This is a genomic window from Micromonospora sp. CPCC 205739 (assembly GCF_036906795.1).
Taxonomy (GTDB): Bacteria; Actinomycetota; Actinomycetes; order Mycobacteriales; family Micromonosporaceae; genus Micromonospora.
Genome location: NZ_JBAKHS010000016.1, coordinates 1 through 55,959 on the forward strand (window position 1 = coordinate 1; position 55,959 = coordinate 55,959).

Below are 55,959 nucleotides of genomic sequence, written 5' to 3' on the forward strand. Positions count from 1 at the left end.
GGAACGACCAGCTACCGCCCGTCGGAGCTGCCCTGACGTGACCGGGCTGCGGCGGCCTGCGGGCCGCCGCAGCCCGGTCCTTCCTCCTCGACTGCAAGCGGCCGGGCAAGGCGCTCGACCGGTGACTCGTGATTCGTTTACGTCATCAGGTTTGTAGGCAGCTAGTACTTCGCTGCTGCGCCGGCCGGCGGCCGTCGTGAACGCGGCTGCTGTCAGCGTTGCTGTCAACCGGTCCGCGCGCGGCAGTGCCTGTCGGAACCTGCCTGGTGGAGTTGGAGCCCCCGGCCGGGATCGAACCGGCGACATCTCGCTTACAAGGCGAGTGCTCTGGCCAGCTGAGCTACAGGGGCGCGTGTGTCGACGTCAGCATAGCGACTGGTGTCCGAAAATCCCGCTCGGTAGGTGTCCCGAGCACGGAAAACGTCAATTTCCCGACCGCTGCGGCCGACGCGTCGGCCCTACCGGGCGGCGACGTCGTGGCGATTGATGCCCGGGAGTGCCCGACTGACCGGAATGCGTATGCATTCGATCCCACCCGTCGTACCCCGTCTTGGCAGGGTGTCGAAAGCCGTTTACGGTGCAGTGACACGGACGACACCCCCGGCCGGCTCCGGCCACCCCCAGGGATGTCGCCCATGGACCGGCACCGAGGGTGCCGGTCGCTCCTTCACTCGGATCGTCCGGCACGTTCCTGCCGGTGAAAGGAAGCGCACCACCATGGCTACGGTCACGTACGCGAAGGCGTCCCGGATCTACCCGGGCACCGAACGCCCCGCGGTCAACCAGCTCGACCTCCAGATCGGCGACGGGGAGTTCCTCGTCCTGGTCGGCCCGTCGGGTTGCGGTAAGTCCACCAGCCTGCGGATGCTCGCCGGCCTCGAGGACGTCGACGACGGCGCGATCTACATCGACGACCGGGACGTCACCCACCTGCCGCCGAAGGCCCGCGACATCGCGATGGTCTTCCAGAACTACGCCCTCTACCCGCACATGTCGGTGTACGAGAACATGGCGTTCGCGCTCAAGCTGCGCAAGACCTCCAAGGACGAGATCGACCGGAGGGTCAAGGAGGCGGCGGGGCTGCTCCAGCTGGAGGAGTACCTCAACCGCAAGCCGAAGGCGCTCTCCGGTGGTCAGCGCCAGCGGGTCGCCATGGGGCGCGCGATCGTCCGCGAGCCGCAGGTCTTCCTCATGGACGAGCCGCTGTCGAACCTCGACGCCAAGCTCCGGGTGCAGACCCGTACCCAGATCGCCTCGCTGCAGGCCAAGCTCGGCATCACCACGGTCTACGTCACCCACGACCAGGTCGAGGCGATGACCATGGGTCACCGGGTGGCGGTCATGCTCGACGGCGTGCTCCAGCAGGTGGACACCCCCCGCGCGCTCTACGACACCCCGGCCAACGTCTTCGTCGCCGGCTTCATGGGCTCCCCCGCCATGAACATCAAGACCGTGCCGCTGAACGAGCAGGGCGCCGCCTTCGCCGAGATGCACATCCCGCTGACCCGGGAGCAGGTCGCCGCGGCCCGCGCCGAGGGCGGCGACGGCAAGGTGACCGTCGGCTTCCGTCCGGAGGACTGCGACCTGGTCAGCCCGACCGAGGGCGGCATGCCGGTCGTGGTCGAGCTGGTCGAGGACCTCGGCTCGGACGCCAACGTCTACGGGCACGCCGCGCTCCAGGGCCTCGACGAGCGCTTCGTGGTCCGCACCGACCGGCGCACCATGCCGAACATGGGTGACACCGTGTTCGTCAAGCCGCGCGCCGGCCGTAGCCACGTCTTCCACGCCGTCACCGGCAAGCGGATCTGACGTACGCGAAGAAGGGGCGGCCCGCTGTCGGCGGGCCGCCCCTTTCTCGTCGGTGCGTGCGCGGGTCGGTCAGCCCTCGGCGGCGCGGCGGCGGGACACCTCGGCGAGGGTGACCGCGGCGGCGACGCTGGCGTTGAGCGACTCCACGTCGGAGATCATCGGGATGCTGACGGTCAGGTCGCAGGTCTCCCCGACCAGCCGGGACAGCCCGCGCCCCTCCGAGCCGACCACCACGACCAGCGGGCCGACGGCGGCCTCCAGGTCGTACAGGTCGGTTTCGCCGTCGGCGTCCAGGCCGACCACCATGAAGCCGGCGTCCTGGCAGGCCTTCAGCGCCCGGGTCAGGTTGGTGACCTGGGCGACCGGCACCCGCGCGGCCGCGCCGGCGCTGGTCCGCCAGGCGGTCGCGGTGATCCCGGCGGCCCGCCGCTCGGGTACGAAGACACCCTGCGCGCCGAACGCGGCGGCGGAGCGGATCACCGCGCCCAGGTTGCGCGGGTCGGTGACCCCGTCCAGCGCCACCAGCAGCGGGGCGGTGTGCTCCACCGACGCGGCGAGCAGGTCCTCGAAGGGCTCGTACGCGAACGGCGGCACCTGGAGGCCGACGCCCTGGTGCAGCACCCCGCCGGTCATCCGGTCCAGCTCGGCCCGGCTGACCTCCAGGATGGCGATGCCCCGGTCCGCGGCGGTCCGGATGATCTCGTTGACCCGGTCGTCGGCGTCGATGCCCTGCGCCGTGTAGAGCGCGGTCGCCGGCACCTGGGTGCGCAGCGACTCCAGCACCGGGTTGCGCCCGACCAGCAGCTCCGGGGTGTCCTTCGACGGGGTGGACTTGCGGCCCGGCGCGACCCGGGGACCGGACCGGCCGGTGGGCTTGCCGCCCCGGCCGCCCGTGCCACGGCCCGCCGGAGCACCCCGGCCGCCGCCGCGGCCCCAGGTGGTGTCCTTGGTGCCCGGCTGACCGATCTTGGGGGCGCGCCCCTCCTCGGCCGCCGCGCGGCGCTCCTTCTCCTGCTTCCAGGCGGTGCGCTGCGGCAGCTTCTCGGTGCCCGAGTACGCCTTGTGCCAGGGCCGCTCGTCGGCGGGCAGGGTCTTGCCCCGGCCCGCCAGGGCGTCCTTGTTCTTGCCGCCGGAGCCCTTGCGGGCACCCGCCTTCGGCGTCAGTCGCCGGCCACGGCGCTGCGAGTTGCCGGCCATCAGTCCTGCTCTCCAATAGTCCAACGGGGGCCCTGGGGGGTGTCCTCGACCACCACACCGGCCTGCTTCAGCTGGTCGCGTACGGCGTCCGCGGCGGTCCAGTCCTTGCGGACGCGGGCCTGGGCACGCTGCTCCAGGGCCAGCGCGACCAGGGAGTCCACCACGCCGCGCAGGTCGTCGGCGCGGTCGCCGCCAGTCCACGCCGGGTCCAGGGGGTCGACGCCGAGGATATCCAGCATGGCACGCGTGGAGGCCAGGGTCGTGCGGACGGTCACATCGTCGCCGGCGGTCAGCGCGGTGTTGCCGTCCCGGACCACCTCGTGCAGCACCGCCAGGGCGGCCGAGGTGTTCAGGTCGTCGTCCATCGCCGCCACGAAGCCGGTCGGCAGCTCGCCGAGCTGGCCGCCACCGACCCGCTCGGCGGCCCGCTGGACGAAGCCCTCGATCCGCCGGTACGCCACCGCGGCCTCACGCAGCGCGTCCTCTGAGTAGTCGATCCGGGAGCGGTAGTGCGCGGCGGCGTAGTAGTAGCGCAGCTCCACCGGGCGGACCCCGAGCGAGTCGACGTACGTCAGGTCGAGGGCGTTGCCGAGCGACTTGCCCATCTTGGCGCCGCCGATGCTGAGCAGGCCGTGGTGCACCCAGAACCGGGCGAAGGGCAGCCCGGCGGCCTGCGACTGGGCGATCTCGTTCTCGTGGTGCGGGAACGTCAGGTCCAGCCCGCCGCCGTGGATGTCGAACTCGGCGCCCAGGTAGCGCCAGCACATCGCCGAGCACTCGATGTGCCAGCCGGGGCGGCCCCGGCCCCACGGCGACGGCCAGTAGGCGTCGGCCGGCTCGTCCGGCTTGGCGCCCTTCCAGAGCGCGAAGTCGCGCGGGTCGCGCTTGCCGCGCTCGGGGGCGTCCCCGGCGGACTGCATGTCGTCGGGCGACTGCCCGGACAGCGACCCGTACGCCGGCCAGGAGGCCACGTCGAAGTAGACGTCGCCGGAGCCGTCGGTGGCCGGGTAGGCGTGCCCGGTCTCGATCAGCCGGGCGATCAGCTGGTGCATCTCCGGGATGTGCCCGGTGGCGCGCGGCTCGTACGTCGGCGGCAGCACGTTCAACGCCCGGTAGGACTCGGCCAGGATCAGCTCGTTGGCGTACGCGATGGACCAGAACGGGCGGTCCCGCTCCATCGCCCTGACCAGGATCTTGTCGTCGATGTCGGTCACGTTGCGGATGAAGGTGACCTCGTAGCCGGCGGCGAGCAGCCAACGGCGCAGCACGTCGTAGTTCACGCCGGAGCGAAGGTGGCCGATGTGCGGCGGGGCCTGGAGGGTGAGACCACACAGGTAGACCCCCACCTTGCCGGCTTCCCGCGGGACGAAGTCCCGCACCGATCGGGTGGCGGTGTCATACAGGCGTAGCGTCACCGTACAAGGGTAGCCGCCCATGCTTCCCCGGGTCGCCCGGAGCCGGGTCGTACGCTGCGTGCTGTGGAGACGACGGCGAGGCCCGGCGAGCCCGGCGACGCGGCGATCAGGCCCGGTGCCGGTGCGACGCAAGGGATCGGCGTCGGGGCGACGCGACGGGACCCGACGGCGGCCGGCGACGGGGCGGCCCGCCCCGGGGAGACGGCGCAGACCCTGGACCGGGGCCTGCGCCTGCTGCACCTGGTGGCCGACGCTCCCGCCGGGCTGACCGTCACCGAGGCGGCGAACCGGCTGGGCATCGGCCGGGCGGCCGTCTACCGGCTGGTCGGGGCGCTGACCGGGCACGGGATGCTGCGCCGGGACGGCGACGGCCGGCTGCGGCTGGGTGCCGGTGTGCTGCACCTGGCCCGGCGGGCCCAGCCGCTGCTCGCCGAGGGGGCGCTGCCGGCGCTACGCCGGCTGGCCGAGCAGGCCGGCGCGACCGCGCACCTGACGGTGGTCGAGGGCGGCGAGGGGGTGGCGCTGGCGGTGGTCGAGCCGAGCTGGACGTCGTTCCACGTGGCGTACCGGACGGGCGCGCGGCACCCGCTGGAGCGGGGGGCGGCCGGCCGGGCGATCCTCGCCGGCCGCTCGGGCGTGGCCGACCCGGTGAGCACCGTCGGCGAGCTGCAACCCGGGGCGTACGGGGTGGCCGCGCCGGTGCTCGGGGTACCGGGCCTGGAGGCGAGCGTCGGGGTGGTGGCACTGGCCCCGCTGGACGCCGACACCGTCGGCGCGCAGGTGCTCGCCGCCGCCAGGTCGATCGCCGCCGCCCTCTCCTGACCCTGCTTATCCGCCCCGTTTGCGGCGACCCGCCCCGGACGGCGAAGGGCCCGGACAACACCGATGCGGGTTCCGCCAGGCAGGCGTCCGGATTGGACGCTTATCGCGCTTTGAGCTGGAGCTGAGCGAGCGCGGCGGGCAGCGCTACCAGCGTGGCGACCTCGGCGTCGGGGCGTACCTCGGGCGGGCACGGGAGACCGAGCCGGTTGAGCCAGATGCCGCGCAGGCCGGCGCGCTGCGGGCCGACCACGTCGTGGGCGAGCGAGTCTCCGACGTACGCGATCTGCTCCGCCGGCACGCCCGCGGCCTCGACGACGGCCGCGTAGAACGCGGGGTCGGGCTTCTTCGGCAGGCCGCCGTCGTGCGCGTACCGCTCGAAGGCGAACTCGCCGGCCAGCCCGCAGCGTTCGGCGCGGCTGTTGCCGTTGGTGGCGTAGCCGAGGCGGAAGTCGTGCCGCAGCGTGGCGAGGGCGGGTAGCACGTCGGCGTAGGGCCGGGTCAGCGCGAACCGCCGGGCGAAGAAGAGCGCCGCCACCTCGTCGAGGTGCTCCGCCAGGTCGGCCCGCGCCAGGGAGCGGACCAGCGCGGCCCGCCGGATCTCCTGCACCGGGGCCGCGCTCAGCGCACCGAAGACCGCACCCCAGTCGGACTCCAGGTCCGCCAGCGACACCTCGGCCGCCGCCGGGGTCAGCCTCCGCATTTCTTCGAGTACGGCCACCAGCCCGCCGGTGACCGCCGGACGCAGGTCGAGCAGGGTCTCGTCGGCGTCGAACACCAGCACGGTCAGCACGGCAGCGACCATCTCACGTCAGGGCGGGCTCCTCGGCCGGGGTCTCCGACCGTTCGGCGCGGACGCCGCGCAGCTCGTCGAGGCGGACCAGCGCCACTCCGGCGACGATCAGCGTGCCGCCGAGCAGTTGCACCACGGTGGGCAGTTCGCCCAGCACCAGCCAGGCGATGAGCACCGCGAACATGACCTCGGTCAGCCCGACGAAGGACGAGAGCCGGGCGCCGAGGATCCGCGTCGCCGCGATGCCGGCCTGGTACGCGATCACCGCGGCCACCAGCGACAGCCCGACGATCGGCACCAGCCAGCTGGTGCGCTGCCCGGCGAAGTCCACCTCGCCGAAGGTGGCCCGCAGCGGCAGCACCCCGACCAGCCCGAGCAGCGCGAGGACCGCCGCGCCGATCGCCATGCCACCGCTGGCCATGGCGACCGACGGCAACTCGGCGTCGACCCGGGCGGCGAGCACGAAGTAGCCGGCCAGCCCCACCGCGGCCCCGAGCCCCCAGAGCACGCCCACCGGGTCGAGGCGGCCCGCGCCGGTCAGGTCGAGCACGAAGGCCAGGCCGGCCAGCGCGGCCACCGAGCCGACCACGGTGAGCCGGCGGGGGCGCTGGCCGTGCACCAGCCACATCCAGCCCACCACCAGGATGATCCCGAGGTACTCCAGCAGCAGGGCCACGCCGACCGGCAGGTAGCGCACGGCGTTGAAGAAGCACGCCTGGGCGGTGGCGACGCCGAGCAGCCCGAAGACGGTCACCGGGCCGAGGGTGCGGCGCAGCACGGCACCCTTGCCGCGCAGCGAGAGCACGGCCGGCACGGCGAGCACCAGGGCGGCGATCCCGACCCGGGCGACGACGACGGCCTCGGCCGACCAGTCGGCCTCGATCAGGGAGCGGGCGAAGGTGCCCGAGGTGGCGAAGGTGACGGCCGAGAGCAGGGCCAGACCCAGGCCGGCGCCGGCGGTTCGTTGGTGCATAGGGCTCTCCTCGCCGGCACAGGTGTCATGACCTAACTACGCTTATGCTGGTGACGCTAGCGTCCGCCTCTGACAGGAGTCAAGTTGCTCTTTGCTCATGACACCGAATGCGGGCTGATCGCCACGGCCGCCCTGGTCAACACCGACGACCCGGACGGCGAGGGGCTGCCCGACGTCGCCGCGCTGGACGGGTTCTTCGTCGCGCACGGCTGGACCGGCCGGCACGAGCACACCGAGGCCGAGCTGCACGCGGTACGCGACCTGCGCCCCCGGCTGCGCCGGATCTGGCACGCCGACGTCGACGAGATCGTCGCCATCGTCAACGAACTGCTCCGCGAGTCCCACGCGCTGCCTCAGCTGATCCGGCACGACGACCAGCCGTACCACCTGCACGCGGTGCCCCGGGACGCGCCGCTGGCCACCCGGATGGCGGTCGAGGCGGCGATGGCGCTGGCCGACCTCGTCCGCGCCGGCGAGCTGGGCCGGCTGCGGACCTGCGCCCACCCGGACTGCGAGAACGTGCTGGTCGACCTGTCGAAGAACCGGTCCCGCCGGTTCTGCGAGGCGGGCTGCGGCAACCGGGCCGCGGTCAGCGCGTACCGGGCGAGGAAGGCGGCCACTCGCTCCTGAGCAGCTCGTACTCCACCTCGCCGTGCTCCGTCCCCGGAGCCGGGTCGTCGAAGTGCAGGTGGAAGGTGCGCACGAACCGCAGGCCGACCTTCTCCATCACCGCCCGGGACCGGCTGTTGACCGTCATGGTCTGGGCCCAGACCCGCCGTACTCCCACCGCGTCGAAGGCGTGCCGCACCAGCGCCAGCGAGCCCTCGGTGGCCAGCCCCCGCCCCCAGGCGCTCCGGCGCAGCCGGTAGCCCAGCTCGGCCTGCGTCCCGTCGTCGGACGGGTCGAGCGCGAACCAGCCCAGGAAGCCGCCGCTCCCCCGATCCTCCGCCGCCCACCGCCCCAGACCGGGGTGCGCGTCGTACTGGCGCAGCAACCGGGGCAACTGCTCGTCGCGCACGGTGGCGCGCGGGGTGGGCCGGCCGCCGGTCAGGAAGCGCATGACCTCCGGGTCGCTGTCCAGCTCGACCAGATTGTCCACGTCGTCCGGCGTGAACCGGCGCAGCCACAGCCGCTCGGTCTCCAGCAGTAGCTCACCGGTCATGCCGCGATGATCCCGCCCCCCACGCGCGCCGGTCGACCGATATTCCCGCTCCGGGTTTCATGATCGGGTAGCGGTTACCGAGACGACACGCCGAGCCGGTTGTCGGAGAGTGCTACCCGATCATAGGCATCGGCGCGGGCTCACGTCAGCGCGGCGGCGCGGCCATGAAGGCCCGCCAGGCGTACGGGTCGAAGGTGAGCACCGGACCAGCCGCATCCTTGCTGTCCCGCACCCCGACCACGCCCGGCAGGTTGAGCGCCACCTCGACACACTGCGTCGCCTGATCGCTCCTGGTGCTCTTTCGCCATCGGGCACCGGTCAGTTCCATGACTCGGCTATCTCCCTCAACAGCTCGATCGACTCCTGCTGCGGCAGGGCCGCTCCCAGGCTCACCCGTGTCCAGGGCCTCGTCGACCAGTTCCAGGTACTTGGCCGTGGGTTGCTGCTGGCCCAGCTCGACCGCGCTCACCATCGACGCCGAGTAGTTGACCGCCTTGGCCAACTCGTCCTGGCTCCACCCCCGACGCGTCCGCGCCCGGCGCAGCTCGGCGACGAGGAAGGCCGCCGCCGTCATCCGCCCGTCCGCCATCCCTGCCGCCCTCCAGCGCCCCGGTGATCGACTCCAGCGCCGCGCCGACCGGCCGGGCCCGAAGCACACGGCATCTCCGGAGAACGGCCGCGAACCCTTCCGAACGTAGTGGGTTCATCACCAGACTGTGCGGAGCGACACCGCGCGGCCACCCTCCGGCAGCGCCCGTGTCGCCGTGGGACCGCCCGCTCCCCCGGCCGGGCGGTCCCACCGGCCGGGGGAGACGACGCAACCGTTTCAGCCTCGTAGGGAGTCCACATGCCCCGGTCCGCCCGGCGACCCTGGTCCTCGCGCACGCCCCTGCCGGCGGCGGGGCCGCCACCAGAACCGGCCGGTCAGCTCACCTCCGCGCCGTCCGGGCGGCCCGGCGGCGGCCGGTGGTGAGCGGCGCAGGGCACTCGCATCTGCCACTGCGTCCGCTCTGGCTCTGCCGGACGTGCGCCGCGCCCTGGCCCTGCGCGACGGCCCGCCTCGCCCTCATCGCCGAGTACGCCCACGACCGGGTGGGGCTCAGCGTCTACCTCTGCGCGGTGCTGCACGACGCGGCCGCCGACCTGTACCGACTCCACCCGCACGACGGACCGGACCCGGCGACCCTCTTCGGGCGGTTCCTCGCCTGGGTCCCCCGCGGCCATCCGATGCCGGAAGACCGCTGACCCACCTACCGTTTGCGGCGTGTCGGGGTGTCCGGACGGCGGGACACCAACACGCCGCAAACGGGGGTCCGGCCGGGGGGTCAGGGGTGGGTCATGCGGAGCAGGTCGAGGGCCTCGTCGAGCTGGGTCTCGGAGAGCTTGCCGGAGTCGACGTGTCCCCGGGCGATCACCACCTCACGGATGGAGATCTGCTTGGCCAACGCCTCCTTGGCGATCGAGGCGGCCTCGTCGTACCCGAGGTGGCGGTTGAGCGGGGTGACGATCGACGGCGACCCCTCCGCGTACGCCAGGCAGACCTCGGCGTCGGCGACCAGGCCGACCACCAGCCGGTCGGCGAAGAGCCGGCTCGACGCGGCCAGCAGCCGGATCGACTCCAGCAGGTTGCGGCCCATCACCGGCAGCATCACGTTCAGCTCGAAGTCGCCCTGCGAGCCGGCGAAGGCGACGGTCGCGTCGTTGCCGATCACCTGCGCGCAGACCTGCCGCATCGCCTCGGCCACCACCGGGTTCACCTTGCCCGGCATGATCGACGAGCCGGGCTGCAGGTCGGGGATGTGCAGCTCGCGCAGGCCGGCGCGGGGGCCGGAGCCCATCCAGCGGATGTCGTTGGCCATCTTGTAGAGCCCGACGGCGACGGTACGCAGCTGCCCGGAGGTCTCGACCAGCGCGTCCCGCGCGCCCTGCGCCTCGAAGTGGTTGCGCGCCTCGGTCAGCGGCAGCCCGGTCGAGGCGCGCAGCTTCTCGATCACCCGCGCGGCGAAGCCGATCGGGGTGTTGATGCCGGTGCCCACGGCGGTGCCGCCGAGCGGCAGCTCGGCCAGCCGGGGCAGCGCCCCCTCCAGCCGCTCGACGCCGTAGCGGACCTGCGCGGCGTACCCGCCGAACTCCTGCCCGAGGGTGACCGGGGTGGCGTCCATCAGGTGGGTACGCCCGGCCTTGACCACCGTCTCGAACTCCGCCGCCTTCTCCTCCAGCGCACCGGCGAGGTGCTTCAGCGCGGGCAGCAGGTCCTCGACCACGGCCTGGGTGGCGGCCAGGTGGATGGAGGACGGGAAGACGTCGTTGCTGGACTGCGAGGCGTTGACGTCGTCGTTCGGGTGCACGTCCCGGCCCAGCTCGCGGCCGGCCAGGGTGGCGATCACCTCGTTGGTGTTCATGTTGGACGACGTGCCCGAGCCGGTCTGGAACACGTCGACCGGGAACTGGTCGTCGTATCCGCCGTCGGCCACGTGCGCGGCGGCGGCGGCGATCGCGGCGGCCACGTCCGCCCCGATCACGCCCAACTCCCCGTTCACCTGCGCGGCGGCGCCCTTGATCTGGGCCAGGGCCTTGATCTGGGCCGGTTCGATGCCGCGCCCGGAGATCGGGAAGTTCTGCACCGCGCGCTGGGTCTGCGCCCGCCACAGCGCCTCGGCGGGCACCTCCACCTCGCCCATCGAGTCGCGTTCGATCCGGTAACCCACTGCCTCTGGAGTCGTCACGCGTACCATCCTGCCGCGCCCACCGCCGACTCGCAGATGATCGCTCAGTCCAGCTCCGCCAGCAGCCGGGCGACCTCGTGCCGGTCCGGCGACTCGACCTGGCGGAACAGCGCCAGGGCCCGCATCCAGTGCGAGCGGGCGCCGGCCGGGTCGGTGGCCCGCAGGCAGCGGGCGATCCCGTCGAGCGCCCGCGCCTGCTCGTAGCGGGCACCCAGCCGGGTGGCGTCGGCGAGCACCCGTCGGTGCAGGTCCAGCGCGCTGGAGAGGTCGCCCTGGTCGAGGATCGCCCGGGCCAGCAGGTTGCGCGACGCGCACTGGCCGATCCGGTCACCCACCTCCGTCATCGCCACCAGGGCCTCCCGGTGCAGGGCCGCCGCCCGCTCCGGCCGCCCGGCCTCGCGCTCCAGCACGCCGACCTCGTTGCGCACCTCCCCCTCGCCGTACCGGTTGCCCGCCTGGCGCGTGAGGTACAGCGCGACCCGCAGGAGACGGCGGGCGGGCCCCACGTCGCCCATCCGGTGCCGGATCATGCCGAGGTGCCCGACGGCGTGCGTGGTCTGCTGGATGTCCTGCGTCTGGCGGGCCAGCACGAGGTGCAGCCGGGCGGTGCGCAGCGCCTCCTCGTACCGGCCCCAGCCGAGCAGCGTTACGCAGAGGTTGTTCTGCAGGTTCGTCAGCTCGGGCACGTCGTCCAGACCGGTGATCAGCGCGAGTGCCTCATCGAACTTCGCCTTGCCCTGCCGGTAGTCACCGTTGCCCGCGTACGAGGCCCCGAGGTTCCTCAGCGTGCTGAGCACCTCGCTCCGCAGCCCGAGCCGGCGGCGCAGGTCCAGCGCCACCTCCATCAGCCGGATCGCCTCCGGGAAGCGGGCCAGGCGGTAGTACGCCGAGGAGAGGTAGTTCAACATCATGGCGATGGCGACCTCGTCGCCGAGGTTCTCGGCGACCCGGAGGCCGATCGCGTGGGTCTCGATCAGCTCGTCGAGGTGACCGCCGTCGAAGTTGGGCCGCCAGCAGGCCCGGGCCAGCTGCCAGCACCGCGTCGGGAGGCCCTCCTCCTCGGCCAGCCGCACCAGGGCGGTGAGCACGGCCAGGTTCTCCTCGAACCAGGCCCGCCCCGACGGCACGCAGGCCGCCACCAGATCGGGCCGGGTCGGCGTGACGGCCGGAAGGGTGCCACGGCTGCCCACCGGCTCCAACGTCCGCGCGATGGCCACCGCCACGTGCAGGTGGTGATCGAGCAGGCGGGTCAGTGCGTCCCGGCGTTCGGCCGCCCGGTCCGCCTCGGCGAGCAGCAGCCGGGCGTACTCGCGGATCAGGTCGTGCAGCCGGTACCGGCCCGGCTCCACCTCCTCGGCCAGGTGCGAGTCGACCAGCTCGTCGAGCAGGTCCTGCGTCTCGGCCAGCGGCAGCTCGGCGAGGGCGGCGGCGACCCGGTTGTCGAACCGTACGCCCGGGTGCAGGCCGAGCAGCCGGAACACCCGCTGCGCCGCGGGCGACACCTGGGCGTACGACAGGGCGAACGCCCGCCCCACCGAACGCTGCCCGGCGGCCAGCTCGACCAGCGGCCCGCCCCCGGTGACCAGCCGCTCGGCCAGGTCGGCGACCCGCCAGCGGGGCCGGTGCGCCAGCCGCGCGCCGGCCAGCCGGATCGCCAGCGGCAGGTACCCGCAGCGACGCACCACCTCGGCCGCCGCCTGCGGTTCGGCGGCGACCCGCTCCTCGCCGGCCACCCGGCCGAGCAGTTCGATCCCCTCTTCCGGGTCGAGCACCGGCAGCGACGAGGGCCGCCCCTCGTCCAGGCCGACCAGCCGACGGCGGCTGGTGATCAGCACCAGGCAGTCCGGGCCGGTGGGCAGCAGCGGGGCCACCTGGTCGGCACTGGCGGCGTTGTCCAGCACCACCAGGGCGCGCCGGGTGGCCAGTTCGCTGCGCCACAGCGCGAGCCGGTCGTCCAGGTCCAGCGGGATCCGTTCCACGGGCACGCGGAGCCGGCGCAGCAGCGTGGCCACCGCCGCGGCGGGCGCCACCGGGGTCCGTTCGCTGTACCCGTGCAGGTCGACGAAGAGGTGCGCGTCCGGGTAGCGGTCCGCCAGGGCCGCCGCGACGTGCACCGCCAGGGTGGTCTTGCCGCTGCCGGCCATCCCGTCGATCAGGTGGATGCGGGCCCCGTCCTCCTCGATCTCCTTCGCCAGCCGGGCCATCGTCTGCTGCCGGCCGGTGAAGTCGCTGATCGCCCTGGGCAACGACCGGACGGGCACGGCCGGGCGGCTCTCCGGCCCACCCACGGCCAGGTCGCCGGCGAGCACCCGCTGGTGCAGCTCCTGCAACGCCGCGCCGGGCTCGATGCCCAGCTCCTCGGCGTAGATCCGCCGGCCCTCGCGGTAGACGGCGAGGGCGTCGGCCTGCCGTCCCATCGCGGCGAGGGCGAGCATCAGCTGCCCGCGCAGTCGCTCCCGCAGCGGGTGCCGGTCCACCGCCTCGGCCAGCTCGTCGATCAGCTCGGCGGCCCGCCGCAGCCGCAGCTCGACGTCGACGCACTCCTCCAGGGCGGCGAGCCGCTGCTCGTCGAGGGTCTGCGCCCGCCGCCGCACGGGCCGGCTCGCGATGCCGCTCAGCGCCGGCCCGCGCCACAACCCGAGCGCCTCCCGGTAGCGCCGGTGTGCCTCGGCCGGCTGGCCGGCGGCGTCCGCGGCTCGGGCGCCCTCGACCTTCCGGGCGAAGACCTCGAAGTCCAGTTCGGCCGGGTCGACGCGGACGCCGTAGCCGACCGGGTCGGTGGCGATGACGTCGGGCGGCAGGCCGAGCCCGGCGAGCCGCTGCCGCAGCCGCGAGACGCAACTGTGCAGTTGCGCCTTGGCGGTGGCCGGCGGACGGTCCTCCCAGACCGCGTCGACCAGATCCTCCACCGGTACGACCCGACCGGCGCGTAGCAGCAGCATGGCGAGCACGATCCGGTCCCGACCTGCGGTCACGGTGGCCTCGCCGCCACCGACCCGCAGGGGTCCCAGGATCCCGAACCGCATCCGCTCCCCCGCACGCCGTGGTGCAACTTCCAGCAGCGTAGCCCGCCGGTGACAGAACGCCTCGTCGAGGCGATAGCGATCCGATAGCGGAACGACAGTAGCGGGACCGACACTGGTCTGGGTTGTCGGTGACGGCATCCGACGGGGGCGGTGCGCCCGTCCGGGCGGAAATCCGGGCGGGCGCACCGATGTCGAGGTACGACAGACGAGCAGGGGCGCCGGGCGACAGCCCGACGCCCCTTTCGCTTACGCGACGCTCAGCGGCGGCCGACGGTCAGCACCGGCTTGGTGACCTCGGCGAAGAAGTCGTTGCCCTTGTCGTCGACCACGATGAACGCCGGGAAGTCCTCGACCTGGATCTTCCAGACCGCCTCCATGCCCAGCTCCGGGTACTCCAGGACCTCGACGTGCTTGATGCAGTCCTGGGCGAGCCGGGCGGCGGGGCCGCCGATCGAGCCGAGGTAGAAGCCGCCGTGCTGCGCGCAGGAGCGGGTGACCTGGGACGAGCGGTTGCCCTTGGCGAGCATCACCTGGGAGCCGCCGGCGGCCTGGAACTTCTCCACGTAGGCGTCCATCCGGCCGGCCGTGGTCGGGCCGAAGGAGCCGGAGGCGTAGCCCTCCGGGGTCTTGGCCGGGCCGGCGTAGTAGACGGCGTGGTCGCGCAGGTACTGCGGCATCGGCTCACCGGCGTCCAGCCGCTCGGCGATCTTGGCGTGCGCGATGTCCCGGGCGACGACCAGCGGGCCGGTCAGCGACAGCCGGGTCTTCACCGGGTACTTCGACAGCTCGGCGCGGATCTCGTCCATCGGCCGGTTGAGGTCGACCTTGACGACCATCTCGGCGTCCAGCGTCTCGTCGGTGACGTCGGGCAGGAACCGGGCCGGGTCGGTCTCCAGCCGCTCCAGCCAGACGCCCGACGGGGTGATCTTGGCGACCGCCTGCCGGTCGGCCGAGCAGGAGACGGCGATGGCCACCGGGCAGGAGGCGCCGTGCCGGGGCAGCCGGACCACCCGTACGTCGTGGCAGAAGTACCGGCCGCCGAACTGCGCGCCGATGCCGAAGTTGCGGGTCAGCTCCAGCACCTCCGCCTCCAGCTCCAGGTCCCGGAAGCCGTGCGCGGTCATCGAGCCCGAGGTGGGCAGCGCGTCGAGGTACTTGGCGGAGGCGTACTTGGCGGTCTTCAGGGCGTACTCGGCGGAGGTGCCGCCGATGACGATGGCCAGGTGGTACGGCGGGCAGGCCGCGGTGCCGATGAGGCGCAGCTTCTCCTCCAGGAACTGCATCATCCGCGTCGGGTTCAGCAGCGCCTTGGTCTCCTGGTAGAGGTAGGACTTGTTGGCCGAGCCACCACCCTTGGCCATGAAGAGGAACTTGTACGCGTCGGGGTGCCCGTCCGGGTCCTCCGCGTAGAGCTCCACCTGGGCCGGCAGGTTGCTGCCGGTGTTGCGCTCGTCCCACATGGTCAGCGGGGCGAGCTGCGAGTAGCGCAGGTTGAGCCGGGTGTACGCCTGGTACACGCCGCGCGAGATCGCCTCGGGGTCGCTGCCGTCGGTGAGCACGTGCCGGCCGCGCTTGCCCATCACGATCGCGGTGCCGGTGTCCTGGCACATCGGCAGCACGCCACCGGCGGCGATGTTGGCGTTGCGCAGCAGGTCGAGCGCGACGAACCGGTCGTTCGGCGAGGCCGCCGGGTCGTCGATGATCGACCGGAGCTGGGCCAGGTGGGCGGGGCGCAGGAAGTGGGCGATGTCGTGCATCGCCTCGGCGGTCAGCGCGGTCAGCGCGGCGGGCTCCACGGTGAGGAACCGGCGGCCACCCGGGCCGTTGACGACATCGACGCCCTCGTCGGTGACCAGGCGGTACTCCGTCTGGTCCGGACCGGTCGGCAGCAAGGGGGCGTACGAGAACGCGGCGGCACTGCTCATGACGGGAAAGCCTAGGGCAGACCCGTCGATCGGTGACACCCGACGGGTGCGTCGTGGGATGCCGCTCTCACCGCCGGCGGGCCCGCCGCGCTCAGCCGTCCTCGTCAGCCCGGCTGGGCGCAGAGTTCCCGCTTCGGCCCGCAGTCCCGCTGGTCGCCGGGGCCGCCCCCGGTGTCGGGGCCGGGCACGCCCCCGGTGCCCGGGTCGGGGCCTTCACCGCCGTCGCGGGGTGGCGGCGGTTCCGCGCCGCCGGCGCCGAACCGGACGTACCCGATCTCGCGCCCCTCGCCGATGATCATGCCGTTCGGCCCGACCGCGAGCGCGTTGGCGCTGGTCCGGAGCACGACCAGTTCCCGGCCGGTACGCGGGTCGAGCGCGATCAGCCGGTTCGGCTTCTCCTGGGTGAGCAGCGCCGCGTACGGGGTCAGCGCCGCGCCCGCCTTGTCGCCGGCGGGCCGGTTCCAGCGCGCCCGGTCGACGCCCAGCTCCCGGCCGACCACGGTGTTCTTGTCGGCCGTGCGCACCAGCGCGTACCGGTCGTCGACGGCGAGCAGCTTCTCGCCCTCCGCGTCGACCAGGAGCAGCCGCCCGTCGTACCCGTCGATGACCGCCTCCCGGCCGTCCGGCGCCACCCCGATCAGCACGTTCCGCGCGCCCTGCGGGTCCTCCCGCTGCACGCAGCCGGCGCTGTCGGCGGTCCGGAGGTTGACCCCGGCCTTGCGCCACGCCTCCTGGCCGGTGGCCGGGTCGCGGGCGGAGACGGCGTACTGGCAGGTGCCGTCCCGGGAGACGGCGGTGATCCGGAGCATCCGGCCGCCGATCACGGCGAGCCGCTCGTCCCGCCCGGGTTCGACGTTCTGCACCACCCGCCCGGTGGCGGTGTCCACCACGTGCACCCGGCCGTCGACGGGGAAGCCGAGCAGCGGCGGCACCGACTCCGGGCCGGCCACCCCGCCGTCGATCCGGGGCGCGGTGAGCCGTCGGGTGCCGAGCAGGTTGGGATTGTCGGCGAAGAGCCCGGTGCTGACGCCGGGCAGGAACGCCGTCCAGAGTGGTTTGGTGCCGCGCGGGTCCCAGGCGGTCAGGGTGCAGTCGGTCGGTTCGACGCAGTGCGCGTCGAGCAGCATGTTCCGGTACGTCCAGACGGCCACCGCGTCGTCGTCGCGCCGGCGCACCGCCCCGGTCGTCGGGTCGAGCAGTTCGTACCCCTTGACCAGCAGTTTGCCCACGGCGACGACCGGGTCCCCGGTGCCGCCGGCCACCGCCGCCCAGTCGGCCTTGCGCTCCCACAGCTGCGTCCCGGTGGCCAGGCTGCGCGCCTCGACCCGGGTCCGCTGCTCGATCACGACGGTGTCCCCGGCGATGGTCACGCTCTTCGGGGTGCCGCCGATGCGCTGCTGCCAGACCACGTCCGGCTCGGAGATGGGCTGCCGGCGGTTGACCCAGTCCCACATCCCGGGGAACGGGTTCCAGACCCCGGTGGCGGCGAGCACGACCACGGTGACGAGCCCCAGCAGCAACCAGCCGCGTACGCCAAGGCCCTTCACACCGCACACGGTAGCGACGATCACCGAACTCCCCCGGCCCCGCGCCGGAGTGTCGCCGCCCTTTCTGCGCGCCGCCGCCGGGGGCCGGGGCCTCCCGGCGGGGAGCGTGGGGGCGTCAGCGGGGGGTGGCGGCGGAGCGGACCAGGGGCAGGACCCGGTACGGGATCTGCTCGGCCAGCGCGATGATCGTGGAGGCGCGGCGGATGCCCTCGTACGAGACGATCTGGTCGATCACCCGCTGCAGGTCGGTGTTGGACCGGGCGACGATCCGGCAGAGCAGGTCGCTGCCGCCGGTGATGGTGTGCGCCTCCAGCACCTCGGGAATGGCCGCCAGGTGGGCGGTGACCGCGTCGTGCCCGTGCCGCTGGCTGATCTCAAGGGTGACGAAGCTGGTCACCCCGAAGCCGATCGCGGCCGGCGACACCTCCGGCCCGAAGCCGCCGACCACCCGCCGCTCGATGAGCTTGTCCAGCCGGGCCTGGACGGTGCCCCGGGCCACCCCGAGCCGGCGGGAGCACTCCAGCACCCCGATCCGCGGCTCGTCGGCGAGGAGCTGGATCAAGCGGGCGTCCAACTCGTCGAGCTGTACATCCTGTCCAGCGTTCATGTTTCGACACTCTACCGAATGTGCAGGATGACCAGCGGAATCGACGACGGTTGCCCAGTACGCCGGATCACCGGGATGCTCCCCCCAAGAGCACCGGAAACACCGCGACGGCCCACGAGGCCGGCCGGTACGCAAGGGAGGACACCATGACCCAGGCGATCGACCGACCCCAGTCGACCGAGGAGGTCGACGTCGACGCCCTCGTCGGCGCCGTCGACCACGACATCACCGCCGACCCGTTCCCGGTCAAGGGCCTCGACCACGTGCACTTCCTGGTCGGCAACGCCAAGCAGGCCGCCCACTACTACTCCACCGCCTTCGGCATGACCTGCGTGGCGTACCGGGGGCCGGAGCAGGGCTACCGGGACCACGCCGAGTACGTGCTGACCAGCGGCTCCGCCCGGTTCGTGCTGACCGGCACGGTCCGCCCCGACGCCGCCGGCGCCGACCACGTCGCCAAGCACAGCGACGGTGTCTCCGACATCGCGCTGGAGGTGCCGGACGTCGACGCCGCGTACGCGCACGCCACCGCCCAGGGCGCCACCGGGCTGGTCGAGCCGCACGACGTCTCCGACGAGCACGGCACCGTGCGGATGGCCGCCATCGCCGCGTACGGCGACACCCGGCACACCCTGGTCGACCGGTCCCGCTACACCGGCCCGTTCCTGCCCGGCTTCGTCGCCCGCGGCCCGATCGTGGACCGGCAGCCGATGATCGACGCCGGCCTCCAGCCGAAGCGCTTCTTCCAGGCGGTCGACCACGTGGTCGGCAACGTCGAGCTCGGCCGGATGGACGAGTGGGTGGAGTTCTACAAGCGGGTCATGGGCTTCTCGAACATGGCCGAGTTCATCGGCGACGACATCGCCACCGACTACTCGGCGCTGATGAGCAAGGTCGTCGCCAACGGCACCCGCAAGGTGAAGTTCCCGCTCAACGAGCCGGCGATCGCCCGCAAGAAGTCGCAGATCGACGAGTACCTGGAGTTCTACCAGGGTCCGGGCGCCCAGCACATCGCCGTGGCCACCAACGACATCCTGGCCAGCGTGGACGCGATGCGGGCCGCCGGCGTCGAGTTCCTGGACACCCCGGACTCGTACTACGACGACCCGGAGCTGCGCGCCCGGATCGGCCAGGTGCGGGTGCCGATCGAGGAGCTGAAGGCCCGCAAGATCCTGGTCGACCGGGACGAGGACGGCTACCTGCTCCAGATCTTCACCAAGCCGGTGCAGGACCGCCCGACCGTCTTCTTCGAGCTCATCGAGCGGCACGGCTCGCTCGGCTTCGGCAAGGGCAACTTCAAGGCGCTCTTCCAGGCGATCGAGCGGGAGCAGGAAGCGCGCGGCAACCTGTAACACTGTCGAGCGTGACGCAGCCTCCGACGTACCCGATGCCGCCGGCCGGTGGGCCCTCGCCCGCCGCCGGCGGCTTCGCGCCGCCCTCCGGTCCCACCCCCCAGGGGTACGCCGTGCCGCCGCAGCCCGGCCCGTACTCCGGGCTGCCGACCTATCCGGTAGGGCCGCCCGGCGCCCCGCCCCCGCTCCCCTTCGCCGCCGTGCCGGTCGCACCGAACGGCCAGCCGCTGGCGAGCTTCGGCGACCGGCTGCTGGCGGTGCTGATCGACGGCCTGGTGATCATGGCCGCCAGCATGGTGGTCATCCTGCCCGCCGTGATCGTCTTCTTCATGGCGGTCATGCCCGACCTGACCGCCACCACCACCGACGGCAGCTACGTCGAGCCGGACCCGTTCGCGGACTTCCTGCTGCCGTTCCTGGCCCTGGAGGCCGGGATCTTCCTGTTCGTGATCGGCGTGACGTACCTCTTCCACGTCGAGATGATGTTCAAGACCGGGCAGACGGTGGGCAAGCGCGTGATGAAGCTGCGCGTCGTACCGCTCGACCCGACCCGGACGCTCGACCGCAGGGCCGCGGCGAAGCGGTGGCTCGCCCACCAGGTCGGCGGGTCGTTCATCCCGGGCTTCAGCTACGTCGACGGGCTCTGGCAGCTCTGGGACAAGCCCTGGCAGCAGTGCCTCCACGACAAGTTCGCCCGCACCGTCGTCGTTAAGGTGTCCGGGTGAGCGTTCAACCAGGCTGGTACGTCGACCCCGCCGACCCTTCCACCAGGCGTTGGTGGGACGGCGAGGGCTGGGTCGGCGCGCCCGTCCCGGTCGACGTCACCCCGCCGGAGGGGCCTCCGCCACCGGAGCCGACGCCCGCCCCGCCGCCGTCCGCCCCGGCCGAGCCGGTGACCGGAATCCCGGTGCCGCCCGCTCCGCACGGTGCGCCACCCGCCCCGGGCGGCCCGCCCGGCGTCGGCATGCCGCCCGGCCCGGGCGCCGGCCACCCGCAGGGACCGCCGCCCGGCTGGCCCTACCCCACCTGGCCGGTGCGCCCGCCGGAGCCGCGCCCGCACGGCCTGCCGCTGGCCGGGTACGGCGCCCGACTGGTCGCCCGGCTGATCGACTTCGGTCTGGTCTTCCTGCTCAACGTGCTGGTCAACGGCTGGTTCGTCTACCGGTACGTCCGCGAGCTCTCCCCCGCCCTCGACGAGGCGTGGCGGCGGGCCAGCACGGGCGACACCACCAACGCGCCGCTGCCGGCCCCGGGTGACCAGGCGGCCGGCCTCCAGATCGCCATCCTGGTGATCGCCACCGCGCTCTGGTTCGCCTACGAGGTGCCCGCGATGGCCGCCAGCGGGCAGACCTTCGGCAAGCGGGTGATGCGGATCAAGGCGGTCTCCGTCGAGGCGGACCAGCCGCTCGGCTTCGGCCGGGCGACCCGCCGGTGGAGCACGCTGGGCATGCCCACCCTGCTCTGGTACTGCTGCGGCTTCGGCCTGCTCCTGCAGTTGGTCGACGCGGTCTCCGCCCTCTTCGACCACCCGCTGCGCCAGGCGCTGCACGACAAGCGCGCTCAGACCGTCGTGGTGCGGCTGCCGCGACCCGGCGGCCCCGCCACCCCCGCCACCCCGCACGACCGTGCCGACTCCCCGGGAGACACCCCATGACCGACGCCGGACGTCACCACCCCCCGCTGCGCCTGACCCGCGCCGACCTGGACGCGCTGCCGAACTACGTGCCGGGTCGCAGCCCGGCGGACCTGGCGCGTGAGCTGGGTCTGCCGGAGGCGATCAAGCTGGCCAGCAACGAGGTGCCGTACGGCCCGCTGCCCGGCGTGGTCGAGGCGGTCACCGAGGCGGTCACCGGCTCGCACCGCTACCCGGACATGGGCGTGGTCGCGCTGCGCCAGGCGCTGGCCGAGCGGTACGGCGTGGACGCCGACCGGATCGCCACCGGCTGCGGGTCGGTGGCGCTGGCCGAGCACCTGGTCCGGGCCACCTGCCTGCCCGGCGACGAGCTGCTCTACTCGTGGCGGTCGTTCGAGGCGTACCCGATCATCGCGGCGACCAGCGGCGCGACCAGCGTGCGGGTGCCCAACGACGCCGGGCACGGGCACGACCTGGCGGCGATGGCCGCGGCGGTGACCGAGCGGACCCGGATGGTGCTGGTCTGCAACCCGAACAACCCCACCGGCACCGCGGTACGCAAGGCGGAGCTGGACCGGTTCCTCGACTCCGTCGGCGAGGACGTGCTCGTCGTGATCGACGAGGCGTACCGCGAGTTCGTCACCGACCCCGAGGTGCCCGACGGCCTGACCTACCTGGACCGGCCGAACGTGGTGGTGCTCCGCACGCTCTCCAAGGCCTGGGGCCTGGCCGGGCTGCGGATCGGCTTCCTGGTCGCGGCGCCCGAGGTGGCCGCCGCGGTGCGCAAGGTGGTCACCCCCTTCTCCACCAGCATGGCCGCCCAGGCCGGGGCGCTGGCCGCGCTGGCCCAGGCGGACGAGGTGCAGCGGCGCTGCGCGCTGATCGTCGCCGAGCGGGACCGGGTCACCGAGGCGCTGCGCAAGCTGATCCCGGACGTGCCGTCCAGCCAGGCCAACTTCGTCTGGCTGCCGCTGGGCGACCGGGCGGTGGACTTCGGCAAGGCGTGCGAGGCACGCGGCGTGATCGTCCGGCCGTTCGCCGGCGACGGGGTGCGGGTAACCATCGGCACCCCGGCCGAGAACGACGCCTTCCTCCTGGCGGCGGAGTCGGCGCTCGCCTGAGCCCGCGACCGGTCCGCCTCCGCCCACCCCGGTCGGAGGCGGACCTCAGGTCGCGGCGAGCACCACCGGCTCGGCCATCAGGAAGTAGCCCTGGTCGTCGTCCTCCGGACCGGCCCGCTCGCGCAGCCGCTCGACGGCCACGTAGCCGTCCGCCGCGTACGCCCGCCCCGGCTGCCAGCCGATGCCGTCCCGCCCGACCGTCATCGGGAAGCGGGACCGCTGCGCCCCGGTCCTCGGGTCCAGCGTGATCAGGTCCCGCTGCCGGGTCAGCACGTGCACCCGACCGGGCTCGGCCGCGATGACCCGCACCTCGCCCAGGTCACCCCGCCGCCACCGCAGCTTCCCGGTGCGCGCGTCCCGGCCGATCAGCACACCGTTGGTCACCCCGATGGCGAACTCGCCGGAGAGCGTGACCTGGTCGGCGCCCAGGGCCGGCGAGGGGACCGGCTCACCCGGACCGACCAGCCAGCCCCGGCCGTCCGAGGTGCGCAGCCCGCGGCACTGCGAGTGGGGGGTCAGGCACCCCAGCGGCGTGACGGACAGCTCCGGGCCGGCGGCCGGGGGACGCCAGCGGGTGCCCACCGCCCCGGTCGCGGCGTCGCGGAACTCCACGGTCGCCGGGCCGGCACAGGTGTCCACCGAGAGGACCTGGCCGGCGGCCGTGGTCCCGAGATCGGTGCGGCAGTCGGCGTCACCGGCGGCCCGCCAGAGCTCCCGCCCGTCGGCCAGCGCGTAGCCGCGCAGGTCGTCCCCGCCGGACGCCACCAGGGTGGTCCGGCCGCCCGGGCCCGGCGCGACGAAGATCCCCCGCGGGTCCCAGACGACGGCCCCGCCGGTACGCCGAGCGGCGAAGTCCGACCCCGGCGCCGGGCCGTCGGCCCGCCAGGCCACCTTCCCGGTACGGCCGTCCAGCGCCACGAGTTTCCCGTCCGACCAGCGGCTCACCACCGTGGTACCGGAGACCAGCACCGCGTGGAGCTCGGCCGGCCACCGCCGGTACGACCAGAACGGGGTGACCCGGTGCCGGCTGTCGGCGGGCCGGTCGGCGTAGAGCTGGCGCTGCGCCGCGTACACCCGGAGCCGACCGTCGACGATCAACGGGGCGGCGGGCAGCCGGCCCACCACCCCGATCGTCGGAGTGTCCAGTGGCGGCAGGTCGTCCTGGGCGGGCGTGACGACCTCGGCGGGCGCCAGCACCCGGTAGCCGATGACGGCGACCGCCCCGAGGGTGAGCAGCGCCGCGACCGCGACCACGATCCGTCGCCGGCCCTTCGGGACACCCATGCGCACCTCCGCCCGGCACCCTACCGAGGCGACCCCGGGCCGCCCCGCGCAGGTCGCGGCGGGCGGGCGGCGGGGGTCAGGCCGCCTCGGTGTCGCTGGCGCGCACTGCGGCGGCGGCGAGGTCGGCGAGGTCGCGGCGGATGGCTCCCTCCACCGCCCGGGCGGCCAGCCCGCCGAAGAGCAGCGCGACCACCCACCCGTACGGGGCGATCGGCACCGCCTGCTGCTCCACGGTGACCGCGGTGCAGCCCCGGCCTCGGCGGCGCACGGTGCGCACGGTCCAGGTGATCCGGTAGTCCACGCCGATGCCGGGCGAGCTGAGCACCAGCCGGTGCGGCGGCCGCGCCTCCAGCACCACGAACTCCTCCGCCTGGTCGCCGCCGTCCGGCCTGGTGCGGGTCTCCCGCCACGCGGTGCCCGGCGCCAGCCGGCCCTGGGTCAGCAGCTCGACACCGCGGACGGTGCCGAGCCAGTCCGCGCGGACCGGCAGGTCGACCAGGAGCGCCCACACGTCGTCGGCCCGCGCCTCGATGAACTCGGTGACCGTGACCGTCGACATGACACCTCCCGTGGCGTCCACGGTACGGCGGGTGAGCGCGCCACGGGGGATGCTGCGGCGGAATTTCCGTCACCGGTGCCCCGGATCGGGGCACCGGCGCGGTTCGCCTGGTCGGTCAGGGGCGGAATCCGTCGAGGCGGATCGCCTCGACGAACGCCGTCCAGCCCGGCGGGCCGACGACGAGCACCGGCCCGTCGGGGTCCTTGGAATCGCGTATCCCGACCACGCCGCGGTCGCGTACGAGGTTGTCCGCCACCTCCACGCAGAGCCCTTGATCGTTCGAACGACTACTGGTGCGCCAGACCGCGCCCACGAGATCGCTCATGTTCGTACCTCCTGTCCGCTGGGACGTGCCACGCCGGTCACGACCCACGCCGCCCCGGGACGGGACGGCGTGGGGTGGTGACCGAATCCGGTCGATCAAACGCGGCAGGAGGGCCGGCCGGTCGCACAGCGGGTGCGACCGGCGGAGACGGAACGTCAGCGGGCCGGCAGGATCCGCCCGGTGACCTCGCCCAGGGCGATGGTGGTGCCGTCCGGGCCGGGGGCGGTGGCCCGGATGGTGACGGTGTCGCCGTCCTCCAGGAAGGTGCGGGTCTCGCCGCCACCGACCTTGACCGGCTCGGCGCCGCCCCAGGTGAGCTCCAGGAACGAGCCGACCTGGCCCCGGTCCGGCCCGGACACGGTGCCGGAGGCGTAGAGGTCGCCGGTGCGCAGCGAGGCACCGTTGACGGTGAGGTGGGCCAACTGCTGGGCGGGCGTCCAGTACATGGTCGCGAACGGCGGCTCCGCGACCCGCTCGCCGTTCCACTCCACCGCCAGGCGCAGGTCCAGCCCCAGGTGCGGGGTGTCGCGCAGGTAGTCCTGCACCGGCGGGTCCTGCTCGGGCGCCGGCACGAACGCGTCGGCGAGCGCGTCCAGCGGAGTCACCCAGGCCGAGACCGAGGTGGCGAAGGACTTGCCCAGGAACGGGCCGAGCGGCTGGTACTCCCAGGCCTGGATGTCCCGGGCGGACCAGTCGTTGACCAGCACCACCCCGAAGACGTGGTCGGCGAAGTCGGCGGCGGCGACCCGGTCACCGAGGGCGCTCGGCACGCCGACCACGAAGCCCACCTCGGCCTCGATGTCGAGGCGTACGGAGGGGCCGGCGGTCGGGCCCTGCGGGGTGGCGCGCTGCCCGGTGGGGCGGACCACCGGGGTGCCGGAGACGACCACCGTGCCGGCCCGGCCGTGGTAGCCGATCGGCAGGTGCTTCCAGTTGGGCAGCAGCGCCGGCTGGCCGGGGCGGAAGATCTGGCCGACGTTCGAGGCGTGGTGCTCGGAGGAGTAGAAGTCGACGTAGTCGGCCACCTCGAACGGCAGCAGCAGCTCGGCCTCGGCGAGCGGGACCAGCAGCGGCTCCACCGCCGCCCGGTGGGCGGGATCGGTGAGCAGCTCGACGATGCGCTGCCGTACCGACGTCCACTGCGGACGGCCCAGCGCCATGAAGTCGTTGAGGGTGGGGCGGCCCAGCGCCCCGGCGGCGAGCACCAGCCCGGCGGCCTCCGCGCCGGCCAGGTCGAGCACCAGGTCGGCGACGCGTACGCCGATCCGCGGCCCGCGCCCGCCGTGCCGGAACACCCCGTACGGCAGGTTGGTCACCCCGTACGGCGAACCGTCGACACCCGTCACCCAGCTCATGCCGCCACTCCGCTCATTGGTCGTTTCCCCCGTTCACCAGCCCCAGCCGGATCAGATCGGTCAGTGGTTCCAGGATGCTGCACGAGCCGAAGCCGACCCAGAGCGGACGCTCCTCGTCGCACCGCGCCCGGGTCTGCTCGACCAGGGGCCGCGGGTCGGCCGCGGCGAGCAGGGCGGCGACGGCGTCCACCTCGGCGCCCTCGGCGGCGGCGAGCGTGGCGGCCAGCACGTTGCCGAAGCCGTGGTGGGTGAAGCCGGTCTCCGGGTCGAGGTGGCGCAGCGCGTGGTGCAGCCCGGCGGTCAGCTTGAACGGCAGGCCCCGGTCGCGGCAGGCGCAGATCACCGCGGCCAGCTCGACCGGGGTGGGGAAGAGTTCGGCGGCCAGCCCGCCGGTGCGGAACTTCGCCGCGACCGGCAGCCCGTCGGCCCGCGCCGCGGTCAGGGTGTCCAGCGCGCCGGTCAGGCCGAAGGTCAGCGGGACCTCGGCGTAGACGGCGACGCCGTTGAGTCGCTCGGCCAGTTCCAGCAGCTCGGCCAGGCCGGGCTGCGGGTCCTCGCCGCGCTTGGCGACGGCCACCTCGATCTGCCGGACGGTGATCCGGCGATCGGCCTCGGCGAGCGCCGCGTCGAGCCGGCCGATCGGCAGGTCACCGATGACGCCGACCGCGATCGGCTCGCCGGGACCGAGCAGGTCGGCCAGGGCCGGCAGGGCCGAGGCGGGCAGCAGCAGCGGGCCGACCAGGCCGGCGTACCAGGCGTCGCGGTGCTCCCGGTGGGCGGCGACGGCGTCCGGCAGGGACGCGCTGCCGGGCGGGAAGACGGCGGCGTCGTCGACGAGGCCGGCGAAGAGGCGAGGGACCTGCGTTGACACGAGACAAGAATCTACGGGACGCTACAAGGAACGGACAACAGCGTCCGATTATCGGACGTCATCGGCCGGAGAACGGGACATAACGGGAGGCGACATGCCGTACTACCGCAGCGTCGGCGAGGTACCCCGCAAGCGGCACATTCAGTTCCGCCAGCCCGACGGCAGCCTCTACGCCGAGGAGCTGATGGGCCAGGAGGGCTTCTCCTCCGACTCGTCCCTGCTCTACCACCGGTACGCGCCGACCGCGATCGTCGCCGCCGAGGAGTTCACCCCGCCGACGTACACCCGGGTGCCGAACCTCCCGCTCAAGCCGCGTCACCTGCGTACCCACAAGCTCGACGGCACGGGCGCCGACCCGGTCCTCGGCCGGCGCTACCTGCTGGCCAACGACGACGTGCGGATCGCGTACGTGCTGGCCGACCGGCCCTCCCCGCTGTACCGCAACGCCACCGGCGACGAGTGCCTCTACGTGGAGGCCGGCACGCTGCGGGTGGAGTCCACCTTCGGCGTGCTCAACGCGGTGGCCGGCGACTACGTCATCATCCCCACCTCGACCGTGCACCGGCTGGTGCCGACCGGCGACACCCCGACCCGGCTGCTCGCCGTCGAGGCGACCGGGCACATCGGCCCGCCCAAGCGCTACCTGTCGGTGCGGGGCCAGTTCCTGGAGCACTCGCCGTACTGCGAGCGGGACGTCCGGGGGCCGGACGCGCCGCTGCTGGTCGACGGCACCGACGTCGAGGTCCTGGTACGCCACCGGCGCGGGTGGACGAAGCACGTGTACGCCAACCACCCGTTCGACGTGGTCGGCTGGGACGGGCACATGTACCCGTGGGCCTTCTCCATCCACGACTTCGAGCCGATCACCGGCCGGATCCACCAGCCGCCGCCGGTGCACCAGACCTTCCAGGGCCCGAACTTCGTCATCTGCTCGTTCGTGCCGCGCAAGGTGGACTACCACCCGGACGCCATCCCGGTGCCGTACAACCACCACAACGTCGACTCCGACGAGATGCTCTTCTACACCGGCGGCAACTACGAGGCCCGGCGCGGCTCCGGCATCGAGCAGGGCTCCATCTCGCTGCACCCGTCGGGCTTCACCCACGGCCCGCAGCCGGGCGCGGCGGAGCGCTCCATCGGGGCCGACTTCTTCGACGAGCTGGCGGTCATGGTGGACACCTTCCGCCCGCTCGACCTCTGCGACGCGGCCGGCGAGTGCGAGGACGAGGGGTACGCCTGGACCTGGTCCCGCCGCCCCTGACCCCGGTCCGGCGGGGACCCGCCACGGTTTGCGGCGGGTCGGGGCGTCCCGGTGCCGGGTTGCCCCGACACGCCGCAACCGGTGCCGCTGACCGTGGGTCAGGCGGCCTCGTACACCAGCGCGACGGCGATGCCGGCGAGCCCCTCGCCGCGCCCGGTGAAGCCGAGCCCGTCGCTGGTGGCGGCGGAGACGGTGACCGGCGCGCCGGCCGCCGCGGAGAGCACCTGCTGCGCCTCGTCGCGGCGCGGCCCGATCCGGGGCCGGTTGCCGACCACCTGGACCGAGACGTTGCCGATCTCGAAGCCGGCCGCGCGGACCCGCCGGGCCGACTCGGTCAGCAGCGCCACCCCGGAGGCGCCGGCCCACTCGGGCTGGTCGACCCCGAAGTTGGCGCCGAGGTCGCCGAGCCCGGCGGCGGAGAGCAGCGCGTTGCAGGCGGCGTGCGCGACCACGTCGGCGTCGGAGTGACCGGCCAGGCCGTCCTGACCCGGCCAGTGCAGCCCGGCCAGCCAGCAGGGCCGGCCCGGCTCGAAGGCGTGGATGTCGGTGCCGACGGCGACCCGGGGAACGATCATGAGCCGAGGGTACGCGTCAGTGACCGGCGGCCAGCAGATACTCGGCGAGCGCGAGGTCGAACGGGCGGGTGACCTTCAACGCGTACTCCGAGCCGGGTACGCAGAAGACCGGGACGCCCTGCTTCTCGACCAGCCCCGCGTCGTCGGTGAGCGGGTCGCCGGCCGCGGCGTGCGCGGCGGTCAGCACGCCCCGCCGGAAGCCCTGCGGGGTCTGCACGGCGCGCAGCGCGGACCGGTCGACGGTGCCGAGGACCACCTCGCCGGTGCCGACCTCCTTGATCGTGTCGACCACCGGGAGCACCGGGATCACCGCGTGGTGCCCGGCGCGGACCGCTGCCGCCACCGACTCGACCAGCTCGGGTGGGGTCAGCGCGCGAGCGGCGTCGTGCACGAGCACGATGCCGGGCCCCGGTGGCACGGCGGCCAGGGCGGCCGCCACGGACGCCTGGCGCTCCGCGCCACCCGGTACGACCACCACCGGCGCCACGGGGGCCAGCAACCGCCGGACCGACGCGACCTCGGCCGCCGGGGCGGCCACCACGATGGTGTGCACCGACGGCGCGGCGGCGATCCGGCGTACGGCGTGCACCAGCAGCGGCTCGCCGCCGAGCAGGCGCAGCGCCTTCGGCGCGCCCGGGCCGAGGCGTACCCCGGCACCGGCCGCAGGCACGAGGACCGCGACGTCACCGCGCGGATTCAGCTGCGCGGTCACGTCGCGGTCCTGGTGGTTTCTCTGCTGCGGGACGGGTACGACGATCCGGTGGGATCAGGCCTCGGTCAGGACCTTGTCGAGCAGCGTCTCCGCCTCGTCCTTGGTGCTCTTCTCGGCCAGCGCGACCTCGCCGACGAGAATGTCGCGGGCCTTGGCGAGCATGCGCTTCTCACCCGCGGACAGACCCCGCTCCCGCTCCCGGCGCCACAGGTCGCGGACGACCTCGGCGACCTTCAGCGGGTTGCCGGAGGCCAGCTTCTCCAGATTCGCCTTGTAACGCCGCGACCAGTTGGTCGGCTCCTCGGTGTGCGGTGCACGGAGCACGTCGAAGACCTTGCCCAGGCCCTCTTCGCCGACCACCTCGCGCACACCCACGATCTCGGCGTTCTCAGCGGGCACCCGGACCGTCAGGTCACCCTGCGCGACCCTCAGGACGAGGTACTGCTTAGGCTCGCCCTTGATGACCCGAGTCTCGATTGCCTCGATGAGTGCGGCCCCGTGGTGGGGGTAAACAACGGTCTCGCCGACACTGAAAACCATAGGTTCGAAACCCCTTTCGCTGTGTCTAGGGTAACACGCTCAGGCACGGATGTCTCACCGCTGTCCTGACCGTTGGCGCAGCTCAGGGGCCCTGTGAGAGGTATTTCTTCAGCTTGACAGGCAGTCAAACCGATGGTTTGAACACGCTCCGTGACGAACGGATGACAACCCGGTACGGGTGATCGGAGCGTGGATTTCTCGGGCTACGCGCTTCTCCCATGGTAGCCCGGCAGCGCCCGGCCCGCCCAGGTCTGGCGGCAGGAGGGGGCATTGCGGGACGCTGAAGGGGTACCGCTGTCCGCTCACGAGCACTTCTGGCGGGGGTCCGATGAGCATGCCTGACGCAGAGGGCCACGGCCCGTCCGACGGCCTGCCCGACCTGCCTCCAGAGTGGGGTCGGGTGGTCGTGCCGGACGACGCGTCGGCGCTGGCCGCGGAGGCCGAGCAGCTCCGTCGCGAGCTGCGGCGCCGGGCCTCCGGCACCCGCCCCCGCCGACGGTTCGGGCTGACCCCCCGCACCGACGGGCGGCCCCCCGTCGCCCTGCCCGTGCTGATCCTGGTGGTGGCGTTGCTCACCACCGTCGGCGGCCTGCTCGCGGTCACCTGGCCCCGCTCGCCCCGCGGCGCCGAGCGGCCGACCGTCCTGCCGTACCCCTCGTCGGCCTCGCCCGGCACGCTCACCGGCCGGCCACTGCCGGCGCTGGACCTCGTCGACGCCGGGCAGTCGCCGGTGCCGCTGCGGCGGCTGCTGCCCGCGATGATCATCCTGGTGGACGCCTGCGCCTGCCCCGAGCAGGTCGCCGCCGCGACGGCCGCCGCCCCCGCCGGCGTCTCGGTGGTCACCGTGACCGGCAGCCGTACGGTCGGCCCCGACCCCGTCCCCGGCGGCCCGGTACGCGCCCTCGCCGACCCGGCCGGCGGCGTGCGGGCCGCGCTGCACCTCGACCCCCGCCCCGGCACCGCCAGCGCGCTGCTGGTCGACCGCTCCGGCACGGTCCAGCGGGTCATCCCCGACCTGGCCACCGCCGGCGACTACCGCGCCGACCTGAGCCGTCTGGTCCGCTGACCCGGCCCAGGGCGGCAGGGTCGCGTCACCACTGCCGGGGCGGCCGGTCGTGCGGCCGCGCCCGAGCGGCCCGGCTCAGGGCAGGGCGACCAGTTGCGCGGCCACCGCGACCGGCCCGGGACCCACGGCGGAGAGCTCGATCCGGATGGGTGCCGTCCGGTCCGGCAGGTCGAACGCGCCCAGACCGCCGTCGCAGGTCGTCCGGGCGGTGTCGGTGCTCGAGCCGTAATCGATCGAGACCTGCAGCTCACCGGCGCCCGCGCAGCGGTACTGCAACAGATGCCGCGCCCCGTCGGCCAGCGACTGCCGGCGCACCGGCTCCTGGCCCGGGATCAGGGTCAGCCGCTCCCGCCACAGGGTGTCGGTGAACCGGGGCAGTCCGACCTCGCCGTCCTCGCCCGGCAGCTCGGTCGCCTCGATGACCCTGCCGGTCTCGGCGTCGATATGGACCCGGGCGGTCGTGCCGGGGTTCGCGGCCAGCACCTCGTCGAGGGTCCGCGGGGACCGGGACGGGACGACACCGCGCAGTGGCGGGCTCGTCCCCACCGCCACCCCGCGTGGGCCGGTGGCCGGGGCCTCGGCCCACCACCACCAACCGCCCGCCGTCACGGCGAGCAGGGCCGCCGCCACCAGCAGGCCGCCGCGCAGCCGGTCGTCGGCCCGGTCGTCCATGTGGCGAGCCTAACCGCGACGGTCCAGCAGGGCGGCGTAGAGGGTCAGGCCCGGCCCGAAGGCCAGCATCACGATCCGTCGCGGCGGCACGGGCGCCCGCAGCAACCGGTCCAGGATCAGCAGCACCGTCGGAGACGAGCAGTTGCCGTGCTCGTCCAGCGTCGCCCGGGAGGCCGCGAGGGCCTCGGGCGGCAGGGCCAGCTCCCGCTCCACCACGTTGAGGATGCGCGGGCCGCCCGGGTGCACCGCCCAGCCGTCCACCTCGGAGATACCCGTGCCGTGCCGGGCCAGCAGGTCGTCCACCAGCCCCCGGACGTGCGTGGAGAGCACCTGCGGGACCTTCGGCGACAGGCCCATCCGGAAGCCGGTGTCGGTGACGTCCCAGGTCATGTGGTCGGCGGTCGAGGTGTCGGTGACCGAGGTGACCTCCCGCAGCGCGTACCCACCGGGAGCCGCCGGGTCGGTGGCGCCGGGGACCACCACGGCGGCGACCGCGGCGTCGGAGAAGAGCGCGTGCGAGACGATCTGCTGGGTGTCCATCCGCGCGCTCGCCGGCTGGATGTGCAGGCTGGTCAGCTCGGCGCAGAGCAGCAGCGCCGGACGCCCCCGCGCGGTGACGAAGTCGGCCGCCGCGCCGAGCCCGGGCAGCGCGGCGTAGCAGCCCATGTGCCCGACGAACATGCGCTGCGTGTCGGGGGCCATGCCCAGGTCCCGGGCGAGCAGGATGTCCAGCCCCGGGGTGGCGTACCCGGTGCAGGAGCAGACCACGAAGAGCCCGACGTCGCCGGCGGCGAGACCGGCGGAGGTCAAGGCCCGGCCCACCGCCTCCTTGCCCAGCGGCAGCGCCTCGACCTGGTAGCGCCGCATCCGGCGCTCGGTCGGCCATTCGGAGGCGTCCTCCAGCAGCGGATTGACCGCGGCCTGCCGACGGGTCACCCCGGAGTGCGCGAAGATCCGCTCGGCCAGCGCCCGGGTGGTGCCGGAGAAGTGCCGGGAGAAGAACCCCTCCCAGAGCTCGTCCTGCGCGGCGCCCGGCGGATGCGCCGTACCGAGACCCGCGATCACTGGTACGGCCATGTCCCCCACCTCTCGTCCACGACTGCACGCCCGGCGACCGCCCCCGCCCCGGGAACGCCCACCCCCACCGCCCTCACATGCCGCTCTTCGTTCACCAACGAGGGATCGGTCCGTCGCGATCCGGGTCCCCACCCAACGCCGCGATGCCGAGCCAGTCCGCGCAGACGTCCGAGGTCGCCGGGTGCAGCGACCCGCAGCGGGCGTCCCGGTAGAGCCGCTCCAGCGGGTGGCCCCGTCGGGTCGCCGACGTGCCGGCCGCCTCCAGCACGGACGCCGCCACGTCGGCCGCGGTCGTGCCGGCGAGCAGCTTGGCCCGCCACACCCAGCGGTTGGTCTCGGCGTCGCCGGGGGCCTCGTCGACCCGCCGGGCCGCCTCCGCCACCACGAGCTGCGCCGCCGCCACCGCCGCGTCGGCCCGCCCCAACCGGGCGCGCACCGCCGGCAGGCCGGCGAGGTTGCGGGCGTTCAGGTGCTCGGCTGCCGCGTCCACCGCCGCCCGGGCCACTCCGACGTAGACGGCGGCGTAGCTGGCGACCAGCCAGTGCGGCATCAGCTGGGCCACCACCAGTGCCAGCCCCTCCACCCCGCCGAGCAGCCGGTCCGCCGGGACGGTCACGTCCAGGTGCAGGTCGTGCGAGGAGGTGGCCCTCATGCCGAGCGAGTCCCAGGTCGGCTCCACGGTCAGCCCCTCGCCGGCCGGCACCAGGAACTGGGAGACCACCGACTGGTCGGCGGCGCTGCGGGCGGCCACCAGATAGCCGTCCGGGTGCCCCGCGCCGGAGCAGAAGGTCTTGCTGCCCTTGATGTGCCAGCCCCCGTCGACCGGCTCGTAGACGGTGCTGAGCTGGGACAGGCGGGCGCCCGCGCCGCGTTCGCTCATCGCGACCGCGTACCAGGAGCCTTCGGCCGCCGCGCGGAGCAGGCGGTCCCGGGCGGCCAGCGCCTCGTCCGGTACGCCCAGCGCCTCGGCCAGTTCCTCGGTGACCGCGCCGAGCGCGCCGGTGACCGAGGCGTGCATGTTGAACACCAGCGCGGTCGCGCCGTTGCCCCGGGCCAGCTCGGTGGCGACGGCCGCGTACTCGGCGAAGGTGGCGCCCGCGCCGCCCAGCTTGCGCGGCACCATCAGCCCGAAGAGCCCGGCCTCGCGTAGGTCGGTGAAGTCGTCCACCGGGAACGAGCCGTCCTGGTCGTGCCGGGCCGCCCGCGCGGCGAACCGCGGCGCCAACCGGCGGGCCGCCTCCAGCGCGTGCATCGTCATATCGCCCCCTCCTGCGTCCCTGTACCCCCGCGCGGTGCGGTTACCCGTGTCGCACCCCGTGTCCCTGGTAGAGCACGGCGACCGACCGGGTCGGCTTGATCCGGGGCTGCCGCCCGTCGACCGTCGGAGAAGGACGGCCCCGGGCCCGTCGGACGAGCCAGGCCAGCGTCCCGCGCAGGCTCGGCCGGATGCCGCGGATCCGCAGGTGGACGCCGTGCCGCGCGCACTCGGTGACCAGCTCGCGGGCGTCCACGAACAACCGTGGATCGTGGATGCCCCGGGGCACCGTCGGCAGGCGTTCCCCGATCCGCACCGCCACCAGCCGGGCCAGCGCGGTGTCGTTCAACGTGTCCAGCACCAGCAGGCCACCGGGGCGCAGCAGCCGGCACGCCTCGGCGACCGCGCGCCGCCAGTCCGGCACGTGCTCCAGCAGCTCACCGGCGGCCACCACGTCGGCGCAGCCGTCCGCCAACGGCACCGCGGTGGCGTCGCCGTTGACCACGGTCACCCCGTGCTCGGCGGCCTGCGCCAGCGCCGACCGGGTCAGGTCGACCCCGACGTGCCGGTAGCCCTTGCCGACCAGATGGGGGGCGAGCAGCCCGGCACCGCAGCCCAGGTCGACCAGCAGGGCGTCGGGCCGGGTGGCGGGCGGCACCAGGGCGGCCCGGGACCGGGCCAGCCAGTGCAGCATGGCGAACGCGCCGTCCGGTCGCCACCACTCGCCGGCCAGGTCGTCGTACTGGCGGGGGTCGTTGGGAGGCAGCACGCGGGGCGGAGTGGACACAGGACCGTTCCGCATGGACCGAGCGTGGCACGACTCCCCGGTAACGACCAGACTTCCCTTATGTCGTCGACGGTGTTAGGGCTGGTCAGGGCGAGCCATCCGGAGCCGTCCGTGGCGGTCACCGCGGTCTCGGGCCTGCTCGCCTGGGGGGCCGGGCACTCCCCGGCCGGCGTCGCCGCGGTCACCGTGACGATCCTGGCCAGCCAACTCGCCGTCGGCTGGACCAACGACGCGCTGGACGCCGGGCGGGACGCCACGGTGGGGCGTACCGACAAGCCGGTCGCCGCGGGCGCGGTGAGCCGCCGCACGGTGGCGGTGGGCGCGGTGCTGGCGGCCCTGGCCACCCCGCTGCTGGCGCTGACCACCAATCCGACCGCCGCGCTCTGGGTCACCCTCGCCCTGGTCTCGGCGCTGCTCTACGACTGGCCGCTGAAGTCCACCCCGGTCTCCGTGCTGCCCTACGCGTTCTCCTTCGGGGCGCTGCCCGCCTTCGTGGTGCTGGCCCGGCCGGGCGCGCCGGCGCCACCGGCCTGGCTGGTCGCCGCCGGGGCCTGCCTCGGGGCGGGGGCGCACTTCGCCAACGTGCTGCCGGACCTCGCCGACGACGCGCGGACCGGGGTGCGCGGGCTGCCGCACCGGCTCGGCCCGGCGGGCAGCCGGATCGCCGCCGCCGGGCTGCTGCTCGCCGCGACGGTCACCCTGGTGGTGGGGCCGCCCGGGCCGCCGTCGTGGCTGGGGCTGTCGGCCGTGGCTGTCGCCGCCGTGGTGCCACCCCTCGGCTGGTACGGCGGACGGGCCGCGGCCGGGGGCGGTGGCCGGCCGGTGGCGGCCTTCCGGGCGGTGATGGTGGTGGCCCTGATCGATGTGGTGCTGCTGGTCGCGAGCGGTCGGGTGATCTGACCCGCACCCACCCAGGTGGCAGTACCGGGTCCGCGTGCGACCGTCGATCAGCCCCAACTACCCTGGAGCGCGGTCTGCGCGGGTATGACCACCCCGCGCCCGGGGTACGGCCGGGTGGGGATCGTGACGAGGAGGACCGACGTGACGCGCTCGATCAGGGGTTCCCGGCGGGCGGCCCTGCTGCTGTCCGGCATGGCGGCGGCGACCGCCCTGCTGGCGACGGGATGCGGGGCCGGCCAGATCGCCGAGACCGCCAACAAGGAGCCGTCGATCCAGGGCATCAACGTCCAGACTCCGGACAACGCCTACAAGGTGCGCGGCCTCTACGTGGAGTACCCCGGCACCGAGGGCCTCCGCACCGGCGCGAACGCCCCGCTCAACGCCGTGATCTACAACGACACGCGGGACCCGGTGACCGTGACCGTCACCACGGACAGCGCGCGCGAGGTCGTGATCACCGGCGGGCCGGGCTCGGCGCCCCCGCCGGAAGGCTCCGCGCCGGCGCAGAGCGCCTCGCCGTCCGAGAGCGCCTCCCCCTCCGCGAGCGCCTCGCCGTCGGGGAGCGCCTCGCCGTCCGGCTCCGCCTCCGCCAGCCCGTCGGAGAGCGCGTCGGCCAGCCCCTCGGCCCCGGCCGGCCAGCCGGCCCGCTTCGAGATCCCGGCGCTGAGCTACGTGCAGCTCAACGTGCAGGGTGGCCGTTACCTCCAGCTCGTCGGGCTGACCGAGGCGCTGCGCGTCGGCCAGCAGGTCGACCTGACCTTCGACTTCGGCAACGGCAAGACCATCCAGACCGGCGCTCCGATCGGCGTGCCGCTGACCCCGGCCGCCCCGCCCTCCCCGATCATCGAGCGCGAGGGCGGCTACGAGGGCGGCCACGAGGAGGGCGGCTCCGGCCACGGCTGATCGCCCCCGCACGCAACTGTCGACACCGTCGGCGTGGTGACCACCACGCCGGCGGTGTTTTCGTCGTAGGAGGGGGTTAGCGTCCTGTGGTGACCACCTCCCGATCGACCCCGGCCCGCGGTGGCGCGGCCTCCGGCGCGTCCCGTGGCCGGGCCGCCCGCGAGCCCCGTCCGGCCTACGAGTGCGACGCCTGCGGGCACCAGCCGCCCAAGTGGGTGGGGCGCTGCCCCGAGTGCGGCGAGTGGGGTTCGGTGGTCGAGTGCACGGTCACCGGTCCGATGGTCTCCGGCCGGGTGGTCAGCTCCCGGATGCCGGCCGAGCCGGCCCGGCCGATCGCCACGATCAGCGCCGCTCCCGCCCGGGCCCGGCCCACCGGGGTCAGCGAGCTCGACCGGGTCCTCGGCGGCGGCCTGGTGCCCGGCGCGGTGGTGCTGCTCGCCGGCGAGCCGGGGGTCGGCAAGTCGACGCTGCTACTCGACGTGGCCCAGCAGTGGGCGGCCGGCGCGGGCAGCCCCTCGCTGGTGGTCAGCGGCGAGGAGTCGGTCAGCCAGGTGCGGCTGCGCGCCGAGCGGATGGGCACCCTGCACGACCAGCTCTACCTGGCCGCCGAGAGCGACCTGAGCGCGGTCCTGGGCCACCTCGACGCGGTCAAGCCGGGCCTGCTGGTGCTCGACTCGGTGCAGACGATCTCCACCACCGGCACCGAGGGGGTGCCGGGCGGGGTCACCCAGGTCCGGGCGGTCACCGCCGCCCTGGTCTCCGTCGCCAAGGAACGCGGCATCGCCACCGTGCTGGTCGGCCACGTCACGAAGGACGGCCAGGTCGCCGGTCCCCGGGTGCTGGAGCACCTGGTCGACGTGGTGCTGCACTTCGAGGGCGACAAGCACTCGTCGCTGCGGATGGTCCGAGGCGTCAAGAACCGGTTCGGCGCCGCCGACGAGGTCGGCTGCTTCGAGATGCACGAGGGCGGCATCAGCAGCCTCGCCGACCCGTCCGGGCTCTTCCTGACCCGCTACTCGGAGCCGGTGCCCGGCACCTGCGTGACGGTGGCGATGGAGGGGCGCCGGGCGCTGGTCACCGAGGTGCAGGCGCTGATCGGGGCGACCGTGGCGGGCTCGCCGAGGCGTACCGTCTCCGGGCTGGACTCCGCCCGGCTGGCCATGGTGCTGGCCGTGCTCCAGCGCCGCACCGAGCGGCTGACGCTGCACGACCGGGAGGTCTTCGCCGCCACCGTCGGCGGCATCCGGGTGGTGGAGCCGGCGGCCGACCTCGCCGTCGCCCTGGCCGTCGCCTCCGGCGGGCTCAACCTGGCCATCGCGCCCAACCTGGTGGCGATCGGCGAGGTCGGGCTGACCGGCGAGGTGCGCCGGGTGGGCGCAGTGCCCCGCCGGCTGGCCGAGGCGGCCCGGCTCGGCTTCAAGGTGGCGCTGGTGCCGCCGGGCTGCGGGCCCGCCAGCACCGGAGCGGGCCCGGAGAACATGCGAGTGATGGAGGTCACGGACGTGCGCGCGGCGCTGCAGTGTGTCGCCCGCGCATCCGCCGAATGACCGACGGTGGCCACCGGGCCGGACCGCGCGGGCCATACCGGACAGGCCCGGCACCCCCGCGGGCACGGAGGGATCCGACGCCGTGACACATCACAGTAACCACGACAGCACCCACCGCACGGCAGTCCGTAGACTGTGCGCGTGCCGACCGACCGCGACACCACCAAGCCTGCCGGCGCGGCTCCCCACGCCCGCACCGGTGCCGTGGGCTCGCCCGCCCGCCCGATCAGCGTGAGCGTGACCGGGGCCACCGGGAGCGCCGGCGATCCGCTGCGGGCCAACCTCGCCCTGATGGCGCCCGGCACCGCGCTGCGCGACGGTCTCGAGCGCATCCTGCGCGGCCGCACCGGCGCGCTCATCGTCCTCGGCTACGACAAGGTGGTCGAGCAGATCTGCACCGGCGGGTTCCCGCTCGACGTCGAGTTCTCCGCCACCCGGGTCCGAGAGCTGTGCAAGATGGACGGCGCGGTGGTCCTCTCCAGCGACGGCACCCGGATCGTCCGGGCGGCGGTGCACCTGATGCCCGACCCGTCCATCCCGACGGAGGAGTCCGGCACCCGGCACCGGACCGCGGAGCGGGTGGCCCGGCAGACCGGCTACCCGGTCATCTCGGTCAGCCAGTCCATGCGGATCATCAGCCTCTACGTCAACGGCCAGCGGCACGTCCTGGACGACTCCGCGGCGATCCTGTCCCGGGCCAACCAGGCCCTGGCCACCCTGGAGCGCTACAAGCTCCGCCTGGACGAGGTCTCCGGCACGCTCTCCGCGCTGGAGATCGAGGACCTGGTCACCGTACGGGACGCGGTCGCGGTGGTGCAGCGACTGGAGATGGTCCGCCGGATCGCCGACGAGATCGCCGGATACGTGGTCGAGCTGGGCACCGACGGCCGGCTGCTCGCCCTCCAGCTCGACGAGCTGATGGCCGGCGTGGACGCCGACCGCACCCTGGTCATCCGCGACTACCTGCCCACCGGCCGCAAGTCGCGCACGCTCGACGAGGCGCTGGTCGAGCTGGACCTGCTCGGCGCGACCGAGCTGATCGACCTGGTCTCGGTGGCCAAGGCGATCGGCTACCCGGCCGCCACCGACGCCCTCGACGCGGCGGTCAGCCCGCGGGGCTTCCGGCTGCTGGCCAAGGTGCCCCGCCTGCCGGTGGCGATCGTCGACCGGCTGGTCGTGCACTTCGGCAGCCTCCAGCGGCTGCTCGGTGCCACCGTGGAGGACCTGCAGGCCGTCGACGGGGTCGGCGACGCCCGGGCCCGGGGCGTCCGGGAGGGGCTGTCCCGGCTCGCCGAGGCGTCCATCCTGGAGCGGTACGTCTGACCGGTGCCGGTCAGCCGGTGATGACCAGCTTCACGGGCTCGCTGAGCTTGGTGCCGACCCGGGCGATGACCTGGTACGTCCCGGCGGGCGGCATCGGCCCGGCGGCCACGCCGCCGGCGCACCGGCTGACGTCCTTGCCGTTCCAGGTCAGCTGGTAGGAGCGCTCGAAGCCCGGGGTGAACGACTGCACGTCCGAACCCTTGCCGGTGCCGCAGGTGTCCGACGACCAGACCTTCTCCGCGCCCCGCTTGATGTAGAGCTCCTGCAGGTCGGCCCCCACGTCGCGGCTGCAGGTCCGCTGGGCGGTGTTCTTGACCCGCAGCGTCAGGTCGACCAGGGCGCCCCGGCGCACCTCGGACGGGAGCGCCTGCGACGTCACGCTGAGCTCGGCGTCCTTGCAGGTGCCGTCGTCGACCACGGACTGGCCGGCGGGCGCGACGGGCGGCGCGGCCGGCGACGTGGCGGGCGTACCCGGGTCACCGGCCGGACCGCCCCCGGAGTCCGGCGCCGCCGGCGTGCCCGACGGCGCGGCGGACCCGGACGCGGGCGCCGGCCCGGTCGGCGACGGATCGACGGCCTGCGACGTCGGGGTGGACTTCGCCCCCGGTGTCGTGGCGGTGTCCCCCGACTGGTTGCAGGAATAGAGCAGGACAATCAGGAAGAGAAGCCCCGCTCCGAGCACGACGGCGCGACGCCGCCAGTACACGGCGGATGGCAGGGGACCGACCGTCAGACGCATGATGCCCTCACCGTAGCGGCGCACCGCACTCCGACCCGTCGCGACGCGCCGGAAGCCGAACCGATCACCGGTTCACCCTCCACTCACGACGGACGGCGGCGGCCGGTCACAGGTAGACCTTGCGCTGGTAGATCGCGTGCGCGCCGGCGACCCGGTCCAGGAAGAGCAGTCCGGTGCAGTGATCGATCTCGTGTTGCAGCGCGCGCGCCTCGAAGCCGTCGGTGACCAGCCGCACCGGCTTCCCGGTGCCGGGCAGCTCGCCCTCCACCACCAGCCGGCTGGCCCGCTTCACGTCCCCGGTCAGGTCCGGCACCGACATGCAGCCCTCCCGCCCCGGCTTCCACCGGGTCGCCTCCACCACGCGGGCGTTGCAGAGCACGAAGGTGCCGTGCACGGTGACCGCCTTCGGGTGCCCGGTGACGTCGACGGCGAAGACCTGCGCGCCCACCCCCACCTGCGGGGCGGCCAGCCCGACGCAGCCCGGCGAGACCCGCATGGTGGCGATCAGGTCGGCGGCCAGCTGGACGGTCTCCGCCGCGGTGGGGTCGACCGTGCCGCCCGGCCGGCTCAGCGCCGGGTGGGGGGCGGCGACCACCTCGCGTACGGCGCCGGGCAGGGCCAGCGTCTCCGGAGTCCAGTCGCCGAGGCCCGCGTACTCCTCCTCGCTCACAGCAGATCCGGGTCGGCGGGCCGCAGGGACACCTCGACGCCCAGCTCGGCGGCGGTGGCCGCGAGGCGGCCGGCCAGCTCGTCCGCGGTGCCCGGCGGCAGGTCCACCTCGGCGACCACCACGTAGAGCGAACCGGCAAGCCGGGTGCTGAGATCCGTGACGTTGCCGCCGGCGTCGGCGAGCACCCGGGTCATCGCCGCCACGATGCCCATCCGGTCCGCGCCGTGCACCGCCATCACGTACGGCTCCCCGGCGCGCGCCGCCACCCCGTCGGGCGTGACCGCGCGTACGGTGGCCAGCAGCTGGCCGTCGGCGGCGAGCAGCGCCAGCGCGGCCTCGACCTCGGCGGCGGCCGGGCCGACGCAGATCAGGGTCATCGCGAAGTGACCGCGCAGCCGGGTCATGGTGGAGTCGGTGAGGTTCGCGCCGAGCCGGGCGAGCACCTCGGCGACGTCGGCCACGATGCCGGGCCGGTCCCGGCCGATGACGGTGATCGCGAGCTCGTTCATCCGGGCATTCTCCCCGATCCGCGCCGGCCCGCCGCGTCGGCCCGCCCGGCCCGCCCATCCTGCGGGACCGTCCCGCGTGACATCATCGGCGGCGCGATGACTGAACCGACTTTCGCCACCCTGGTCAGCCGGTGGTACCAGGAGAACGCCCGTGACCTGCCCTGGCGCGAGCCCGGCGTCGGCGCCTGGGCGATCCTGGTCAGCGAGGTGATGCTCCAGCAGACCCCGGTGGTGCGGGTGCTCCCCGCCTGGCAGGCCTGGCTGGCCCGCTGGCCGGATCCGGCCGCGCTGGCCGCCGACACGCCCGCTGAGGCGATCCGGATGTGGGGGCGGCTCGGCTACCCCCGCCGGGCGGTACGGCTGCGGGACTGCGCGGTGGCGATCGTGGAACGGCACGGCGGCGAGGTCCCCGACAAACTGGACCAACTGCTGGCGCTGCCCGGCGTCGGCACGTACACCGCCCGGGCGGTGGCGGCCTTCGCGTACGGGCAGCGGCACCCGGTGGTGGACACCAACGTCCGGCGGGTGGTGTCCCGGGCGGTGGCCGGCGAGCCGGACGCCGGACCGGCCACCCGCCCGGCCGACCTGGTCGCCTGCGAGGAACTGCTGCCGGTCGAGCCCGCCGCCGCCGCGCTGGCCAGTGCGGCGTTCATGGAGCTGGGCGCGGTGGTCTGCACCGCCCGCTCGCCGCGCTGCCCGGTCTGCCCCGTCGAGTCGAGCTGCGCCTGGCGGGCCTCCGGTCAGGAGGCGCCCGCCGGCCCGACCCGACGCCCCCAGCGGTACGCCGGCACCGACCGGCAGGTACGCGGGCTGCTGCTCGGAGTGCTCCGGGAGGCCACCGGCCCGGTCCCGCACCAGCGGCTGGACCAGGTGTGGGCCGACGACGTGCAGCGGGCGCGGGCACTGGCCGGGCTGGTCACCGACGGCCTGGTGGAACCGGTCGGCGAGGCCTCCTTCCGGCTGGCCGGCGACGGCCCCGCCATCCCGCTCCCCCTCCCCTGACCGGGCCTGGCCGCCGGGCCCGGTCAGGGTGATCGACTCCCGTTTGCGGCGTGTCTGGGTGTCCGGCGCCAAGGACAGCCCGGCACGCCGCAAAGCGGGGTCGGGCACGCGGCCGGTGGTGCGTGGCCGCCACGCAAAAGGCGGCGGCCCCGGAGGCTTTCGCCGTCCGGGGCCGCCGCCCTCGTGCTGTCGTCCTTACTCGTCCGCCCCCGCGGTGGCCGCGCCACCGAGGTCGGCCGGAACGGCGTCCGGCACCTCGGCCGGCCGGTCCGAGCCGCGGAAGACCAGCTTGGACTTGTCGATGTTCTCCGGGTCGCCCTCGCAGTCCACCACCACGATCTGACCCGGGGTCAGCTCGTTGAAGAGGATCCGCTCCGAGAGGTTGTCCTCGATGTCGCGCTGGATCGTGCGACGCAGCGGACGGGCGCCCAGCACCGGGTCGAAGCCCTTCTTCGCCAGGTACTTCTTGGCGTTGTCGGTCAGCTCCAGACCCATGTCCTTGTTGCGCAGCTGCGTCTCGATCCGGGCGATCATGATGTCCACGATCGAGAGGATCTCGCTCTGCCGCAGCTGGTGGAAGACGATGGTGTCGTCGATCCGGTTCAGGAACTCAGGCCGGAAGTGCTGCTTGAGCTCGTCGTTGACCTTCTGCTTCATCCGGTCGTAGTTCGACTCGGAGTCCTCGGAGGCCTGGAAGCCCAGCGACACCGCCTTGGCGACGTCACGGGTACCGAGGTTGGTGGTCAGGATGATGACCGTGTTCTTGAAGTCCACGATCCGACCCTGACCGTCGGTGAGCCGACCGTCCTCCAGGATCTGGAGCAGCGTGTTGAACACGTCCGGGTGGGCCTTCTCGATCTCGTCGAAGAGGACCACCGAGAACGGCCGACGCCGCACCTTCTCGGTCAGCTGGCCACCCTCGTCGTATCCGACGTAGCCGGGAGGGGCACCCACCAGCCGGGAGACCGTGTAGCGGTCGTGGAACTCGGACATGTCCAGCTGGATGAGGGCGTCCTCGCTGCCGAACAGGAACTCGGCCAGCGCCTTGGAGAGCTCGGTCTTACCCACGCCGGACGGGCCGGCGAAGATGAACGAGCCGGACGGACGCTTCGGGTCCTTCAGGCCGGCCCGGGTACGCCGGATCGCCTTCGAGACCGCCTTGACCGCGTCCTCCTGCCCGATGACGCGCTTGTGCAGCTCGTCCTCCATGCGCAGCAGGCGCGAGGTCTCCTCCTCGGTCAGCTTGTAGACCGGGATGCCGGTCCAGTTGCCGAGCACCTCGGCGATCTGCTCGTCGTCGACCTCGCTGACGACGTCCAGGTCACCGGCCTTCCACTCCTTCTCCCGCTGCGCCTTCTGACCGAGGAGCTGCTTCTCCTTGTCACGCAGCTGGGCGGCGCGCTCGAAGTCCTGCGCGTCGATCGCGGACTCCTTGTCGCGACGCACCTGGGCGATGCGCTCGTCGAAGTCGCGCAGGTCTGGCGGCGCGGTCATCCGGCGGATCCGCATCCGGGCACCGGCCTCGTCGATCAGGTCGATCGCCTTGTCCGGCAGGAAGCGGTCCGAGATGTATCTATCGGCCAGAGTTGCGGCTGCCACGAGGGCGGCGTCGGTGATGCTCACCCGGTGGTGCGCCTCGTACCGGTCGCGCAGGCCCTTGAGGATCTCGATGGTGTGGGCCAGCGACGGCTCACCCACCTGGATCGGCTGGAAGCGGCGCTCGAGAGCGGCGTCCTTCTCCAGGTGCTTGCGGTACTCGTCGAGGGTCGTCGCACCGATGGTCTGCAGCTCGCCACGGGCCAGCATCGGCTTGAGGATGCTCGCCGCGTCGATCGCGCCCTCGGCGGCACCCGCACCCACCAGGGTGTGGATCTCGTCGATGAACAGGATGATGTCGCCGCGGGTGCGGATCTCCTTGAGCACCTTCTTGAGGCGCTCCTCGAAGTCACCGCGGTAGCGGGAACCCGCGACCAGGGCGCCGAGGTCCAGCGTGTAGAGCTGCTTGTCCTTCAGGGTCTCGGGCACCTCGCCCTTGATGATCTTCTGGGACAGCCCCTCCACCACGGCGGTCTTGCCGACGCCGGGCTCACCGATCAGGACCGGGTTGTTCTTGGTACGGCGGGAGAGCACCTGCATGACCCGCTCGATTTCCTTCTCGCGCCCGATGACCGGGTCGAGCTTGCCCTCGCGGGCGGCCTGGGTCAGGTTGCGGCCGAACTGGTCCAGCACGAGGCTGGTCGACGGCGCGGCCTCACCCGGCGCGGCGCCCGCCGCGGCCGGCTCCTTGCCCTGGTAGCCGGAGAGCAGCTGGATCACCTGCTGGCGGACCCGGTTGAGGTCCGCACCGAGCTTGACCAGCACCTGGGCGGCGACGCCCTCACCCTCGCGGATCAGACCGAGCAGGATGTGCTCCGTGCCGATGTAGTTGTGGCCGAGCTGCAGCGCCTCGCGCAGCGACAGCTCCAGCACCTTCTTGGCCCGCGGCGTGAACGGGATGTGCCCGCTCGGCGCTTGCTGGCCCTGGCCGATGATCTCCTCGACCTGCTGGCGGACGCCCTCGAGGGAGATGCCGAGGCTCTCCAGGGCCTTTGCCGCGACGCCTTCACCTTCGTGGATCAGGCCCAGCAGGATGTGTTCCGTACCGATGTAGTTGTGGTTGAGCATCCGGGCCTCTTCTTGGGCCAGGACGACAACCCGTCGCGCTCGGTCGGTGAACCGCTCGAACATGCCCTCGTGCTCCTCACGTGCCGTGCGCCTTGATTGTTCAAGATCTTGGCGGGGCCGGTGCGCGGACGTCCGGGACGGGCGTCCGTGCCTCCTTACTCTATCGCCGCTGACCGACTCCGCTGAGGTCGTGTGTCCCCCCGATGAGCCGTTCTGACGTCGTTTTGACCAACCATCCGCGCTCAGGAGGTGTTCCGGGACCCCTGCCTGTACGCGCAGAGCGAAATTCGCCGTGGGTGCGGAAGCTCCCGACGGACCGGTGGCTCGTCCACAGGTTGTGGACAGACTCTCCACCGCCTGTGGACAACGCCGGCCTCAGCGGGAATCTTCCCGGCCGTCCCGACCCGCCCCGCAGGCCCACGGAGGCACGCGCCGGGCATCGCCGGGGCGCCACCCGACCCACAGAGCCGAACCCTCCGTCGCCCCGTATGCCCCACCGGCCACCCCAGCACCACGAGCCGACCCAGAAAACGGCGACGCCGGCCCGGAGTCGTGCTCCGGCCCGGCGTCGTGTCGCCCTTGGCGCTCGGTCAGCGACCGGCCTTGGAGTGGAACTCGTCGACGATTTCCTGCGGGATGCGGCCCCGGTCGGAGATCTCCTTGCCGGCGCTCTTGGCCCAGGCCCGGATCGCCTTGTTCTGCTCGCGGTCGGCCGTGGCGCCGCCCCGGCCCCGCGCCGCCCGGCCACCCACGACCACACCGCCGCGACCGACCCGGGTGCCCGCCGCCACGTACGGCGCGAATACGTCGCGCAATTTCTCGGCGTTGGAGTTCGACAGGTCGATCTCGTACTGAACGCCGTCGAGGGCGAACTTGACGGTCTCGTCCGCGTCCCCGCCGTCCAGGTCATCGACCAGCTTGTGAATGATCTGCTTGGCCACGTCCCACATTCCTTTCGAGCAGGGTGCTCCTGCAATAGGAGCACAATAACCCGGGCGGCGCTCGACGCGTCAATAGGATGCGGTAACGACCCGGAGAAGCTTCCGAGTCACTCCGGGCGGACCAACGGGAAGAGGATCGTCTCCCGAATTCCGAGACCGGTCAGCGCCATCAGAAGCCGGTCGATTCCCATTCCCATACCGCCGGCCGGGGGCATTCCGTACTCCATCGCACGCAGAAAGTCCTCGTCGAGCCGCATGGCCTCGTCGTCGCCGCGGGCGGCCAGCTGCGCCTGCGCGACCAGCCGCTCCCGCTGCACCACCGGGTCCACCAGCTCGGAGTACGCCGTACCCAGCTCGAAGCCGAGCACGTAGAGGTCCCACTTCTCGGCCAGCCCCGGCTCGCTGCGGTGCGCCCGGGTCAGCGGGCTGGTCTCCTCCGGGTAGTCGCGCACGAAGGTGGGGGCCTGCAGGCCCGGCACGACCAGCTCCTCGAACAGTTCCTCGGCCAGCTTGCCCGGGCCCCACTTCGGGTCCACGGCGAGCCCGACCTTGTCGGCGTACTCCACCAGACGGGACCGCTCGGTGCGGACCGTGACCTCCTCACCCAATGCCTCGGAAAGCACCCCGAACAGCGTCACCGAGCGCCACTCGCCGCCCAGGTCGAAGTCGCGGCCGTCGGCGTGGGTCACCACGGTCGAGCCGCTGACCGCGATCGCCGCCTGCTGCACCAGATTGCGGGTCAGCTCGGCCATCGTGTCGTAGTCGCCGTAGGCCTGGTAGGCCTCCAGCATCGCGAACTCCGGGGAGTGCGAGGAGTCGACGCCCTCATTACGGAAGTTCCGGTTGATCTCGAAGACCCGGTCGACGCCGCCGACCACGGCCCGCTTGAGAAACAGTTCCGGCGCGATTCGCAGATACAGATCGGTGTTCAGCGCATTGCTGTGGGTCACGAATGGCCGGGCGGCCGCCCCACCGTGCAGCAACTGCAGCATCGGGGTCTCGACCTCGATGAATCCCTCACCGTGCAGGGAATCGCGCAGGCTGCGCACCGCCGCCGCCCGCGTACGCACCATCTGCCGGGCCTGCGGGCGGACCACCAGGTCCACGTAGCGCTGGCGGACCCGGGCCTCCTCGCTCAACGGCTTGTGCGCCACCGGCAGCGGGCGCAGCGCCTTCGCGGTGACCGCCCACTCCCGCGCCAGCACGGACAGCTCACCCCGGCGGCTGGTGATCACCTCACCGGTCACGCCGACGTGGTCGCCGAGGTCGACCAGGCGCTTCCAGTCCTCCAGCCGCTCGGCCCCCACCCGGTCCAGGGAGAGCATCGCCTGCAGTTCGGTGCCGTCGCCGTCGCGCAGGGTCGCGAAGCAGAGCTTGCCGGTGTTCCGCACGAAGATCACCCGGCCGGTCACCGAGACCTCGTCGCCGGTCGCGGTGTCGGTGGGCAGCTCGGCGTACTTCGCGCGGATCTCGGCCAGCGTGCTGGTCCGGGGGAAACCGACGGGGTACGGCTCGACGCCCTCGGCGAGCATCCGGTCCCGCTTCTCCCGGCGGACCTTCATCTGCTCGGGAAGGTCGTCGGCGGGGTCCACTGGCACGGCGTTCTGCTCGGTCACGGCACTCTTCCTCAGAAGGGAGATATCGGCGGGGTCAGCCCCCGAGCGTACTCAAGGGGTCAGGTCGTCGTTACGGGATAACCTGCCGTCCATGACCGATCCCACTCACGCCCTGTCGTTCGGTGCCGCCGCGGCCGACTACGACCGGTTCCGGCCCCGCTATCCGCGAGCCGCCGTCGAGTGGGCACTGGAGGGCCTCGATCCGCCGGCCCGGGTGGTCGACCTCGGCGCCGGCACCGGGATCCTCAGCCGGGCGCTCCTCGACCTGGGCCACGAGGTGCGGCCGGTGGAGCCCGACGCGGGGATGCGCGCCCAGTTGGCCGCCGCCACTCCGGGCACCACCGCCCTGGCCGGCAGCGCCGAGTCGGTGCCGCTGCCGGACGGGGCGGCCGACGCGGTCCTGGTGGGGCAGGCGTACCACTGGTTCGACCGGGAGCGGGCGCACGCCGAGGTCGCCCGGGTGCTCCGGCCGGGTGGGACCTTCGCCCCGATCTGGAACACCCGGGACGGGAGCGCGGGATGGGTGGCCGAGCTGGACCGGATCGCCGAGATCCCCGACGACTCCGGTGACCTGACCCAGAAGATCACCGACTTCGGTGCGGCCTTCGGCGCGGTCGAGCTGGGCGAGTTCACCCACCGGAGCACGCTCGCCCCGGACGAGGTGGTCGCCCTGCTGCACACCCGCTCGTACTGGCTGACCGCCTCGCCCGACGAACGGCAGCGGGTCGACCGGGAGCTGCGGGAACTGTTCGCCACCCACCCGGACCTGGCGGGGCGGGAGACGGTCGAACTGCCGTACCGGACGCTGGTCTTCCGGGCCCGGCGGCGCTGAGCCCCGCGCGGCGCCCGACCCCGGCGGGGGCCGGCGGTCAGACGTTGCGCTCGTAGACCATCCGCAGACCGATCAGGGTGATCATCGGCTCGTGGTGGGTGATGGTGCGGCACTCGCCGATCACCACCGAGGCCAGCCCGCCGGTGGCGATCACCGCCTTCACCTCGCCCAGCTCCTCGGTCATCCGCTCGACGATCCGGTCGACCTGCCCGGCGAAGCCGAAGTAGAGGCCGCTCTGCAGGCACTCGACCGTGTTCTTGCCGATCACCGACCGGGGCTTGGTCGCCTCCACCTTGCGCAGCTGCGCCGCCCGCGCGGCCAACGCGTCGAAGGAGATCTCGATGCCCGGGGCGAAGGCGCCGCCCAGGAACTCGCCCCGGCCGCTGATCACGTCGAAGTTCGTGGTGGTGCCGAAGTCGACCACGATCGACGGACCGCCGTAGAGGGTGTACGCGGCGAGGGTGTTGACCACCCGGTCCGAGCCGACCTCCTTGGGGTTGTCGATCGCGAGCTGGACGCCGGTCCGCACCCCCGGCTCGACGATCACGCTGGGCAGGTCGGCGTAGTAGCGGGCCAGCATGGACCGCAACGAGCGCAGCGCCGCCGGGACCGTGGAGCAGGCGGCCACCCCGGTGATCTCCACCGCGTCACCGGCGAGCAGCCCACGGAACATCAGACCCAGCTCGTCCGCCGTGGACCGGGCGTCGGTCTTGATCCGCCACGAGTGCACCAGCTTGTCGCCGTCGAAGGTCGCCAGCACGGTGTTGGTGTTTCCGATGTCGATGCAGAGCAGCACACGCGCAGCCTAGACGCCGCCCGGCGCGTCGAGCCCGCCGAGCCGGGCACCCGACGAACTCACTCTGTCCGCAGGTCCAACGCGATGTCCAGGATCGGCGAGGAGTGGGTCAGCGCGCCCACCGACAGGAAGTCCACGCCGGTGGCCGCGTACTCGGCCGCCACCGCCAGAGTGAGCCCGCCGGTCGCCTCCAGCTCCGCCCGGTCGCCCACCCGGGCGACCACCTCGCGCAGCGTCTCCGGAGCCATGTTGTCCAGCAGCAGGAAGTCCGCGCCGGCCTCCACCGCCTCCACCGCCTCGGCGACGGTGTCGACCTCCACCTGCACCGGCACGTCCGGGAACGCCTCCCGGACCCGCCGGAAGGCGGACGCGATGCCGCCCGCGGCGAACTTGTGGTTGTCCTTGATCATGGCGACGTCGTGCAGGCCCATCCGCTTGTTCGTGCCGCCGCCGGCCCGCACCGCGTACTTCTCCAGGGCGCGCAGGCCCGGGGTGGTCTTGCGGGTGTCCAGCACCATCGCCTTCGTCCCGGCCAGGGCGTCGGCCCAGGCCCGGGTGTGGGTGGCCACCCCGGACATCCGGCTGAGCAGGTTGAGCGCCGTCCGCTCGGCGGTGAGCAGCAGCCGGGTCGGGCCGGTCACCGTGGCCAGCACGTCGCCGCGCGCCACCCGCTGCCCGTCGTGCGCCACCAGCGACACCTCGACGGTACGGTCCGACCCCGTCACCTCGCCGACCAGCTCGAAGGCCGCGGCGGCCACGGCCAGCCCGGCCACCACGCCGTCGGCGCGGGCGACCACGTCGGCGGTGTCGGTCTGCGCGTCGGGGATGGTGGCCACGCTGGTCACGTCGAGGAAGTCCGACCCGAGGTCCTCGGCGAACGCCCCCACGACGATCGCCCGCACCTGCGCCGGGTCCAGGCCACCGGCCCGCAACGCCCGCTCCGTCGACTCCCTCACCACGACTCCTCAGTTCTCGACTGCGACGCTCCCCGGATCGGCTCGCGCCACGCGCTCACGCCGACGCCTCCCACCGGGACGTCAACCGACCCTGCGCACCGACCGCGCCGACCAGGTGGCCCCGCCACCGCTCGTCGGCCGTCGGGAAGTCCTCCCGCCAGTGGGCCCCCCGGGTCTCCTGACGGGCGTACGCGGCGGCGACCAGAGTGGACGCCACCGTGATCAGGTTCGTCGCCTCCCAGTCGGCGACACGCGGCCTGCCCCGGCCCAGGCCCAGCTCGCCCAGGGTGGCGGCGGTCCCGGTCAGCGTCTGCGCCGACCGCAGCACGCCCGCGCCCCGGCTCATCGCCCGTTGCAGGGCGGGCGTGCCCTCGGCCGGGACCACCCAGCCCTCGCCGCCCACCCACGCGCCGGTCTCCGCCGGACGGGCCTGCTCGGGCAGCCCGGCGGCGATGTCCTCGGCGATCCGGCGGGAGAAGACCAGCCCCTCCAGCAGCGAGTTGCTGGCCAGCCGGTTGGCGCCGTGCACGCCGGTGCAGGCGACCTCGCCGCAGGCGTACAGGCCGGGGATGGAGGTGCGGCCGTGCAGGTCGGTGCGGACGCCGCCGGAGGCGTAGTGGGCGGCCGGGGCGACCGGGATCAGGTCGGTGGCCGGGTCCACGCCGATCGCCAGGCAGGAGGCGACGATGGTGGGGAACCGCCCGGCGAGGAAATCCCCGCCCAGATGCCGGGCGTCGAGCCAGACATGGTCCGCGCCGGTGGCCAGCAGCACCCGGTGGATGCCCTTGGCCACCACGTCCCGGGGGGCCAGTTCGGCCAGCTCGTGCTGGCCGACCATGAACCGCTTGCCGTCGCCGTCGACCAGGTGGGCGCCCTCGCCGCGCAGCGCCTCGGAGACCAGCGGCTGCTGGGCCAGCCCGGCGCCGGGCACCCGGGCGGCCTCCGGCACGATCAGCGCGGTCGGGTGGAACTGGACGAACTCCACGTCGGTGACCGCCGCGCCGGCCCGCAGGGCCAGGGCCACCCCGTCACCGGTGGAGACCGCCGGGTTGGTGGTGGCCGAGAAGACCTGCCCCATCCCGCCGGTGGCCAGCACCACCGCCCGGGCCAGCAGCGCGCCGACGCCGTCCTCGCTGCCCTCGCCGAGCACGTGCAGGGTGATGCCGCAGGCCGGGCCGAGCGAGTCCGGGCCGTCGCCGGGGGCGCGCAGCAGGTCCAGCACCAGGGCGTGCTCGACCAGCCGGATCCACGGGTCCCGCCGGACCGCCGCGTGCAGCGCCCGCTGCACCTCGGCGCCGGTGGCGTCGCCGCCGGCGTGCACGATCCGGTCCGCCCGGTGCCCACCCTCGCGGGTGAGCATCAGCGAGCCGTCCGGGTTGCGGTCGAACTCCGCGCCGATGCGCATCAGCTCGCGGAGCCGGGTCGGCCCCTCCTCGACCAACACCCGTACCGCCGCCGGGTCGCAGAGGCCGACGCCGGCGACCTCGGTGTCGTAGGCGTGCGCGCCGGGGGTGTCGGTCGGGGCGAGCACGGCGGCGATGCCGCCCTGCGCCCACCGGGTGGAGCCCTCGTCGATGTTGACCTTCGTGACCACGGTGACGTGCAGGCCGGCCTCGCGCAGGTGCAGCGCGGCGGTGAGCCCGGCGACCCCGGAACCGACCACGATCACGTCGGTGGTCTCCACCCAGCCGGGCGCAGGCGCGGCCAGCAGTCTGGGCAGGGCCGGCAGGTCGACGGTCGGAAGGTCCATGAACACAGTCAACCCGAAGGGCCCTCGTCCCGGGCGGCGGGGGCACGACGAGTGGTATGGGCTACGGCGTCCCGAGCTACTTCGTCCGGACGGGCAGCCCGGCCGGACCGGCGCCCTTCAGCGACCTGGTCACCGTCCGGTCGCTGAGCCAGAGGTGGCAGCGGACGCCCCGGTCGCCGGCCCGCCAGCGGCCGGCGCCCGGCGGTCGGACCACCACGCCGCTGCGGAAGCGCAGGTCGGCGTCGTCCGGCACGCCGACGTACCGGGCCAGGACGCTGCGGCAGCCCGCGTAGAGCGGCAGCCAGTCGGCGTCCCGGGTCGGGTACGGGCGGTCCGGCGCCTTCCACACGCCGACGAACTCGGCGTCGTGCGCGGTGCCGCACTCGGCCGGGAGCAGCACCTGCACGCCCCGGGCGGGACCGGTGCGGGTGCGCTGGCAGCCCAGGCGCAGCGGCGACGGGCCCTTCAACGCGTCGCGCAGGCTGCCGGTGCGGGTCACCACGGCGGCCGCCGCCTCGACGGTGGTCAGTTCGCTGAGGTCGCAGCGGTACCAGCGGGAGCCGGCCGCCCAGCCCGGCCCGGTGGGCAGCGCAACGGCCAGCCGCAGCCGCCCGGCGCGCCAGTCGTCGCCGACGTACCCGGTGGCCTTGGCGTCGCACTCGGCGAAGGCGCCGCGCAGGTCGGGCGAACCGGTGGCCGGCGGGTCCGCCCGGCCGGCCGGGAAGGCCCCCACGTGCACGGTCTCCACCCGGTGCGGCACGGCGCAGTCCACCGGCGCGTACGCCTCCAGCGCCACGGTGTCGGTGAAGTCGCCGGCCTGGCACCCGGCCTCGGGAGTGAACGGCCCGGGAGCCGCCAGGGGGGCCCAGTCGTCGGTCAGGTCACCGTCGAACCCGCCGGTGCCGGCGCACCCGGCCAGCAGGGCCCCCGCGACCAACGCGGCGACCAGGGTCGTCATCGCACGGCGCATCGCGGCCTCCCCCAGCCGACGACCGTCGATTCCGACGGCCCGCTCAGGGTAACCAACAATGACCTTCCGGTGACAGACCGGAAGTGCGTTCAGCCCACCACGGCCAGCGGGCTCGGGGTGGGGTCACCGGCGGTGCCGGGGGCCACGGCGGCCGGGTCGGCGCCGAGGTCGACGACCTTGTTGTCGGCGTCGACGTGCACCACCCGGGGCCGGTAGGAGCGCGCCTCGGCGTCGTCCATCTGACCGTACGAGATGAGGATGACCAGGTCGCCGGGGTGCACCAGGTGCGCCGCCGCACCGTTGATGCCGATCACCCCGCTGCCGCGCTCGCCCGGGATGACGTACGTCTCCAGCCGGGCACCGTTGGTCACGTCCACGATCGCCACCTGCTCGCCGGGGAGCAGGTCGGCCGCGTCGAGCAGATCCTGGTCCACGGTCACCGAGCCGACGTAGTGCAGGTCCGCCTGGGTCACCGTGGCCCGGTGGATCTTCGACTTGAGCATGGTCCGGAACATCGGGGTGCCTTTCCGCAGGTGTGGTGGTGGGGTGGTCAGGCGCCGGGCGCGAGTCGGATCGCCATGTTGTCGATCAGGCGGGTGTCGCCCACCCAGGCCGCGACCAGCAGCCGGGCCGGGCCGGACACCGGACCGGGCTCCAGGTCCGGGTCGGTGAGCACCAGGTAGTCCAGGCGGGCGCCCGCCCCCACCGCGGCGAACGCCCGGTGCGCGGCGGCCAGCACGGCCCCGGCGTCGTGGCCCTGCTCGGCGGCGGTGGCGCCGGCCCGCAGCGCGGCCGACAGGCTCAGCGCGGTCCGCCGCTGGTCCGGGGTCAGATAGCGGTTACGGCTGGACAGGGCCAGTCCGTCCGGTTCGCGGACGGTCGGCACGCCGACCACCTCCACCGGGACGTCTAGGTCCCGGGCCATCCGCCGGACCAGGGTGAGCTGCTGGTAGTCCTTCTCGCCGAAGAAGGCGAGATCGGGGCGGGTGAGCTGGAGCAGCTTCATGACCACGGTCAGCACCCCGTGGAAGAAGCCGGGCCGGCTCTGCCCCTCCAGGTCCTCGCCGAGCTGCCCCGGGTTCACCCGGACCGCCGGCTGCCCGTCCGGGTACATGTCCGACACCGAGGGCGCGAACACCACATCGGCGCCCGCCCGGCGGCAGATCTCCAGGTCGGCGTCGAGGGTGCGCGGGTAGCGGTCGAAGTCCTCGTTCGGGCCGAACTGCAGCGGGTTGACGAAGATCGTCACCAGCACGTGGTCGGCCCGCTCCCGGGCCGCCCGCAGCAGCGTCTCGTGCCCCGAGTGCAGGGCGCCCATGGTCATCACCACGCCCACGGTGCCCTTGAGGCCGTCCCGCGCCTTCGCCAGCTCGGCACGGGTGTGCACCAGCTCCGTCACTGCTCCACCTCGGTTCGCGACTGCGGGGCCCGCAAGATCGACTCACTCCTCGCGCTCACGCTGCCACCTCCCGATGGATCCCGGCCAGCACGTCGAGCAGCGATTCCGCGTCCACCGGCCGCAGCCGGCCGGCGGCGATCGCCCGGTCCGCGCTCCGTCGTGCCAACGCCAGGTAGGGGGCGACGGATTCCGGGGCGGTCTCCGCCAGCCGGGCCAGGTGCCGGCGCACCGTGCCGGCGTCGCCCCGGGACACCGGGCCGGTCAGCGCGTCGTCGCCGAGCCGCAGCGCGTTCTCCAGGGCCGCCCGCAGCAGCGGGGCCAGCACCTTCTCGGGCTGGGCCACCCCGGCGTCGCGCAGCCGGTCGGCCGCCTCGTTGACCAGGGTCACCAGGTGGTTCGCGCCGTGCGCCAGCGCCGCGTGGTATAGCAACCGGTCCGTCTCGCCGACCCACTCCGGCACCCCGCCCAGGTCAGCGACGAGCCGGGCGGCGAGCGGGCGCAGCTCCGCCGGGGCGGTCACCCCGTACGAGATGCCGGCCAACCGGCCGAGGTCGTCCGGCGTACCGGTGAAGGTCATCGCCGGGTGCAGCGCCAGCGGGCGGGCGCCGACGGCGGCGGCCGGGGCGAGCACGGCCAGGCCGTGCGCGCCGGAGGTGTGCGCGACCACCTGGCCGGGGCGCAGCGCCCCGGTCTCGGCGAGCCCGGCGACCACGCCGGCCAGCGCGTCGTCCGGGACGGCGATCAGCAGCAGGTCGGTGGCGGCCCGGGCGACCGAGGTGGCCGAGCGGTTGCGGGCGCCGGGCAGCAGCAGCGCGATCCGGGCCTTCGCGGCCCCGGAGACACCGGAGGCGGCCACCACCCGGTGGCCGGCGGCGACGAGCGCCGCGCCCAGCACGGCACCGACCCGGCCGGCGCCGATGACACCGACGGTCAGGGTGCGGGGGAAGACGAGCGGGGCGCCGGCAGGGGCGCCGCCCGCGGATACGGCGGCCTCACGCGGGGCGGCCGGACGCGGGCGCAGCGGTGCGCTCATGGCAACGATCCAGTCCTGAAGGGGGTACCGGTCGACCGCAAGTATGCGCTGGGGTTACGGAGCCTGAACAAGGATGTGTGAAAACCTTCACCGGCCGGTGGGGCGGCGGCCGGCACCAGCGGCACGACCGCCCGGGCGGGGATGAACAGCCGTCGCAGACCGGCTGACCGTAGGGTCGGCACGGTGACGCACCCTGAACGCGGAATGACCTCGATGCGCTGGCGGGACGCGATGGAGGCCGCCCTCTACGGCCCGGCGGGCTTCTTCGTCGCCGGCGCCGGACCCGCCGCCCACTTCCGCACCAGCGTGCACGCCTCCGGCATCCTCGCCACCGCCCTGTCCCGCCTGGTCGAGCAGACCGACGCCGCCCTGGACCGGCCCGACCGGCTGGACGTGGTGGACGTGGGCGCCGGCCGGGGCGAGCTGCTGCGCGCCCTCGCCGCGCTCACCGCCGGTACGCCCACCGCCCGCCGGCTCCACCTGACCGCCGTCGAACGCGCCCCCCGACCGGGGGACCTGCCGGGCGGGATCGCCTGGGTGGACGAGGTCCCCGCCGGGGTCACCGGGCTGCTGGTCGCCACCGAGTGGCTGGACAACGTCCCGCTCGACGTCGCGGTGCCCGACGGGGACGGCTGGCGGTACCTGCTGGTCGACCCGGCGACCGGTGAGGAGTCGGTGGGCGACCCGGTCGACGCCGCCGACCTCGCCTGGCTGGAGCGCTGGTGGTCCGTCCCGGCGGACACCACGCGGGCGGAGATCGGTCGGACCCGGGACGACGCCTGGGCCGATGCGGTCGGAAAGGTCGACCGGGGTCTCGCGGTCACCGTCGACTACGGACACCTGCGGGAGCAACGGCCGGCGGGCGGGACGCTGACCGGGTACCGCGCCGGTCGGCAGGTGCCCCCGGTGCCCGACGGCTCCCGCGACGTCACCGCGCACGTCGCCGTGGACTCCGTCGCCGCCGC

Annotated in this window: 53 protein-coding genes, 1 tRNA gene and 1 pseudogene (1 of these 55 only partly in view); 17 read left to right on the forward strand and 38 right to left on the reverse strand. The window is 73.7% G+C overall.

Features of this window, described 5'->3' with window-relative positions; translation table 11 throughout:
- Window positions 1-273 precede the first annotated feature (273 nt).
- Window positions 274-350 (reverse strand) — tRNA-Thr (locus V6U88_RS21490).
- 367 nt (window positions 351-717) lie between these two features.
- On the opposite strand from V6U88_RS21490, the gene V6U88_RS21495 reads away from it, so the two are divergent.
- On the forward strand, window positions 718-1,809 hold the full coding sequence (locus V6U88_RS21495) for an ABC transporter ATP-binding protein (protein ID WP_334455595.1): 1,092 nt from the start codon (window positions 718-720) through the stop codon (window positions 1,807-1,809).
- A 69-nt stretch (window positions 1,810-1,878) separates the two neighbouring features.
- Here V6U88_RS21495 and rlmB read toward each other — a convergent pair whose 3' ends face one another.
- Window positions 1,879-3,006, reverse strand: a complete 1,128-nt coding sequence (gene rlmB / locus V6U88_RS21500) for a 23S rRNA (guanosine(2251)-2'-O)-methyltransferase RlmB (RefSeq protein ID WP_334455597.1) — start codon at window positions 3,004-3,006, stop codon at window positions 1,879-1,881.
- On the reverse strand, window positions 3,006-4,421 hold the full coding sequence (gene cysS, locus V6U88_RS21505; protein WP_334455599.1) for a cysteine--tRNA ligase: 1,416 nt from the start codon (window positions 4,419-4,421) through the stop codon (window positions 3,006-3,008). Before cysS ends, rlmB begins: the two co-directional genes overlap by 1 nt.
- Window positions 4,422-4,556: 135 nt before the next feature.
- Between cysS and V6U88_RS21510 the strand changes: the two genes are divergently transcribed.
- Window positions 4,557-5,243 (forward strand): IclR family transcriptional regulator, encoded by a 687-nt coding sequence (locus V6U88_RS21510; RefSeq protein ID WP_334455746.1) that lies wholly within the window; start codon window positions 4,557-4,559, stop codon window positions 5,241-5,243.
- A 100-nt stretch (window positions 5,244-5,343) separates the two neighbouring features.
- On the opposite strand, the gene V6U88_RS21515 is transcribed toward V6U88_RS21510, so the two are convergent.
- A complete protein-coding gene (locus tag V6U88_RS21515; RefSeq protein ID WP_334455747.1) occupies window positions 5,344-6,033 on the reverse strand; it encodes an HAD family hydrolase in 690 nt (229 codons plus the stop codon).
- A gap of 13 nt (window positions 6,034-6,046) precedes the next feature.
- Window positions 6,047-7,006 (reverse strand): EamA family transporter, encoded by a 960-nt coding sequence (locus V6U88_RS21520; RefSeq protein ID WP_334455601.1) that lies wholly within the window; start codon window positions 7,004-7,006, stop codon window positions 6,047-6,049.
- Window positions 7,007-7,090: 84 nt separating this feature from the next.
- Here V6U88_RS21520 and V6U88_RS21525 point away from each other — a divergent pair, with 84 nt between their 5' ends.
- Window positions 7,091-7,636 (forward strand): CGNR zinc finger domain-containing protein, encoded by a 546-nt coding sequence (locus V6U88_RS21525; RefSeq protein ID WP_334455603.1) that lies wholly within the window; start codon window positions 7,091-7,093, stop codon window positions 7,634-7,636.
- On the opposite strand, the gene V6U88_RS21530 is transcribed toward V6U88_RS21525, so the two are convergent.
- From V6U88_RS21530 to V6U88_RS21540, 3 genes and pseudogenes are all read right to left on the reverse strand, one after another.
- The gene (locus V6U88_RS21530; protein ID WP_334455605.1) at window positions 7,596-8,168 is read right to left on the reverse strand and encodes a GNAT family N-acetyltransferase; all 573 of its coding nucleotides are present in this window, start codon (window positions 8,166-8,168) and stop codon (window positions 7,596-7,598) included. The genes V6U88_RS21525 and V6U88_RS21530 overlap by 41 nt on opposite strands.
- A 145-nt stretch (window positions 8,169-8,313) precedes the next feature.
- Window positions 8,314-8,496, reverse strand: a complete 183-nt coding sequence (locus V6U88_RS21535; protein WP_334455748.1) for a DUF397 domain-containing protein — start codon at window positions 8,494-8,496, stop codon at window positions 8,314-8,316.
- A gap of 63 nt (window positions 8,497-8,559) precedes the next feature.
- Window positions 8,560-8,757: pseudogene (locus tag V6U88_RS21540) on the reverse strand (helix-turn-helix domain-containing protein); the annotation flags it as partial.
- A 380-nt stretch (window positions 8,758-9,137) separates the two neighbouring features.
- Between V6U88_RS21540 and V6U88_RS21545 the strand changes: the two are divergent.
- On the forward strand, window positions 9,138-9,413 hold the full coding sequence (locus V6U88_RS21545; RefSeq protein ID WP_334455607.1) for a hypothetical protein: 276 nt from the start codon (window positions 9,138-9,140) through the stop codon (window positions 9,411-9,413).
- An 80-nt stretch (window positions 9,414-9,493) separates the two neighbouring features.
- Here the strand turns inward: V6U88_RS21545 and V6U88_RS21550 are convergent, their stop codons facing one another.
- From V6U88_RS21550 to V6U88_RS21570, 5 genes are all read right to left on the reverse strand, one after another.
- On the reverse strand, window positions 9,494-10,903 hold the full coding sequence (locus V6U88_RS21550) for a class II fumarate hydratase (protein WP_334455608.1): 1,410 nt from the start codon (window positions 10,901-10,903) through the stop codon (window positions 9,494-9,496).
- Between the two features lie 35 nt (window positions 10,904-10,938).
- A complete protein-coding gene (locus tag V6U88_RS21555; protein ID WP_334455609.1) occupies window positions 10,939-13,920 on the reverse strand; it encodes an AfsR/SARP family transcriptional regulator in 2,982 nt (993 codons plus the stop codon).
- A gap of 257 nt (window positions 13,921-14,177) precedes the next feature.
- On the reverse strand, window positions 14,178-15,845 hold the full coding sequence (locus V6U88_RS21560; protein ID WP_334455611.1) for a fumarate hydratase: 1,668 nt from the start codon (window positions 15,843-15,845) through the stop codon (window positions 14,178-14,180).
- Window positions 15,846-15,949: 104 nt separating this feature from the next.
- Window positions 15,950-17,365, reverse strand: a complete 1,416-nt coding sequence (locus V6U88_RS21565; protein ID WP_442934671.1) for a hypothetical protein — start codon at window positions 17,363-17,365, stop codon at window positions 15,950-15,952.
- A 142-nt stretch (window positions 17,366-17,507) separates the two neighbouring features.
- Entirely contained in the window at window positions 17,508-17,999 is a 492-nt protein-coding gene (locus V6U88_RS21570) for an Lrp/AsnC family transcriptional regulator (protein ID WP_334455614.1), read from the reverse strand.
- A 146-nt stretch (window positions 18,000-18,145) separates the two neighbouring features.
- Here V6U88_RS21570 and hppD point away from each other — a divergent pair, with 146 nt between their 5' ends.
- Genes hppD through hisC form a run of 4 tightly spaced genes read left to right on the forward strand, consistent with a single transcriptional unit; the run spans window position 18,146 to window position 22,105 of the window.
- Window positions 18,146-19,351, forward strand: a complete 1,206-nt coding sequence (hppD, locus tag V6U88_RS21575; protein ID WP_334455616.1) for a 4-hydroxyphenylpyruvate dioxygenase — start codon at window positions 18,146-18,148, stop codon at window positions 19,349-19,351.
- 11 nt (window positions 19,352-19,362) lie between these two features.
- On the forward strand, window positions 19,363-20,076 hold the full coding sequence (locus V6U88_RS21580; RefSeq protein ID WP_334455617.1) for an RDD family protein: 714 nt from the start codon (window positions 19,363-19,365) through the stop codon (window positions 20,074-20,076).
- Window positions 20,073-21,005 carry an RDD family protein gene (locus V6U88_RS21585; RefSeq protein ID WP_334455618.1) on the forward strand — a complete coding sequence of 311 codons (933 nt, stop codon included), beginning with the start codon at window positions 20,073-20,075 and terminating at the stop codon, window positions 21,003-21,005. Before V6U88_RS21580 ends, V6U88_RS21585 begins: the two co-directional genes overlap by 4 nt.
- Window positions 21,002-22,105: a histidinol-phosphate transaminase gene (gene hisC / locus V6U88_RS21590; RefSeq protein ID WP_334455619.1), complete on the forward strand. Its 1,104-nt coding sequence runs from the start codon at window positions 21,002-21,004 to the stop codon at window positions 22,103-22,105. The genes V6U88_RS21585 and hisC overlap by 4 nt, the downstream gene beginning before the upstream one ends.
- Before the next feature lie 45 nt (window positions 22,106-22,150).
- Here hisC and V6U88_RS21595 read toward each other — a convergent pair whose 3' ends face one another.
- The 5 genes from V6U88_RS21595 to V6U88_RS21615 all read right to left on the reverse strand — a co-directional run bounded on the left by V6U88_RS21595 (window position 22,151) and on the right by V6U88_RS21615 (window position 26,499).
- Window positions 22,151-23,389 carry an outer membrane protein assembly factor BamB family protein gene (locus V6U88_RS21595; protein WP_334455621.1) on the reverse strand — a complete coding sequence of 413 codons (1,239 nt, stop codon included), beginning with the start codon at window positions 23,387-23,389 and terminating at the stop codon, window positions 22,151-22,153.
- Between the two features lie 76 nt (window positions 23,390-23,465).
- Complete coding sequence (locus V6U88_RS21600; RefSeq protein WP_334455622.1) at window positions 23,466-23,948, reverse strand: SRPBCC family protein; 483 nt, start codon at window positions 23,946-23,948, stop codon at window positions 23,466-23,468.
- A 115-nt stretch (window positions 23,949-24,063) separates the two neighbouring features.
- Window positions 24,064-24,273: a DUF397 domain-containing protein gene (locus tag V6U88_RS21605; RefSeq protein ID WP_334455623.1), complete on the reverse strand. Its 210-nt coding sequence runs from the start codon at window positions 24,271-24,273 to the stop codon at window positions 24,064-24,066.
- Between the two features lie 155 nt (window positions 24,274-24,428).
- The gene (gene fahA / locus V6U88_RS21610; RefSeq protein ID WP_334455624.1) at window positions 24,429-25,628 is read right to left on the reverse strand and encodes a fumarylacetoacetase; all 1,200 of its coding nucleotides are present in this window, start codon (window positions 25,626-25,628) and stop codon (window positions 24,429-24,431) included.
- A gap of 13 nt (window positions 25,629-25,641) precedes the next feature.
- Window positions 25,642-26,499, reverse strand: a complete 858-nt coding sequence (locus V6U88_RS21615) for a hypothetical protein (protein WP_334455625.1) — start codon at window positions 26,497-26,499, stop codon at window positions 25,642-25,644.
- A 94-nt stretch (window positions 26,500-26,593) separates the two neighbouring features.
- Between V6U88_RS21615 and V6U88_RS21620 the strand changes: the two genes are divergently transcribed.
- Window positions 26,594-27,760, forward strand: a complete 1,167-nt coding sequence (locus tag V6U88_RS21620; protein WP_334455626.1) for a homogentisate 1,2-dioxygenase — start codon at window positions 26,594-26,596, stop codon at window positions 27,758-27,760.
- Between the two features lie 98 nt (window positions 27,761-27,858).
- Here V6U88_RS21620 and ispF read toward each other — a convergent pair whose 3' ends face one another.
- From ispF to V6U88_RS21635, 3 genes are read right to left on the reverse strand one after another with little or no spacing between them, the layout of a single operon-like run.
- Window positions 27,859-28,335 (reverse strand): 2-C-methyl-D-erythritol 2,4-cyclodiphosphate synthase, encoded by a 477-nt coding sequence (ispF, locus tag V6U88_RS21625; RefSeq protein ID WP_334455628.1) that lies wholly within the window; start codon window positions 28,333-28,335, stop codon window positions 27,859-27,861.
- Between the two features lie 16 nt (window positions 28,336-28,351).
- Window positions 28,352-29,047, reverse strand: coding sequence for a 2-C-methyl-D-erythritol 4-phosphate cytidylyltransferase (ispD, locus tag V6U88_RS21630; protein ID WP_334455629.1), 696 nt, complete (start codon window positions 29,045-29,047; stop codon window positions 28,352-28,354).
- A gap of 54 nt (window positions 29,048-29,101) precedes the next feature.
- Complete coding sequence (locus V6U88_RS21635) at window positions 29,102-29,587, reverse strand: CarD family transcriptional regulator (protein WP_007073334.1); 486 nt, start codon at window positions 29,585-29,587, stop codon at window positions 29,102-29,104.
- A gap of 328 nt (window positions 29,588-29,915) precedes the next feature.
- On the opposite strand from V6U88_RS21635, the gene V6U88_RS21640 reads away from it, so the two are divergent.
- On the forward strand, window positions 29,916-30,653 hold the full coding sequence (locus V6U88_RS21640; protein ID WP_334455630.1) for a hypothetical protein: 738 nt from the start codon (window positions 29,916-29,918) through the stop codon (window positions 30,651-30,653).
- A 75-nt stretch (window positions 30,654-30,728) separates the two neighbouring features.
- Here the strand turns inward: V6U88_RS21640 and V6U88_RS21645 are convergent, their stop codons facing one another.
- The 4 genes from V6U88_RS21645 to V6U88_RS21660 all read right to left on the reverse strand — a co-directional run bounded on the left by V6U88_RS21645 (window position 30,729) and on the right by V6U88_RS21660 (window position 34,459).
- On the reverse strand, window positions 30,729-31,325 hold the full coding sequence (locus tag V6U88_RS21645; protein ID WP_334455632.1) for a hypothetical protein: 597 nt from the start codon (window positions 31,323-31,325) through the stop codon (window positions 30,729-30,731).
- A gap of 9 nt (window positions 31,326-31,334) precedes the next feature.
- Window positions 31,335-32,402, reverse strand: a complete 1,068-nt coding sequence (locus tag V6U88_RS21650; protein ID WP_334455633.1) for a type III polyketide synthase — start codon at window positions 32,400-32,402, stop codon at window positions 31,335-31,337.
- Between the two features lie 91 nt (window positions 32,403-32,493).
- Complete coding sequence (locus V6U88_RS21655; RefSeq protein ID WP_334455635.1) at window positions 32,494-33,660, reverse strand: acyl-CoA dehydrogenase family protein; 1,167 nt, start codon at window positions 33,658-33,660, stop codon at window positions 32,494-32,496.
- A 40-nt stretch (window positions 33,661-33,700) separates the two neighbouring features.
- Window positions 33,701-34,459, reverse strand: a complete 759-nt coding sequence (locus V6U88_RS21660; protein ID WP_334455636.1) for a class I SAM-dependent methyltransferase — start codon at window positions 34,457-34,459, stop codon at window positions 33,701-33,703.
- Window positions 34,460-34,504: 45 nt separating this feature from the next.
- On the opposite strand from V6U88_RS21660, the gene V6U88_RS21665 reads away from it, so the two are divergent.
- From V6U88_RS21665 to disA, 4 genes are all read left to right on the forward strand, one after another.
- On the forward strand, window positions 34,505-35,344 hold the full coding sequence (locus V6U88_RS21665) for a UbiA family prenyltransferase (protein ID WP_334455638.1): 840 nt from the start codon (window positions 34,505-34,507) through the stop codon (window positions 35,342-35,344).
- A 141-nt stretch (window positions 35,345-35,485) separates the two neighbouring features.
- Entirely contained in the window at window positions 35,486-36,247 is a 762-nt protein-coding gene (locus V6U88_RS21670; RefSeq protein ID WP_334455640.1) for a hypothetical protein, read from the forward strand.
- A gap of 89 nt (window positions 36,248-36,336) precedes the next feature.
- Window positions 36,337-37,794, forward strand: a complete 1,458-nt coding sequence (gene radA, locus V6U88_RS21675; RefSeq protein WP_334455642.1) for a DNA repair protein RadA — start codon at window positions 36,337-36,339, stop codon at window positions 37,792-37,794.
- A gap of 141 nt (window positions 37,795-37,935) precedes the next feature.
- Complete coding sequence (disA, locus tag V6U88_RS21680) at window positions 37,936-39,117, forward strand: DNA integrity scanning diadenylate cyclase DisA (RefSeq protein WP_334455644.1); 1,182 nt, start codon at window positions 37,936-37,938, stop codon at window positions 39,115-39,117.
- A 10-nt stretch (window positions 39,118-39,127) separates the two neighbouring features.
- On the opposite strand, the gene V6U88_RS21685 is transcribed toward disA, so the two are convergent.
- From V6U88_RS21685 to V6U88_RS21695, 3 genes are all read right to left on the reverse strand, one after another.
- Window positions 39,128-39,856, reverse strand: a complete 729-nt coding sequence (locus tag V6U88_RS21685) for a hypothetical protein (protein WP_334455646.1) — start codon at window positions 39,854-39,856, stop codon at window positions 39,128-39,130.
- A gap of 106 nt (window positions 39,857-39,962) precedes the next feature.
- A complete protein-coding gene (locus V6U88_RS21690) occupies window positions 39,963-40,526 on the reverse strand; it encodes a peptide deformylase (RefSeq protein WP_334455647.1) in 564 nt (187 codons plus the stop codon).
- Window positions 40,523-41,035, reverse strand: coding sequence for a glycine cleavage system protein R (locus V6U88_RS21695; RefSeq protein WP_334455648.1), 513 nt, complete (start codon window positions 41,033-41,035; stop codon window positions 40,523-40,525). The genes V6U88_RS21690 and V6U88_RS21695 overlap by 4 nt, the downstream gene beginning before the upstream one ends.
- A gap of 96 nt (window positions 41,036-41,131) precedes the next feature.
- Here V6U88_RS21695 and V6U88_RS21700 point away from each other — a divergent pair, with 96 nt between their 5' ends.
- Entirely contained in the window at window positions 41,132-42,037 is a 906-nt protein-coding gene (locus V6U88_RS21700; RefSeq protein WP_334455649.1) for an A/G-specific adenine glycosylase, read from the forward strand.
- A gap of 195 nt (window positions 42,038-42,232) precedes the next feature.
- Here the strand turns inward: V6U88_RS21700 and V6U88_RS21705 are convergent, their stop codons facing one another.
- From V6U88_RS21705 to lysS, 3 genes are all read right to left on the reverse strand, one after another.
- Entirely contained in the window at window positions 42,233-44,764 is a 2,532-nt protein-coding gene (locus V6U88_RS21705; RefSeq protein ID WP_154941388.1) for an ATP-dependent Clp protease ATP-binding subunit, read from the reverse strand.
- A 527-nt stretch (window positions 44,765-45,291) separates the two neighbouring features.
- Complete coding sequence (locus tag V6U88_RS21710) at window positions 45,292-45,642, reverse strand: histone-like nucleoid-structuring protein Lsr2 (RefSeq protein WP_334455650.1); 351 nt, start codon at window positions 45,640-45,642, stop codon at window positions 45,292-45,294.
- A gap of 107 nt (window positions 45,643-45,749) precedes the next feature.
- Window positions 45,750-47,258 (reverse strand): lysine--tRNA ligase, encoded by a 1,509-nt coding sequence (gene lysS, locus V6U88_RS21715; RefSeq protein ID WP_334455651.1) that lies wholly within the window; start codon window positions 47,256-47,258, stop codon window positions 45,750-45,752.
- A gap of 91 nt (window positions 47,259-47,349) precedes the next feature.
- Here lysS and V6U88_RS21720 point away from each other — a divergent pair, with 91 nt between their 5' ends.
- Window positions 47,350-48,090 carry a class I SAM-dependent methyltransferase gene (locus tag V6U88_RS21720; RefSeq protein ID WP_334455652.1) on the forward strand — a complete coding sequence of 247 codons (741 nt, stop codon included), beginning with the start codon at window positions 47,350-47,352 and terminating at the stop codon, window positions 48,088-48,090.
- A 37-nt stretch (window positions 48,091-48,127) separates the two neighbouring features.
- Here V6U88_RS21720 and V6U88_RS21725 read toward each other — a convergent pair whose 3' ends face one another.
- From V6U88_RS21725 to V6U88_RS21755, 7 genes are all read right to left on the reverse strand, one after another.
- Complete coding sequence (locus tag V6U88_RS21725; protein WP_334455653.1) at window positions 48,128-48,886, reverse strand: type III pantothenate kinase; 759 nt, start codon at window positions 48,884-48,886, stop codon at window positions 48,128-48,130.
- A 59-nt stretch (window positions 48,887-48,945) separates the two neighbouring features.
- A complete protein-coding gene (gene nadC / locus V6U88_RS21730) occupies window positions 48,946-49,842 on the reverse strand; it encodes a carboxylating nicotinate-nucleotide diphosphorylase (RefSeq protein WP_334455654.1) in 897 nt (298 codons plus the stop codon).
- Window positions 49,843-49,897: 55 nt separating this feature from the next.
- Complete coding sequence (locus tag V6U88_RS21735) at window positions 49,898-51,592, reverse strand: L-aspartate oxidase (RefSeq protein WP_334455655.1); 1,695 nt, start codon at window positions 51,590-51,592, stop codon at window positions 49,898-49,900.
- A gap of 76 nt (window positions 51,593-51,668) precedes the next feature.
- Window positions 51,669-52,562: a septum formation family protein gene (locus V6U88_RS21740; protein ID WP_334455656.1), complete on the reverse strand. Its 894-nt coding sequence runs from the start codon at window positions 52,560-52,562 to the stop codon at window positions 51,669-51,671.
- Between the two features lie 89 nt (window positions 52,563-52,651).
- The gene (gene panD / locus V6U88_RS21745; protein ID WP_179802157.1) at window positions 52,652-53,077 is read right to left on the reverse strand and encodes an aspartate 1-decarboxylase; all 426 of its coding nucleotides are present in this window, start codon (window positions 53,075-53,077) and stop codon (window positions 52,652-52,654) included.
- Between the two features lie 35 nt (window positions 53,078-53,112).
- Window positions 53,113-53,961, reverse strand: coding sequence for a pantoate--beta-alanine ligase (panC, locus tag V6U88_RS21750; RefSeq protein WP_334455657.1), 849 nt, complete (start codon window positions 53,959-53,961; stop codon window positions 53,113-53,115).
- Window positions 53,962-54,016: 55 nt separating this feature from the next.
- The gene (locus V6U88_RS21755; protein WP_334455658.1) at window positions 54,017-54,994 is read right to left on the reverse strand and encodes a Rossmann-like and DUF2520 domain-containing protein; all 978 of its coding nucleotides are present in this window, start codon (window positions 54,992-54,994) and stop codon (window positions 54,017-54,019) included.
- A gap of 204 nt (window positions 54,995-55,198) precedes the next feature.
- Here V6U88_RS21755 and V6U88_RS21760 point away from each other — a divergent pair, with 204 nt between their 5' ends.
- On the forward strand, window positions 55,199-55,959 hold the 5' portion of the coding sequence (locus tag V6U88_RS21760) for an SAM-dependent methyltransferase (protein WP_334455749.1). The gene runs 241 nt beyond the window's last position; the window shows 761 of its 1,002 coding nt (coding positions 1-761); its start codon is at window positions 55,199-55,201; its stop codon lies off the right edge, out of view.

Excerpts from the sequence above, each read along its gene's own strand:
- V6U88_RS21495 (WP_334455595.1), top strand. The coding sequence starts at position 718 with ATGGCTACGGTCACGTACGCGAAGGCGTCCCGGATCTACCCGGGCACC.
- rlmB (WP_334455597.1), bottom strand. The coding sequence starts at position 3,006 with ATGGCCGGCAACTCGCAGCGCCGTGGCCGGCGACTGACGCCGAAGGCG.
- V6U88_RS21520 (WP_334455601.1), bottom strand. The coding sequence starts at position 7,006 with ATGCACCAACGAACCGCCGGCGCCGGCCTGGGTCTGGCCCTGCTCTCG.
- V6U88_RS21530 (WP_334455605.1), bottom strand. The coding sequence starts at position 8,168 with ATGACCGGTGAGCTACTGCTGGAGACCGAGCGGCTGTGGCTGCGCCGG.
- V6U88_RS21535 (WP_334455748.1), bottom strand. The coding sequence starts at position 8,496 with ATGGAACTGACCGGTGCCCGATGGCGAAAGAGCACCAGGAGCGATCAG.
- V6U88_RS21550 (WP_334455608.1), bottom strand. The coding sequence starts at position 10,903 with ATGGTACGCGTGACGACTCCAGAGGCAGTGGGTTACCGGATCGAACGC.
- V6U88_RS21555 (WP_334455609.1), bottom strand. The coding sequence starts at position 13,920 with ATGCGGTTCGGGATCCTGGGACCCCTGCGGGTCGGTGGCGGCGAGGCC.
- V6U88_RS21560 (WP_334455611.1), bottom strand. The coding sequence starts at position 15,845 with ATGAGCAGTGCCGCCGCGTTCTCGTACGCCCCCTTGCTGCCGACCGGT.
- V6U88_RS21570 (WP_334455614.1), bottom strand. The coding sequence starts at position 17,999 with ATGAACGCTGGACAGGATGTACAGCTCGACGAGTTGGACGCCCGCTTG.
- hppD (WP_334455616.1), top strand. The coding sequence starts at position 18,146 with ATGACCCAGGCGATCGACCGACCCCAGTCGACCGAGGAGGTCGACGTC.
- hisC (WP_334455619.1), top strand. The coding sequence starts at position 21,002 with ATGACCGACGCCGGACGTCACCACCCCCCGCTGCGCCTGACCCGCGCC.
- V6U88_RS21595 (WP_334455621.1), bottom strand. The coding sequence starts at position 23,389 with ATGGGTGTCCCGAAGGGCCGGCGACGGATCGTGGTCGCGGTCGCGGCG.
- V6U88_RS21600 (WP_334455622.1), bottom strand. The coding sequence starts at position 23,948 with ATGTCGACGGTCACGGTCACCGAGTTCATCGAGGCGCGGGCCGACGAC.
- V6U88_RS21605 (WP_334455623.1), bottom strand. The coding sequence starts at position 24,273 with ATGAGCGATCTCGTGGGCGCGGTCTGGCGCACCAGTAGTCGTTCGAAC.
- fahA (WP_334455624.1), bottom strand. The coding sequence starts at position 25,628 with ATGAGCTGGGTGACGGGTGTCGACGGTTCGCCGTACGGGGTGACCAAC.
- V6U88_RS21620 (WP_334455626.1), top strand. The coding sequence starts at position 26,594 with ATGCCGTACTACCGCAGCGTCGGCGAGGTACCCCGCAAGCGGCACATT.
- ispF (WP_334455628.1), bottom strand. The coding sequence starts at position 28,335 with ATGATCGTTCCCCGGGTCGCCGTCGGCACCGACATCCACGCCTTCGAG.
- V6U88_RS21635 (WP_007073334.1), bottom strand. The coding sequence starts at position 29,587 with ATGGTTTTCAGTGTCGGCGAGACCGTTGTTTACCCCCACCACGGGGCC.
- V6U88_RS21640 (WP_334455630.1), top strand. The coding sequence starts at position 29,916 with ATGAGCATGCCTGACGCAGAGGGCCACGGCCCGTCCGACGGCCTGCCC.
- V6U88_RS21645 (WP_334455632.1), bottom strand. The coding sequence starts at position 31,325 with ATGGACGACCGGGCCGACGACCGGCTGCGCGGCGGCCTGCTGGTGGCG.
- V6U88_RS21650 (WP_334455633.1), bottom strand. The coding sequence starts at position 32,402 with ATGGCCGTACCAGTGATCGCGGGTCTCGGTACGGCGCATCCGCCGGGC.
- V6U88_RS21655 (WP_334455635.1), bottom strand. The coding sequence starts at position 33,660 with ATGACGATGCACGCGCTGGAGGCGGCCCGCCGGTTGGCGCCGCGGTTC.
- V6U88_RS21660 (WP_334455636.1), bottom strand. The coding sequence starts at position 34,459 with ATGCGGAACGGTCCTGTGTCCACTCCGCCCCGCGTGCTGCCTCCCAAC.
- V6U88_RS21665 (WP_334455638.1), top strand. The coding sequence starts at position 34,505 with ATGTCGTCGACGGTGTTAGGGCTGGTCAGGGCGAGCCATCCGGAGCCG.
- V6U88_RS21685 (WP_334455646.1), bottom strand. The coding sequence starts at position 39,856 with ATGCGTCTGACGGTCGGTCCCCTGCCATCCGCCGTGTACTGGCGGCGT.
- V6U88_RS21695 (WP_334455648.1), bottom strand. The coding sequence starts at position 41,035 with ATGAACGAGCTCGCGATCACCGTCATCGGCCGGGACCGGCCCGGCATC.
- V6U88_RS21700 (WP_334455649.1), top strand. The coding sequence starts at position 41,132 with ATGACTGAACCGACTTTCGCCACCCTGGTCAGCCGGTGGTACCAGGAG.
- V6U88_RS21705 (WP_154941388.1), bottom strand. The coding sequence starts at position 44,764 with ATGTTCGAGCGGTTCACCGACCGAGCGCGACGGGTTGTCGTCCTGGCC.
- V6U88_RS21720 (WP_334455652.1), top strand. The coding sequence starts at position 47,350 with ATGACCGATCCCACTCACGCCCTGTCGTTCGGTGCCGCCGCGGCCGAC.
- V6U88_RS21735 (WP_334455655.1), bottom strand. The coding sequence starts at position 51,592 with ATGGACCTTCCGACCGTCGACCTGCCGGCCCTGCCCAGACTGCTGGCC.
- V6U88_RS21740 (WP_334455656.1), bottom strand. The coding sequence starts at position 52,562 with ATGCGCCGTGCGATGACGACCCTGGTCGCCGCGTTGGTCGCGGGGGCC.
- panD (WP_179802157.1), bottom strand. The coding sequence starts at position 53,077 with ATGTTCCGGACCATGCTCAAGTCGAAGATCCACCGGGCCACGGTGACC.
- V6U88_RS21755 (WP_334455658.1), bottom strand. The coding sequence starts at position 54,994 with ATGAGCGCACCGCTGCGCCCGCGTCCGGCCGCCCCGCGTGAGGCCGCC.